At 41.1% G+C, this 57,671-nt stretch carries 49 protein-coding genes, 2 tRNA genes and 1 other RNA gene (1 of these 52 running past the window's edge); 21 read left to right on the top strand and 31 right to left on the bottom strand.

The genetic code is table 11. The annotated features are described in order from the left end of the window. Window positions 1-111: 111 nt before the first annotated feature. From HPE56_RS13630 to HPE56_RS13640, 3 genes are all read right to left on the bottom strand, one after another. Window positions 112-186, bottom strand: a tRNA-Pro gene (locus HPE56_RS13630). Window positions 187-212: 26 nt separating this feature from the next. Beyond that, window positions 213-296: transfer RNA gene (locus HPE56_RS13635), tRNA-Ser, on the bottom strand. A 108-nt stretch (window positions 297-404) separates the two neighbouring features. Next, complete coding sequence (locus tag HPE56_RS13640; RefSeq protein WP_223170322.1) at window positions 405-2,441, bottom strand: HD family phosphohydrolase; 2,037 nt, start codon at window positions 2,439-2,441, stop codon at window positions 405-407. 121 nt (window positions 2,442-2,562) lie between these two features. On the opposite strand from HPE56_RS13640, the gene HPE56_RS13645 reads away from it, so the two are divergent. Beyond that, window positions 2,563-3,738 carry an acetyl-CoA C-acyltransferase gene (locus HPE56_RS13645; RefSeq protein WP_188244503.1) on the top strand — a complete coding sequence of 392 codons (1,176 nt, stop codon included), beginning with the start codon at window positions 2,563-2,565 and terminating at the stop codon, window positions 3,736-3,738. Between the two features lie 22 nt (window positions 3,739-3,760). Further along, entirely contained in the window at window positions 3,761-4,507 is a 747-nt protein-coding gene (locus HPE56_RS13650; RefSeq protein WP_188244317.1) for a C40 family peptidase, read from the top strand. A 51-nt stretch (window positions 4,508-4,558) separates the two neighbouring features. Here the strand turns inward: HPE56_RS13650 and HPE56_RS13655 are convergent, their stop codons facing one another. Then, a complete protein-coding gene (locus HPE56_RS13655; protein WP_188244318.1) occupies window positions 4,559-5,821 on the bottom strand; it encodes a tetratricopeptide repeat protein in 1,263 nt (420 codons plus the stop codon). Window positions 5,822-5,853: 32 nt separating this feature from the next. Beyond that, on the bottom strand, window positions 5,854-8,409 hold the full coding sequence (gene gyrA / locus HPE56_RS13660; protein ID WP_188244319.1) for a DNA gyrase subunit A: 2,556 nt from the start codon (window positions 8,407-8,409) through the stop codon (window positions 5,854-5,856). A 259-nt stretch (window positions 8,410-8,668) separates the two neighbouring features. Here gyrA and HPE56_RS13665 point away from each other — a divergent pair, with 259 nt between their 5' ends. Beyond that, window positions 8,669-11,218, top strand: a complete 2,550-nt coding sequence (locus HPE56_RS13665; RefSeq protein WP_188244320.1) for an ATP-dependent Clp protease ATP-binding subunit — start codon at window positions 8,669-8,671, stop codon at window positions 11,216-11,218. A 201-nt stretch (window positions 11,219-11,419) separates the two neighbouring features. Then, entirely contained in the window at window positions 11,420-11,824 is a 405-nt protein-coding gene (locus tag HPE56_RS13670) for an STAS/SEC14 domain-containing protein (protein ID WP_109649988.1), read from the top strand. A gap of 20 nt (window positions 11,825-11,844) precedes the next feature. On the opposite strand, the gene HPE56_RS13675 is transcribed toward HPE56_RS13670, so the two are convergent. After that, complete coding sequence (locus HPE56_RS13675) at window positions 11,845-13,398, bottom strand: NAD(P)H-hydrate dehydratase (protein ID WP_188244321.1); 1,554 nt, start codon at window positions 13,396-13,398, stop codon at window positions 11,845-11,847. A 268-nt stretch (window positions 13,399-13,666) separates the two neighbouring features. Here HPE56_RS13675 and thrA point away from each other — a divergent pair, with 268 nt between their 5' ends. From thrA to thrC, 3 genes are read left to right on the top strand one after another with little or no spacing between them, the layout of a single operon-like run. Beyond that, a complete protein-coding gene (thrA, locus tag HPE56_RS13680) occupies window positions 13,667-16,111 on the top strand; it encodes a bifunctional aspartate kinase/homoserine dehydrogenase I (RefSeq protein WP_188244322.1) in 2,445 nt (814 codons plus the stop codon). Window positions 16,112-16,113: 2 nt separating this feature from the next. Next, the gene (locus HPE56_RS13685) at window positions 16,114-17,037 is read left to right on the top strand and encodes a homoserine kinase (protein WP_188244323.1); all 924 of its coding nucleotides are present in this window, start codon (window positions 16,114-16,116) and stop codon (window positions 17,035-17,037) included. A gap of 52 nt (window positions 17,038-17,089) precedes the next feature. Further along, on the top strand, window positions 17,090-18,385 hold the full coding sequence (thrC, locus tag HPE56_RS13690) for a threonine synthase (RefSeq protein WP_188244324.1): 1,296 nt from the start codon (window positions 17,090-17,092) through the stop codon (window positions 18,383-18,385). Window positions 18,386-18,460: 75 nt separating this feature from the next. Here the strand turns inward: thrC and HPE56_RS13695 are convergent, their stop codons facing one another. After that, complete coding sequence (locus tag HPE56_RS13695; protein ID WP_188244325.1) at window positions 18,461-19,417, bottom strand: polysaccharide lyase family 7 protein; 957 nt, start codon at window positions 19,415-19,417, stop codon at window positions 18,461-18,463. Window positions 19,418-19,628: 211 nt separating this feature from the next. On the opposite strand from HPE56_RS13695, the gene gcvT reads away from it, so the two are divergent. From gcvT to HPE56_RS13715, 4 genes are all read left to right on the top strand, one after another. Next, window positions 19,629-20,714: a glycine cleavage system aminomethyltransferase GcvT gene (gene gcvT / locus HPE56_RS13700; RefSeq protein ID WP_188244326.1), complete on the top strand. Its 1,086-nt coding sequence runs from the start codon at window positions 19,629-19,631 to the stop codon at window positions 20,712-20,714. A 28-nt stretch (window positions 20,715-20,742) separates the two neighbouring features. Beyond that, window positions 20,743-21,570 carry a sugar nucleotide-binding protein gene (locus tag HPE56_RS13705; RefSeq protein ID WP_188244327.1) on the top strand — a complete coding sequence of 276 codons (828 nt, stop codon included), beginning with the start codon at window positions 20,743-20,745 and terminating at the stop codon, window positions 21,568-21,570. Window positions 21,571-21,619: 49 nt separating this feature from the next. Then, on the top strand, window positions 21,620-21,907 hold the full coding sequence (locus tag HPE56_RS13710; protein WP_188244328.1) for a 4a-hydroxytetrahydrobiopterin dehydratase: 288 nt from the start codon (window positions 21,620-21,622) through the stop codon (window positions 21,905-21,907). 215 nt (window positions 21,908-22,122) lie between these two features. Then, window positions 22,123-22,833, top strand: a complete 711-nt coding sequence (locus tag HPE56_RS13715; protein ID WP_188244329.1) for a YebC/PmpR family DNA-binding transcriptional regulator — start codon at window positions 22,123-22,125, stop codon at window positions 22,831-22,833. A 6-nt stretch (window positions 22,834-22,839) separates the two neighbouring features. Here HPE56_RS13715 and HPE56_RS13720 read toward each other — a convergent pair whose 3' ends face one another. Genes HPE56_RS13720 through HPE56_RS13745 form a run of 6 tightly spaced genes read right to left on the bottom strand, consistent with a single transcriptional unit; the run spans window position 22,840 to window position 27,997 of the window. Continuing rightward, window positions 22,840-23,376: a 1-acyl-sn-glycerol-3-phosphate acyltransferase gene (locus tag HPE56_RS13720; RefSeq protein ID WP_188244330.1), complete on the bottom strand. Its 537-nt coding sequence runs from the start codon at window positions 23,374-23,376 to the stop codon at window positions 22,840-22,842. A gap of 9 nt (window positions 23,377-23,385) precedes the next feature. Next, on the bottom strand, window positions 23,386-24,516 hold the full coding sequence (locus HPE56_RS13725; protein ID WP_188244331.1) for an iron-containing alcohol dehydrogenase family protein: 1,131 nt from the start codon (window positions 24,514-24,516) through the stop codon (window positions 23,386-23,388). Window positions 24,517-24,520: 4 nt separating this feature from the next. Beyond that, a complete protein-coding gene (locus HPE56_RS13730) occupies window positions 24,521-25,222 on the bottom strand; it encodes an HAD family hydrolase (RefSeq protein WP_188244332.1) in 702 nt (233 codons plus the stop codon). After that, window positions 25,213-25,926 carry a 3-deoxy-manno-octulosonate cytidylyltransferase gene (gene kdsB, locus HPE56_RS13735; RefSeq protein ID WP_188244504.1) on the bottom strand — a complete coding sequence of 238 codons (714 nt, stop codon included), beginning with the start codon at window positions 25,924-25,926 and terminating at the stop codon, window positions 25,213-25,215. Before kdsB ends, HPE56_RS13730 begins: the two co-directional genes overlap by 10 nt. Window positions 25,927-25,963: 37 nt before the next feature. After that, a complete protein-coding gene (locus HPE56_RS13740) occupies window positions 25,964-26,533 on the bottom strand; it encodes a DUF4126 domain-containing protein (protein ID WP_188244333.1) in 570 nt (189 codons plus the stop codon). Window positions 26,534-26,557: 24 nt separating this feature from the next. Beyond that, on the bottom strand, window positions 26,558-27,997 hold the full coding sequence (locus HPE56_RS13745; RefSeq protein ID WP_188244334.1) for an ATP-dependent DNA helicase: 1,440 nt from the start codon (window positions 27,995-27,997) through the stop codon (window positions 26,558-26,560). A gap of 270 nt (window positions 27,998-28,267) precedes the next feature. Between HPE56_RS13745 and HPE56_RS13750 the strand changes: the two genes are divergently transcribed. The 3 genes from HPE56_RS13750 to HPE56_RS13760 are packed head-to-tail and all read left to right on the top strand — an operon-like array spanning window position 28,268 to window position 30,265. Continuing rightward, the gene (locus HPE56_RS13750; protein WP_188244335.1) at window positions 28,268-28,918 is read left to right on the top strand and encodes a hypothetical protein; all 651 of its coding nucleotides are present in this window, start codon (window positions 28,268-28,270) and stop codon (window positions 28,916-28,918) included. After that, on the top strand, window positions 28,896-29,729 hold the full coding sequence (locus HPE56_RS13755) for a DUF3822 family protein (protein ID WP_188244336.1): 834 nt from the start codon (window positions 28,896-28,898) through the stop codon (window positions 29,727-29,729). Before HPE56_RS13750 ends, HPE56_RS13755 begins: the two co-directional genes overlap by 23 nt. After that, on the top strand, window positions 29,729-30,265 hold the full coding sequence (locus HPE56_RS13760; RefSeq protein WP_188244337.1) for an RsmD family RNA methyltransferase: 537 nt from the start codon (window positions 29,729-29,731) through the stop codon (window positions 30,263-30,265). Before HPE56_RS13755 ends, HPE56_RS13760 begins: the two co-directional genes overlap by 1 nt. Before the next feature lie 1,020 nt (window positions 30,266-31,285). Here HPE56_RS13760 and rnpB read toward each other — a convergent pair. After that, window positions 31,286-31,629: RNase P RNA component class A (gene rnpB / locus HPE56_RS13765), an RNA gene on the bottom strand. A gap of 129 nt (window positions 31,630-31,758) precedes the next feature. Here rnpB and HPE56_RS13770 point away from each other — a divergent pair. Further along, window positions 31,759-33,594 carry a DNA polymerase III subunit gamma/tau gene (locus HPE56_RS13770; protein WP_188244338.1) on the top strand — a complete coding sequence of 612 codons (1,836 nt, stop codon included), beginning with the start codon at window positions 31,759-31,761 and terminating at the stop codon, window positions 33,592-33,594. 102 nt (window positions 33,595-33,696) lie between these two features. On the opposite strand, the gene HPE56_RS13775 is transcribed toward HPE56_RS13770, so the two are convergent. Beyond that, window positions 33,697-33,981: a transmembrane 220 family protein gene (locus tag HPE56_RS13775; RefSeq protein ID WP_188244339.1), complete on the bottom strand. Its 285-nt coding sequence runs from the start codon at window positions 33,979-33,981 to the stop codon at window positions 33,697-33,699. Between the two features lie 33 nt (window positions 33,982-34,014). On the opposite strand from HPE56_RS13775, the gene miaE reads away from it, so the two are divergent. Continuing rightward, window positions 34,015-34,596 (top strand): tRNA-(ms[2]io[6]A)-hydroxylase, encoded by a 582-nt coding sequence (miaE, locus tag HPE56_RS13780; RefSeq protein WP_188244340.1) that lies wholly within the window; start codon window positions 34,015-34,017, stop codon window positions 34,594-34,596. 22 nt (window positions 34,597-34,618) lie between these two features. Here miaE and HPE56_RS13785 read toward each other — a convergent pair whose 3' ends face one another. The 10 genes from HPE56_RS13785 to rpsA all read right to left on the bottom strand — a co-directional run bounded on the left by HPE56_RS13785 (window position 34,619) and on the right by rpsA (window position 44,280). Beyond that, the gene (locus HPE56_RS13785; RefSeq protein ID WP_188244341.1) at window positions 34,619-35,509 is read right to left on the bottom strand and encodes a Ppx/GppA phosphatase family protein; all 891 of its coding nucleotides are present in this window, start codon (window positions 35,507-35,509) and stop codon (window positions 34,619-34,621) included. A gap of 11 nt (window positions 35,510-35,520) precedes the next feature. Then, the gene (ppk1, locus tag HPE56_RS13790) at window positions 35,521-37,599 is read right to left on the bottom strand and encodes a polyphosphate kinase 1 (protein WP_188244342.1); all 2,079 of its coding nucleotides are present in this window, start codon (window positions 37,597-37,599) and stop codon (window positions 35,521-35,523) included. Further along, on the bottom strand, window positions 37,599-38,084 hold the full coding sequence (locus HPE56_RS13795) for a SixA phosphatase family protein (protein ID WP_188244343.1): 486 nt from the start codon (window positions 38,082-38,084) through the stop codon (window positions 37,599-37,601). The genes ppk1 and HPE56_RS13795 overlap by 1 nt, the downstream gene beginning before the upstream one ends. A gap of 81 nt (window positions 38,085-38,165) precedes the next feature. Continuing rightward, window positions 38,166-38,813, bottom strand: coding sequence for a pyridoxamine 5'-phosphate oxidase (pdxH, locus tag HPE56_RS13800; RefSeq protein ID WP_188244344.1), 648 nt, complete (start codon window positions 38,811-38,813; stop codon window positions 38,166-38,168). A gap of 138 nt (window positions 38,814-38,951) precedes the next feature. Then, a complete protein-coding gene (locus HPE56_RS13805; RefSeq protein ID WP_188244345.1) occupies window positions 38,952-39,455 on the bottom strand; it encodes a hypothetical protein in 504 nt (167 codons plus the stop codon). Window positions 39,456-39,510: 55 nt separating this feature from the next. Then, window positions 39,511-40,416, bottom strand: coding sequence for a ribonuclease Z (locus HPE56_RS13810; protein WP_188244346.1), 906 nt, complete (start codon window positions 40,414-40,416; stop codon window positions 39,511-39,513). A 74-nt stretch (window positions 40,417-40,490) separates the two neighbouring features. After that, a complete protein-coding gene (locus HPE56_RS13815) occupies window positions 40,491-40,823 on the bottom strand; it encodes a ribonuclease Z (RefSeq protein WP_188244347.1) in 333 nt (110 codons plus the stop codon). Window positions 40,824-40,828: 5 nt separating this feature from the next. Further along, window positions 40,829-41,755: an aspartate carbamoyltransferase catalytic subunit gene (locus tag HPE56_RS13820; RefSeq protein ID WP_109649839.1), complete on the bottom strand. Its 927-nt coding sequence runs from the start codon at window positions 41,753-41,755 to the stop codon at window positions 40,829-40,831. Window positions 41,756-41,758: 3 nt separating this feature from the next. Then, window positions 41,759-42,298 (bottom strand): bifunctional pyr operon transcriptional regulator/uracil phosphoribosyltransferase PyrR, encoded by a 540-nt coding sequence (gene pyrR / locus HPE56_RS13825; RefSeq protein WP_109649838.1) that lies wholly within the window; start codon window positions 42,296-42,298, stop codon window positions 41,759-41,761. Between the two features lie 143 nt (window positions 42,299-42,441). Continuing rightward, window positions 42,442-44,280 (bottom strand): 30S ribosomal protein S1, encoded by a 1,839-nt coding sequence (gene rpsA, locus HPE56_RS13830; RefSeq protein WP_188244348.1) that lies wholly within the window; start codon window positions 44,278-44,280, stop codon window positions 42,442-42,444. Window positions 44,281-44,543: 263 nt separating this feature from the next. Between rpsA and HPE56_RS13835 the strand changes: the two genes are divergently transcribed. Beyond that, window positions 44,544-44,924: a LysM peptidoglycan-binding domain-containing protein gene (locus HPE56_RS13835; RefSeq protein ID WP_188244349.1), complete on the top strand. Its 381-nt coding sequence runs from the start codon at window positions 44,544-44,546 to the stop codon at window positions 44,922-44,924. Between the two features lie 32 nt (window positions 44,925-44,956). Here the strand turns inward: HPE56_RS13835 and cmk are convergent, their stop codons facing one another. After that, a complete protein-coding gene (cmk, locus tag HPE56_RS13840) occupies window positions 44,957-45,664 on the bottom strand; it encodes a (d)CMP kinase (RefSeq protein ID WP_188244350.1) in 708 nt (235 codons plus the stop codon). Between the two features lie 38 nt (window positions 45,665-45,702). Next, window positions 45,703-48,153 carry an endopeptidase La gene (gene lon / locus HPE56_RS13845; RefSeq protein WP_188244351.1) on the bottom strand — a complete coding sequence of 817 codons (2,451 nt, stop codon included), beginning with the start codon at window positions 48,151-48,153 and terminating at the stop codon, window positions 45,703-45,705. Window positions 48,154-48,370: 217 nt separating this feature from the next. Here lon and HPE56_RS13850 point away from each other — a divergent pair, with 217 nt between their 5' ends. From HPE56_RS13850 to HPE56_RS13865, 4 genes are read left to right on the top strand one after another with little or no spacing between them, the layout of a single operon-like run. Continuing rightward, window positions 48,371-48,925 (top strand): RNA polymerase sigma factor, encoded by a 555-nt coding sequence (locus tag HPE56_RS13850; protein ID WP_188244352.1) that lies wholly within the window; start codon window positions 48,371-48,373, stop codon window positions 48,923-48,925. Then, window positions 48,925-49,485, top strand: coding sequence for a hypothetical protein (locus tag HPE56_RS13855; protein ID WP_188244353.1), 561 nt, complete (start codon window positions 48,925-48,927; stop codon window positions 49,483-49,485). Before HPE56_RS13850 ends, HPE56_RS13855 begins: the two co-directional genes overlap by 1 nt. After that, window positions 49,466-50,554, top strand: a complete 1,089-nt coding sequence (locus HPE56_RS13860; RefSeq protein ID WP_188244354.1) for a hypothetical protein — start codon at window positions 49,466-49,468, stop codon at window positions 50,552-50,554. Before HPE56_RS13855 ends, HPE56_RS13860 begins: the two co-directional genes overlap by 20 nt. Before the next feature lie 28 nt (window positions 50,555-50,582). After that, window positions 50,583-51,308, top strand: a complete 726-nt coding sequence (locus HPE56_RS13865; RefSeq protein WP_188244355.1) for a head GIN domain-containing protein — start codon at window positions 50,583-50,585, stop codon at window positions 51,306-51,308. Between the two features lie 56 nt (window positions 51,309-51,364). Here HPE56_RS13865 and HPE56_RS13870 read toward each other — a convergent pair whose 3' ends face one another. From HPE56_RS13870 to glgB, 4 genes are all read right to left on the bottom strand, one after another. Beyond that, entirely contained in the window at window positions 51,365-52,705 is a 1,341-nt protein-coding gene (locus tag HPE56_RS13870; protein WP_188244356.1) for an MFS transporter, read from the bottom strand. A gap of 72 nt (window positions 52,706-52,777) precedes the next feature. Further along, window positions 52,778-53,587: a M48 family metallopeptidase gene (locus tag HPE56_RS13875; protein WP_188244357.1), complete on the bottom strand. Its 810-nt coding sequence runs from the start codon at window positions 53,585-53,587 to the stop codon at window positions 52,778-52,780. Between the two features lie 37 nt (window positions 53,588-53,624). Continuing rightward, complete coding sequence (locus HPE56_RS13880; protein WP_188244358.1) at window positions 53,625-56,024, bottom strand: glycoside hydrolase family 31 protein; 2,400 nt, start codon at window positions 56,022-56,024, stop codon at window positions 53,625-53,627. Between the two features lie 99 nt (window positions 56,025-56,123). After that, window positions 56,124-57,671: the 3' portion of a 1,4-alpha-glucan branching protein GlgB gene (gene glgB / locus HPE56_RS13885; protein WP_188244359.1), read on the bottom strand. Its footprint extends 348 nt past the window's final position; the window shows 1,548 of its 1,896 coding nt (coding positions 349-1,896); its start codon lies beyond the right edge, outside the window; it ends in the stop codon at window positions 56,124-56,126.

A 57,671-nucleotide genomic window follows, 5' to 3' on the forward strand; every position in this document is an offset into this window, starting at 1 on the left:
CCATACACCAGTTATAGGATATCAAACGATATCATCTGATACCATATAAAATGAAAAGAGCTGCTAATCAATAGATTAACAGCTCTCTAGTACCACTTGAAAAGTGGTTCGTCGGGGTGGCAGGATTCGAACCTGCGACCTCCGCGTCCCAAACGCGGCGCGATAACCGGGCTACGCTACACCCCGATATGGTTATCTTTTCAAAAAAATTGCGGAGAGAATGGGACTCGAACCCATGCGACACTTGCGCGTCGACAGATTAGCAATCTGCTCCGTTACCACTCCGGCACCTCTCCTGAATATATTTTAATGAACTTTGCTGTAAAGCGGTTGCAAATGTACATTTTTCCAATACTAAAAAGCAACTATTTTGGTACTTTTTTTTTATGAATTTCATAAATGCCTTATTCTGGGTATTCTACCCTTAAATGATAGATATTGGTCAACCGATGTTTAAAGATTTTTTTAATCGTTTCGATCTCCCTAAATGTTATGTCCGCATTCAAGAATTGATTCGCCGCCATTTGGCCTCCGATAATCTTATCCACGAATTCATCCAATACTTTGAACGTAGGGTTCTTTAAGCTTTTTGATGCCGCTTCCACAGAGTCCGCCATCATCAGGATTGCCGTTTCCTTTGAAAAAGGTATAGGCCCTGGATATCTGAAATCCCCTTCCTTCACTTCTCCGCTTATTTCCTTTTGTTTGGAATAAAAATAATACACCAAGGTGGTACCGTGGTGCGAACGTATGAAATCTATGACCCTATCGGGTAAATTGTTCTTTCTGGCAATTTCAATTCCTTCAATCACATGGTTAATGATAATCCGGGCACTATCCCTGGGCTCTAAATCATCATGTGGATTTGCGTTGGTAATTTGGTTCTCCGTAAAATAGGTAGGGTTACCCAATTTACCTATATCATGGTATAAGGCCCCCACACGCACCAACATGGCATTCGCTCCTATCTCATTGGCCGCCGCTTCCGCCAAGTTCGCTACTTGTAGGGAATGGTTAAAGGTCCCGGGTGCCTTGTTGGAGAGCTCTTTTAACAGTTTCGAATTAGTATCGGACAGTTCCAACAAGGATACATCCGAAACCAATCCAAATATCTTTTCATAAATATAAATCAATGGTTGTACGAACAACGTAATCATTCCGTTCAACAGAAACAAGCCCAAGGTCAACCAGATGATATTATCAAAATTACCCTCGTGGATAATATGGAATGCCAAATACCCCGCAATATAAATCAAGGTGATCTGCCCTACCGAAATAAAGAGATTCGCCCTCTTATAAAGCTCAGACACCGTAAGAATGGTTACTATGCCCACGATAATCTGAATAAAGATGTACTCAAAACTATTGGGCACCACAAAACCCAAAATAAGCACCGTGAGCACATGGACAAACAATCCTAGCCTTGCATCAAAAAATGTTTTAAGAATTAAGGGAAGAATACACAAGGGCACCACAAAAACATAAGCTTCGTTGTATTTTACCACCAGCGTGGTCACAAATACCATAAGCAGTATATTGATGAATATAAAGGTGACCTTTGTCCCATTTTCATAAATATCCCGTCTGTATTTTTTTAGAAACAGGAAAAGCATCATCAACACCAATGCCACAAGCACGGTATATCCCCCCAGGATAAAATAGTAGTTGTTGGAAGCCCAAAGTTCGGATTCAAACTCACCCTTTAAGGACTCCAGAATTATATAATTATCGGATTCCACAACTTCCCCCTTGGCGATAATCAGTTTACCCTCATCAATGGCCCCCCTGGTCAGGGATATTTTTGACAGTTCATCGTCCAATGCCTTTTGCGACAACTCTTCATCATAGGTCACATTGGGTTTTATCAAATTAAAGAAAAGCGCCTGATACGCATTGGAAAAACGCCTCAATTGTCTTGCTTTCAAAACACTGTCCATGACCTCCTCAACATCACTGATCCGATACAAACCATCGAATTTGATTTGATTGGCCTCATTCTTTTTAATAAGATATACCTGTTCCCCCTTTTCTTGGGAATTTGTTTTTTGTAGGATTCCATTTTCATAGACAACGTCTAGAATACTCTCCCCTACTTTTCTCAACAGTGATAATTCCGCAGGATTATGTTCCTCGGACCCAAAGGTCTTTTTAAAGGCAGTATCGTATTCTTGATATACCGACTGGGCAGTTGCCTCATCATAACGATAATAATGCACTTGGTCATCTATGACCTTTTGCTTTTCCGAGGCAATCTCCTCTTGGGTTTTCTTTACCGAAAAATCAAAAGGGGCATATAAATTCTCATATTGCCAAGGTTTACCTTTCTGAAACTCATATTTGAATTTACCTCCCTTGGGAAAAAAGAAGACAATACAAAAAATAGATACAACGTAGAGGAAGTATTTATAAATGACGGATTGGTTTTTGTATAGTCTGTCCAACAATCGGGTATATAGTTTGTATCTAACCTCAAAAATAGAAAATATAATAGAGCTTTTGCCACAACATGGATATTGATTGCACTTTAATTTATTAAATTCGCAACTATAAAAACTTATGTATATGCATGATGTTGTCATAGTTTCCGCAGTTAGAACGCCTATCGGAAGTTTTATGGGTGGCCTATCCACAATACCCGCACCCAAATTAGGTGCCATTGCTATTAAGGGCGCCTTGGAAAGAATCAAGTTAGACCCCAAACAGGTCGATGAGGTTTTTATGGGCAATGTTGTACAGGCCGGAACAGGCCAGGCACCTGCCCGACAGGCAGCGATATTCGCAGGTATTCCCAATACGGTACCATGCACAACAGTAAACAAGGTCTGTGCCTCAGGAATGAAATCGGTAATGCTGGCTGCCCAAGCCATCGCCTTGGGCGATATATCGATTGCCGTCGCCGGTGGTATGGAAAACATGAGTCTTATTCCTCACTATGCACACCTTAGAACAGGTGTGAAATTTGGTCCGACCACATTTATCGATGGTATGCAAAAAGATGGACTTGTAGATGCCTATGACCAAAATGCCATGGGTGTATGTGCCGATACCTGCGCCAAGGAATACAAATTCACAAGGGAAGACCAGGACAACTTCGCCCTTAAGTCGTACCAACGATCTGCAGAGGCATGGAAATCGGGTAAATTCGCCAAGGAAGTCATACCTGTGGAAGTACCCCAAAGAAGAGGGGAACCAATCATTATCTCCGAGGATGAGGAATTCAAGAACGTGAAAATGGAAAAAATACCTGTGCTTCGTCCTGCATTTACAAAAGATGGAACGGTAACCGCGGCCAATGCCTCAACCATCAATGATGGTGCGGCAGCCTTAGTGGTCATGAGCTTGGAAAAGGCCAACGAACTGAACCTTACTCCCTTAGCTACCATTAAAAGTTATGCCGATGCCGCACAAGCACCGGAATGGTTTACCACTTCCCCTTCCAAAGCCTTACCAAAAGCTTTGGACAAAGCCGGAATCGGTTTGGATGACGTTGATTATTTTGAATTCAATGAGGCCTTCTCGGTAGTAGGTTTAGCCAATATGAAGCTATTGGGATTGGACGATTCAAATGTAAACATCAATGGTGGTGCTGTCTCCTTGGGCCATCCGTTAGGATGTTCCGGAGCACGGATATTGATAACCCTATTAAACATATTGGAACAAAACAATGCCAAAATCGGTGCTGCCGCTATTTGCAATGGAGGTGGTGGGGCTTCGGCCATGATTTTAGAGCGAAACTAACTTATTACCGCAATTAAATCCTATGCAGTACGGTATTTGTCATTTGAGCATTGTTCCTATTCGATCCAGTGCAGAAGAAACAGCAGAGATGGTATCCCAATTGTTGTATGGGGAACATTACAAGGTTCTTGAACAACGGAAACATTGGAGTAGGATACGTACTGCTTTTGACAAATGTGAGGGATGGATTCAAAACCTGCAACTTACCTTCATTGAAGAAACGCTATACAACGAGTTAACCAAGGACAAATACCCCCATTTTACGATTGACCTGGTTTCTTATATCGAAATGGACAAGAACAATCTATTACCGATTGTCCTTGGTTCTGTATTTCAGCCAAAGTGGAACCACATTCACGAAGGCGCCTTAATCACTTCCAAACAAAAAAAATCAAACCTAATCAATACCGCCCTTCAATATTTGAACACCCCTTATTTATGGGGCGGAAAAACACCATTCGGGATAGATGCCGCTGGTTTTACCCAAATGGTCTATAAAATCAATGGCTATCATTTGCTTAGGAATGCTACAGCGCAGGCTACCCAGGGCACTGCCTTAAGTTTTATCGAAGAGAGTGAGGCTGGGGATTTGGCCTTTTTCGACAATAATGAAGGTATCATTGACCATGTAGGAATCATTATGGAGAACAATTATATCATTCATGTGCATGGAAAGGTTCGTATAGACCGATTGGACCATACAGGGATTTTCAATAATGACACCAAAACCTACACCCATCAACTGAGGGTTATCAAAAAGATCATATAAAAAAAGTCCTGACAAAATTGCCAGGACTTTTTCCTATTATCAAGGATTTTGTTATTCTCCCAAAAGTTTTTTTAATCTCATGAAATTTTCATTGTCGCCCATAGCTCCGTAGATATTCTTCAATTGTGTAAGGATACCTTGGTTGTCTGGGTTTGTTTTCAAGGCCTCTTCCAAAACATTGGCACCTTCCTGGAACAAATCATCCTTCTGTTGCTTCAACTCTTCGTAACGGGCTATATCGGCCCTAGAGTTGCCCAAGGCATTCATCTCATCAATCAAACCATTTCCCTCATTCACGTAAGTGGTTGATAAATTCAATTGCGCATTGGTATATCCAGGATTGATTTCAAGGGCCTTTCTATAAGATTCCCTCGCTTCTTCAAGATTTCCCTGCTCCATATTGATTACACCAATGTTATAATGTAAATCTGGATTATCAGGAGCAACAGTCGCTGCTTCCGCCATTAAGGCTTTGAATTTTTCCTTATCACCCAACTTATAATGTAAATTAGCTTCATTCAATATAAGGTTAACATCCTTTGGATTGCTAGCCCTTGCTTCTTTATAGGCATTCAATGCCTTATCATCTTGACCTAATTGGGTATAGATCAAAGCCATATTTTTTACGATTTCCGCTTTTTTGGAAGGGGCTTTTTCATCTACAGGGTCTTTATAAGTACCTGACTTTACCATCAAGTCCCTCTGAACCTTGTCCATAACCTCTTCTTCCCCTGTCGCAACATTGGTAGCCTTGTATTCAATACCACCACCATCGTAACCAACTTCCTTAAGTTCGTTATAATAGGTTAAGGCTTGCTCATAATTACCTCCATTTACAGCACTACTTGCCGCATAATATAGGTAAATAGTGTCCTTAGGGCTGAGTTTATAGCTCATATACAGCTTTTCTCCAGCTTCCTTAAACTTTTTATCCTTATTATCCGCAACGGCAGAATTTACCATTTCACCCGCAAGGGCAGATAATTCCTGGGTAATCAATTTGCCATATTTGACTTTGCCACTACTCTTTTCTACCTCATCGGCTTTCTGATAGGAGGAAACCGCTGTTTCAAAAGCTGTATCATCACCTTTTTTTGCTAAGTCGGTATAGACTTTACCGCGTAAATAATAGTATTGGGCCTGCAATTTTGCGTCTGCCCCGGAAATTGAGCCGGCTGCAGCCTCAAGAGATGATTTGGCACTGGCCGCATCTCCCCCTTTGAGGGCCTTTTCTGCGGCTTTGATTTCTGTTTTTTGCGCAAATCCCACCATTGAAAAGGACATGGCCGCAAGTATAAAAATTTTGGTCTTCATTTCGATTTAATTAAAATATTAGTGTTTATTGATTACTCTTTTGTTTCATCAGGACTATCATCTGTCTCTTCTGCACTATCATTATCAATAGCCGTGCCATCTTCGGATTGGACCTCTATATCCATTATATCGACTTCTTCCACAGCCTCATCGTCCTTCATCACTTTTGCCACCGCGGCAATACTGTCCTTACCTTTGATGTTGATCAACCTAACGCCCTGGGTAGCCCTACCCATAACGCGTAAATCCTCTACACTCATACGTATGGCGATACCTGATTTATTGATGATCATTAAATCATCGGAATCGGAAACATTCTTAATGGCTACAAGTCCACCGGTCTTTTCGGTAATGGATATCGTCTTAACACCCTTACCTCCTCGATTCGTGATCCTATAATCCTCAATACTCGAACGTTTACCATAACCATTCTCAGAAACCACAAGAATCTCCTCGTCCAAATCATGGACCGAAACCATTCCTATGACCTCATCTTTTTCATCGGCTAAGCGAATACCCCTAACCCCCGAAGCATTACGTCCCATAGGTCTTGTCTTTCCTTCCTCAAACCTTATGGCTTTCCCTGATTTCAATCCCAGGAATATCTGACTGGTACCCGTTGTCAATTTAGCTTCCAATAACTCGTCATCCTCTTTAATACTAATGGCATTGATACCATTCTGTCGTGGTCTAGAGTATTGTTCCAAGGAAGTCTTTTTCACGGTACCTTTCTTGGTAGCCATGATTACATAGTGACTATTCACATATTCCTCATCCTTGAGGTCTTGAGTACAGATAAAGGCTTTGACCTTATCATCTTGCTCTATATTGATCAAGTTTTGTATTGCCCGTCCTTTAGATGTTCTACTACCTTCGGGTATTTCGTAAACACGCATCCAGAAACATTTTCCTTTTTGGGTAAAGAACAGCATATATTGGTGGTTGGTGCCCACAAATAGATGTTCCAGAAAATCCTCATTTCGCGTCGATGATGCTTTTTGGCCAACACCACCCCTATTCTGGGTCTTATATTCTGATAATGGTGTTCTTTTGATATAACCAGCATGTGAAATGGTGATGACCACTTGCTCATCGGGAATCATATCCTCGATACTCAAATCGCCACCTGCAAAGTTTATTACAGAACGTCTTTCGTCACCGTATTTTCCTTTGACCTCGATCAACTCATCCTTAATAATCTGCATTCTGCGCTCCTTACGCTCCAAAATATCCTTAAGATCCTCAATGGTCTTGATGACCTCATCATATTCTGTTCTCAACTTATCCTGTTCCAGACCGGTAAGCTGACGAAGCCTCATTTCCACAATCGCCTTGGCCTGTATCTCGGACAACTTAAATCGTTCCATCAAGTTCTCCCTGGCCTCATCGGCATTGGAAGATGCCCTTATAATCGAGATTACCTCATCGATATTATCAGAAGCGATGATCAATCCTTCAAGGATGTGTGCCCTATCTTCCGCTTTTTTAAGCTCAAATTTGGTCCTTCTGACCACAACTTCATGTCTGTGTTCCACGAAATAGTGGATCATTTCCTTAACATTAAGCATTTGCGGCCTACCGTTCACCAAAGCAATGTTGTTCACACTGAAAGAGGATTGAAGCGGTGTATACTTATATAAGGTATTCAATACGATATTCGGAATTGCATCCCTTTTAAGTATGTATACAATACGCATACCGTTCCTATCCGATTCATCGCGAATGGTAGAAATACCCTCAATTTTCTTATCGTTAACCAAATCAGCGGTCTTCTTGATCATATCCGCCTTATTGACTTGATAAGGTATTTCAGTGACGATAATACACTCACGTCCTTGGACTTCCTCAATTCTGGCCTTGGCCCGGATTTTCACCCTTCCCCGTCCGGTATGGAAAGCCTCTTTGACCCCATCATATCCATAAATAACACCTCCCGTAGGGAAATCCGGTGCTTTAATATGGGTGATAAGCTCATCAATCTCAATATCATTGTTATCGATATAGGCTATCGTTCCATCAATAACCTCGGAAAGGTTATGGGGAGCCATGTTCGTGGCCATACCCACCGCAATACCGGAAGCACCGTTTACCAATAAATTGGGAATACGGGTAGGTAGTACTTTAGGTTCCTGTAAGGAATCATCAAAATTCAACTGATGGTCAACGGTATCCTTGTCGATATCAATCAACATATCGTCCGCGATCTTCCTCATTCTGGCCTCGGTATAACGCATGGCCGCTGGGCTATCCCCATCTATTGAACCAAAGTTACCTTGGCCATCGACCAACATATAACGCAAACTCCACTCTTGAGCCATACGCACCATAGTGTCGTAGACAGAGGTATCGCCGTGTGGGTGATATTTACCTAAAACCTCACCGACTATACGAGCTGATTTTTTATGCGCACTGTTTGACCTAACGCCCAATTCATGCATACCATACAGTACCCTTCTGTGAACAGGTTTCAATCCGTCCCTGACATCTGGCAAGGCACGTGACACAATGACCGACATTGAATAATCAATGTAGGCAGACTTCATTTCGTCTTCAATGTTAATAGGAATCAATTTTTCTCCTTCTGCCATTCTAATATTTTATCTATTTATCTTCTTTAAAAAAGCAAGGCAATATACGTATTTTGACAGCCATAAAGACACTTATCAAACACTTTATCCAAGAATTTATTAACACTTGCCCACACGGCTATAGTTGATAATTTACACGTTAATTATTTTGTAAATAGGGGCTTTTTTCGTCATTTAGGTCATGTTTAACGATTATTGGGTATGGTATTTGGTCTAGATTAGTATAGTTTTACTAATTTTATTGTTGAAAGGATAATATATGGATGATAATTTTTCACCTCGGGTAAAGGATGTAATTGCTTACAGCAAAGAGGAGGCATTAAGATTGGGACATGATTTTATTGGTACCGAGCATTTGATGCTTGGTCTACTGCGCGATGGAAATGGTAAGGCAATTAGCATTTTGGATGCTTTGGATGTTGACTTGGACCACCTGCGTAGAAAAGTAGAAATACTCAGCCCTTCCAACCCAAACCCAAGCGGGGTACAAAAGGACAAAAAAAACCTACATTTAACAAGACAGGCAGAACGCGCTTTAAAAACGACTTTTCTTGAAGCAAAGCTTTTCCAAAGTTCTTCGATAAATACAGCCCATCTTTTGTTGTGCATTCTCAGAAATGAAAATGACCCAACTACCAAATTACTTCACAAAATGAAGGTGGATTATGATGGCGTTAAAGAACAATTCAAATTTATGATAACTAGCGATGACGATATTGTAGATTCCCCAACTTCGGAATCTTTTCCCAGCGACTCCGACGAACCAAGTAGTGGCAAGGAAAGTTCTTTTGGGGCTACAGCAGGCCAAAAAGGCAACAAAAAATCCAAGACCCCGGTTTTGGATAATTTCGGTAGGGACTTGACCCAAATGGCCGAAGAGAACAAATTGGACCCTGTCGTGGGGCGTGAAAAAGAAATCGAAAGGGTTTCACAAATCCTAAGTCGACGAAAAAAGAACAATCCCCTGCTGATCGGAGAACCCGGTGTAGGTAAGAGTGCCATTGCCGAAGGCTTGGCTTTGCGCATCATCAACAAAAAAGTATCGAGGATCCTTTACAATAAAAGGGTCGTTACCTTGGATTTGGCTTCCCTTGTTGCGGGAACAAAATATCGAGGCCAATTCGAAGAACGGATGAAAGCCGTCATGAACGAGTTGGAAAAAAATGACGATGTAATCCTTTTTATTGACGAAATACATACGATAGTCGGTGCCGGTGGAGCTACCGGAAGCTTGGATGCCTCGAATATGTTCAAACCTGCCTTGGCGCGAGGGGAAATCCAATGTATCGGAGCCACAACCTTGGACGAGTACAGACAATATATCGAAAAGGACGGTGCTTTGGAACGTAGGTTCCAGAAAGTCATTGTAGAACCAACGACAGTTGATGAGACCATAGAGATCCTCCAAAACATCAAAGGCAAATATGAGGACCACCACAATGTATCCTATACCGATGAGGCTATTGTTGCCTGTGTCAAGTTGACCAATCGTTATATGACCGATAGGTTTTTACCGGATAAGGCCATTGACGCCTTGGATGAAGCCGGTTCCAGGGTGCATATCGTGAATATGGATGTACCCAAACAAATCCTTGAGTTGGAAAAACAACTTGAAGATGTAAGGGAGCTTAAGAACAGCGTGGTCAAAAAGCAGAAATACGAAGAGGCTGCCAAATTGCGCGATGATGAGAAAAGGCTGGAAAAAGAACTGGCCGCTGCCCAAGAAAAATGGGAAGAGGACAGTAAACTGCACAAAGAGGTTGTTTCAGAGGACAATGTTGCCGATGTTGTTTCCATGATGAGTGGCATTCCCGTAAATAGGATAGCACAAACCGAAAGCAATAAACTGGCCGAATTGCCAGAACTTATAAAAGCGAATGTCATAGGTCAGGACGAAGCCGTTTCAAAAGTAGCCAAGGCTATCCAAAGAAACCGTGCCGGACTAAAAGACCCGAACAAGCCGATTGGTTCCTTTATCTTCCTAGGGCAAACAGGTGTCGGAAAAACCCAATTGGCCAAAGTTTTGGCCAAGGAGCTTTTTGACTCCGAAGATGCCTTGATACGGATTGACATGAGCGAATACATGGAGAAATTCGCTATTTCAAGACTGGTAGGCGCTCCTCCGGGATACGTAGGTTATGAAGAAGGCGGACAGTTGACCGAAAAGGTCAGACGCAAGCCCTATTCGGTGATTTTGTTGGATGAAGTTGAAAAAGCACATCCAGATGTCTTCAATATGATGCTACAAGTGTTGGATGATGGTTTCCTAACAGATAGTCTTGGAAGGAAAATCGATTTCAGGAACACCATTATCATAATGACCTCCAATATTGGAGCCAGACAATTGAAGGATTTCGGACAAGGTGTAGGTTTTGGTACTGCAGCAAAAAAATCACAGGCAGATACACATCAAAAAAGTGTCATTGAAAATGCTTTGAAAAAAGCCTTTGCCCCTGAATTTCTTAACAGGATTGACGATGTAATTGTCTTTAATTCTTTGGATCGGGAAGATATACATAAGATCATAGATATCGAATTAGCGAAACTTTTTGCCCGAATCAAGGATATTGGCTATAATTTGAACCTTACCGAAGAAGCCAAGGATTACATTGCTGAAAAAGGTTTTGACAAACAATACGGGGCCCGCCCTCTGAAAAGAGCCATCCAAAAATATATTGAGGACGCCTTGGCTGAGGAAATCGTGAATTCAAAACTAGATGAAGGCGATAGCATCTTCATGGATCTGGATAAGAAAAATGAAAGCCTGACCATAAAAATCAAAAAGGCCGAGGAATCTTCCAAAACCTGATTTTTTTTATAAATTCAAGAATAAAGGGAGTCACATTTGTTGACTCCCTTTTCTTTTCCCAAAGGTCTTAAAAGTAGGAAATAAAACACAAGACCCCCTCTGCCATGACAGTATACACGATATTTAAGCCTTTAGTCTAATATTTTATTTATTCAATATACTTAAATCTATTTTCGTCACAGACACTATAATTTAGATGAAATGAGCGTGGGATCAACTAAGAAAACCATCATTGTAAAAGAATACAATTTAGAAATTGGGGTAATACAGGTATACGATAACTATATGGTAGCAAAATTTGAGGAAGGGGCAACCTTAACCCTCGAAAGGGCATACCAGATCATAGGTATTTCAGAAATACACTTTAGGGACAAACCCTTCGGCTACATTAGTCTTCGTAAAAATTCCTATGCCATAGACCCTACGATATACACCTACCTGAGGGAATTAGAGAACATGAAAGGCTTTGCAATTGTTTCCGTTAAGGAAATAGACATGCACAATTTTAAAATCGAAAAACTGTTTTATAAAAAACCAATGAAGTTTTTCATTGAATTTGACAACGCCTTGTCATGGATCAGGAAACGGGTGAAATCAGCAAAATAAACCTAGGTACACCCATTTTCCTATAAGGATTCTTCTTGTCCTTTCCCTTCTTGTTCTGGGACTTCCGGCATTTTGAATAAATCGATGAATGCCATACCAATGGCATCGATTATTTTTGAGGCCGTCAATGCTTGGTAACCCGTTTGTTCCAGGGCGATATCCCCTGCCCTACCGTGTAGGTATACACCGAAGATCGTCGCATCCAAAGGGGAATACCCCTGAGCCACCAAACCGGAAATAATCCCTGTCAAAGTATCACCACTACCGGCAGTTGCCATACCTGGATTACCCGTTGCGTTCACATAACCATGACCGCCATAAACCGTTATACTATGAGCTCCTTTGATGACAATGATCACGTCATGTTTCTTTGAAAACGCTTTGGTCTTTTTCAACTTTTCAAAATCGTCCTTCCAACTACCGATCAATCGTTCAAGTTCTTTAGGGTGAGGAGTCAATATAGTTTTTGGCGGTAATTTCTTAAGTAATCCCTTATGTTTTGACAGTAAGTTCAATCCATCGGCATCAATAACCAAAGGAGACTCGACCTTATCTAGAAAACCAGAAAGCGCCTCCGCAGTTTCCGGCGAAGTACCAAGACCTACCCCGATACCTACCACCGTTGGTCGAATATCGAATTCAATTGACTTTATACAATCATCATCCTTATCGGTAATCACCATCACCTCCGGAAGTGAGGTTTGAAGGGGGATATAACCACAACGGGGTATATAAGCCGTCACCAATCCACTACCTACGGTCAAAGCCGCCTTAGCAGCCAATGCAACGGCCCCAATCTTACCATGACTCCCCCCGATAATCAATGAATGCCCATAAGTCCCCTTATGCGAGAATTTTTCCCTTGGCATGTACATAGGCAACACCTCATTCTTACCCATCAAATCAAATTCAGTTTCAGTGGCCGCCAAATATTCCGGATCAAGACCAATATCCAAAACTTCCCATTGATTACTGAAAACCCCGGTTTCCGGCAAGAAGAAAATCAACTTGGGTGCCTGAAAACTCAGAACATGGTTCGCTCTGATTACGGCGTTCGTATCCTCTATGGCTTTATCCATAAAGACGCCTGAAGGCATATCCACGGCCAATATAAACGCCCCTGAATGATTCAAATGTTGAATAAGTTTGGCTACCCATGAATCCGGGTTTCTATTAAGACCAATGCCGAAAATCGCATCGACAATGATATCATCCCTACCAATTTCAGCAAACTCACAATCCCTTTCCAAAAAGTTAGGCCAGATTTTAAGGTCTTTTAAACGATCAAGATTGATTAAAAAATCCTTAGACCGTTTATCGCTATAGTTCACCACGTTAACCTCAATATTGTACCCGTGCTCTTTCAAATGCCTTGCCAAAGCCATACCGTCTCCCCCATTGTTGCCAATACCACAGAATAGATGGATCTTCACCTGGGCTCCCTGCATTCGCAAATGAAGCCAATTGAATATTTGCACGGCAGCGCGCTCCATAAGTTCATTGCTGGATATTCCCTGTTTTTCCATTGTGGATTTGTCAGCAGCGTAGATCTGCCCTGCATTAAAAAATTTCATTCAGTAAGAATTTTTGGTAATTTTTATCAATTCCGTAAAAATTGATCGAAACGTTTGATTAGCAGCCCAAAAATACTACTTTTGAAGCTTACAACGAACTATGCCTTTGAACATTTCGAACATAGCAACCTTATTTTCTCCATTGACCAATGGATGCAATACCACCATTTTGCGTACGACCCCTTTGGGGTAACATGCTACATATCATCTATCCGTTTTTGCGATTTATCGCCCAAAATACTTCAGTACCAGTTAATCAATATACATCATGAAAGTTTTAAAATTCGGAGGCACTTCGGTTGCCAATGCCCAAAATATAACCTTAGTCAAAAACATTGTCTCAAACTCGGAAAGTGACAAGAATATCGTGGTGGTTTCTGCTTTAGGTGGAATAACAGACCTATTATTGAATGCAGCCAACCTTGCCGCCTTACAGGATGACACCTATCAGTCATTTTTAAAGGAAATTGAGCAAAGACACATGGATACCATCAAAAAGCTTATCCCAATTACTTCACAGAGCAAGGTGTTAAGCAAGGTAAAAAGTGAACTCAACACCTTGGAAACCCTTTTAGAGGGTGCTTTTTTAATTGGTGAGACTACCCCAAAACTTTCAGACAAGATCGTCAGTTATGGGGAATTATTATCCTCTTATATTATCGCTGAGTTTTTTACAGAGGAAGGATTGGATGTAATCCATCAGGATAGCCGTGAAATCGTAAAAACCAATACGGTAAACAATAAGACTGTCGTGAATTTCAACTTGACCAACACACTTTGTCAAGATTTCTTTTCGAAAGACAAACACAAGACTGTGGTCATGGCCGGCTTTATTGCTTCTTCGGAAAACGGGGACTCCACTACCTTGGGTCGCGGCGGATCGGATTATACGGCTGCCATAGTCGCAGCTGCTGTGAATGCCGAATTATTGCAGATATGGACTGATGTAAGTGGTATGTATACGGCAAATCCGAAATTAGTGAAGCAAGCTAAGGCAATTCCACATATCTCCTATCAGGAAGCCATGGAACTTTCACATTTCGGGGCCAAGGTATTGTACCCCCCAACGATTCAACCGGTACTGGCCAAAGGAATTTCAATTCAAATAAAAAACACCTTTGACCCTGATAATGAGGGCACCATCATTACCAAGAACAAAAACGAAAAAGGAAAAACCGTCCGCGGAATCACCCATGTGGAGAACATTGCCCTATTATCCCTTGAAGGACCTGGTATGGTGGGTATTCCTGGAATATCAAAACGTTTCTTCGAGGTGCTCTACCAATCGAATATTAGTGTTGTCCTTATTACCCAGGCCTCTTCCGAGCATTCGATTTGCGTAGGTATTTCTGCCGACGATGTCATCCAAGCCGAACAAGCGGTGAATGAAGCCTTTGAATATGAGATGGGCAGCGGAAAAATAAACCCCGTAGTGGTTGAAAAGAACCTTGCCATTATCGCCTTGGTAGGGGACAATATGAAAAGCCACCAGGGACTCAGTGGAAAAATGTTCAGCACTTTGGGAAAAAACAACGTGAACATCAGGGCCATTGCCCAAGGTGCTTCTGAGCGAAATATTTCAGCCGTTATTAATAAGGAAGATGTAAAAAAAGCCTTGAATTCCCTCCATGAGGAATTCTTTGAAGAGAATATAAAACAATTGAACCTCTTTGTGATGGGCGTTGGGAATGTCGGTGGAAAATTCCTAAACCAGATAAAACAGCAAAAAAAATACCTAAAAGAAAACCTTAAACTGAATGTAAGGGTTATTGGTATTTCCAATTCGAGAAACATGGTTTTCGATGAAGACGGGATTTCCTTGAAAAATTGGGAAACCTTATTGACCGGGGGAGAAAAAGCCGACAAGGCCAAATTCTTCGAAAAAGTGAATAAATTGAATTATCGCAACAGTATTTTTGTGGACAATACGGCCAGCGAGGAAGTTTCCAATACCTATAGCTCCTATTTAAGCAATAGTATTTCGGTGGTAACCTGTAATAAGATCGCATGTTCATCAAACTACTCAAACTACCTAAACCTTAAGCAATTAGCACGAACTTACAATGCCCCATTCCTGTTCGAAACCAATGTAGGTGCCGGACTACCGATCATTGACACCCTTAAGCACCTCATCGCTTCAGGGGATAAGGTTCAAAAAATACAAGCCGTACTTTCTGGGAGTCTAAATTTTGTCTTCAATAATTTCAACGATAAGACCACGTTTCATGATGTGGTAAAACAAGCCCAAGAAGAAGGCTATACCGAACCGGATCCAAAAATAGATCTGAGCGGTATCGATGTAATGCGAAAAATACTCATACTTGCCAGGGAGAGTGGAAACCAATTGGAAATCGATGACATTCAAAATAATCCATTCTTACCCCAAGAAAGCTTGGATACCACCAACAATGAGGATTTCTTCACCACCTTGACCAAAAACGAATCCTCTTTCCAGGAATTGTACCAACAAGCCGTGAAAAAGGACAGCAAATTAAAATATGTTGCCCAATTTGAAGATGGAAAGGCTAGCGTGGGATTACAAGAAATTCCCAAAGGACACGATTTTTACAATCTTGAGGGCAGTGATAATATTGTGCTGTTCTTTACCGAACGCTACCCCAACCAACCTATGATCATTAAAGGGGCAGGTGCTGGTGCAGATGTAACAGCGTCTGGTATTTTTGCGGATATAATAAGAATCGGTAACTTTTAGAAATGGAAGAACTAAAAATATTCTGTCCGGCCACGATTGCCAACATATCCTGTGGATTTGATGTCCTGGGCGTTGCTTTGGATTCGGTCGGTGATGAAATGGTCATTCGGAAAACTTCGAAAAAAGGCATCTTTATTACTAAATTGGAAGGTCAAGACCTTCCGATGGAGACCGATAGGAATGTGGCCGGCGTTGCAGGATTGGCCTTTTTGGCGGAAAGTGATTACGAAGGAGGCTTTGAAATTGAGATCTATAAAAAAATCAAGGCGGGCAGCGGCATAGGAAGTAGTGCTGCCAGTTCTACAGGGGCGGTCTGGGCCATGAACGAATTATTGGGAAGACCTTTCACCACTTCCAAATTAGTGGAATTTTCTATGGAAGGCGAACGATTGGCGAGCGGTGTGGCACATGCCGATAATGTAGCCCCTGCCCTATTTGGTGGGTTTACACTGGTACGCAGTTACGACCCCTTGGATATTGTTCCCATTAACTGTCCAACTGAATTGTTTGCCACAGTGATTCATCCACAGATAGAAATCAAAACCTCTGATTCGAGAAAAATATTAAAAACTAATATCACCTTGAAGGAGGGTATTAAACAATGGGGAAACCTAGGAGGGTTGATCGCAGGCCTATTTACCGAGGATTATGATTTGATTGGTCGATCATTGGTCGATCACATAGTAGAGCCCATTCGCTCCATTCTAATTCCAGGATTCAATGAAGTCAAAACCAGCTCTTTGGCCGCTGGGGCATTAGGATGTGGTATTTCTGGTTCCGGACCGTCGATTTTTGCCTTTAGCAGAGGCGAGGCTACCGCAGAAAAAGTAGCCCAGGCAATGAAGGATGTTTACCAAGAAATCGGGATTGATCATGACGTACATATTTCAAAGATCAATACCGAAGGAATAAGAAAAATTAAATAGAACAACATATTAATTCGTTCCCTTAGTATAAGGAAGCGACTCCACTAAAACCATGAATTTTTACAGCCTAAACAAAAAAGCCCCGAATGTTTCATTCAAAGATGCCGTTATCAAGGGAATCGCTCCCGATAAGGGATTGTACTTTCCTGAAAGTATTACACCTTTACCCCAAAGTTTTTTTGAGAATATTGAAACATTATCCAATGAGGAAATAGCCTTTACGGCCATACATCAATTCGTAAGTGCTGATGTTCCCGATGACGAACTTCGAAAAATCATTAAAAACGTCCTTGACTTTGATTTTCCCGTTGTTGAAATTGAGGATAATGTAGCAACACTAGAACTTTTTCATGGCCCTACCATGGCCTTTAAGGATGTGGGTGCCCGTTTTATGGCGCAATGCCTGGGGTATTTTTCCGAGAGCACGAGTAATGAGGTAACCGTATTGGTGGCCACTTCTGGAGATACGGGAGGGGCCGTTGCCAATGGTTTTCTTGGAGTCGACGGTGTGAAAGTGGTAATCCTTTATCCCAGTGGCAAAGTTAGTGACATCCAAGAAAGACAGCTGACTACATTAGGCCGGAATATTACCGCCTTAGAAGTCGACGGCACTTTTGATGATTGTCAAAAAATGGTAAAGACGGCCTTTTTGGATGATGTTCTTTTGCAGAAAATGCAACTGACCTCAGCAAACTCCATCAACGTTGCCCGTTGGCTGCCCCAGCTCTTTTACTTTCTTTTTGCCTATAAGCAACTCAAAGCGAAAGGCCAGGAATTAGTATTCTCGGTACCTAGTGGTAATTTTGGGAATATTTGTGCGGGTATGGTCGCCCAACGATTGGGCATGCCCGTAAAACACTTTGTCGCAGCCACCAATGTCAACGATACGGTTCCCGAGTTTATGCAAACCGGGGAATATAACCCCAAACCTTCATCCGCTACCATTTCCAATGCCATGGATGTAGGCGACCCTAGTAATTTCATTCGAATACAACATTTGCACAACGACGATTTCGAGGTATTGAAAGCTAATCTAAGCGCTTACCCCTTTACCGACGAAGAAACCAAAAAAGCGATGCTGCATATCCATAAAACCTCCCAATACATTGCGGACCCTCATGGTGCCGTAGGTTACTTAGGGGTTCAGGAATATCGAAAACACCATCCTGAAACCTATGGGGTTTTTCTGGAAACGGCACACCCCGTAAAATTCTTGGATGTTGTTGAGGAAACCATTGGCCACACCCTGGAACTTCCCCCACAGATTGAGAAAGTAATGGGCCGGGAAAAGAAGTCCATCAAAATAAAGCGATATGAGGAACTAAAGAACTATCTTATAAAGCGTTGATAAAATTCAGGAATACACAAATAAAAAAAAGCCTCTTAAATCAATAAGAGGCTTTTTTTATTCCAAATACTGTATTTAGTTATGTGTGACTTTCAATTTGCTGATTCCTACCAAGCCAAACGAAGACGCATCATAGGAAGCCTCTTTAACCGATTGCAGATAATTACCGACCTTAAAATAACTGGTATCCCCTGAAGTGTTCAACTTTCTCTCAAAAACCACCTCACCATCTACAAAAACCGTTATGTTTCCTTCTTCCATAACGAGTTTGAAATCATAAACCGTATTCAATCTATACCCGGGCAAACTAATAGAACCTCCCTGATTTTCTGTGATATAACCGCTTATCTTTAAATCCACATCCCCGGTTTTCTGGTTAGGTTCCCCTCGAAATTGTAGCCGTATGGTATCATCTACATCCACACCGTCATCATTAAAGCCCTGATCCTCGCTAGGGCCATGAATTTGTCCAAAACAAAGCACCCCATCAGTGCCACTGGTGCTTTTGGGCAGCTGATCCACCCGCACCGTCCATTCCATACTATGAGTACCAGTATCTCCATCCCAATAATTGTTTTCCCCCTCTTTCAATTCCCGAAGTTCAACCCTAGGATTATTTGAATTTTTTGAACCCCCTAAACCTCTATAACATTTAAAATAGGTAAAACCATCTTGCACATAAAAATAATTAATATCCACATAATCATCGAATGTCGTCCCTAAGGCCTCCAATATATTGTCTTCATAAACCGCCTCTTCCCCGATACCATTGAAACTATTCAATTTCCAATCGGCCGAGGTAAGTCCTAATACCTTACCTGGGATTTCGGGAGTGGACTCCTCCCCTGTTTCAGTTTCGGTTTCGGTTTCGGTTTCAGGCTCTTGAACGATATCCCCAACGACAGTGTCGTCATCAGTACCATTATCCGAACAGCCAGAAACAAGCACTACAGCGAATAGCATAATCAAAAATGTTTGCAATCTCCCTAAAATAAATTCTTTATCCATAAAATAAACTACTCTTAAATACATGAACATTAAATTGGTTAACCAATTTAGTCAAGACGATTATATTTCCGACTATAAACTATGTTAAAGTCGATAAAAAACAAGAAACATCAACATTAAACGCCTTTCCAAGGCTGTATCCACAAAATAAAACATTGGCGATTGGGTAAATCGAAAGCAACTCCTTTTCTATCCCTAAATTATTCAATAGCTTTGCCGCACTAAATAGTCGATTATGAAAGATACCGCCCTTACCAAAACCCACGAAGCCTTAGGTGCTAAAATGGTGCCTTTTGCAGGCTATAACATGCCTGTTTCCTATGAAGGAGTAACTGCCGAACATGAAACCGTTAGGAACGGAGTCGGTGTTTTTGATGTTTCCCATATGGGGGAATTTTTGATTGAAGGTCCGAATGCCTTGGACTTAATTCAGAAAGTTACTTCTAACGATGCTTCGAAACTTAGTATCGGGAAAGCCCAATACAGTTGTCTTCCCAATGAAAAAGGTGGTATTGTTGATGATTTGATCGTTTACAGAATCAAGGAAGAGACCTATCTTTTGGTGGTCAATGCATCCAATATAGAAAAGGATTGGAACCATATCTCCAAATACAATGAAAGTATCAATGCCGAAATGAAAGATCTTTCAGCAGATTATTCCCTATTGGCCATTCAGGGGCCAACGGCTGTGGAAGCGATGCAAAGTCTAACCTCGGTTGATTTAAGCAATATCAAGTTCTACAATTTTGTGGTTGGTGATTTTGCAGGTATCGACCACGTTATCATCTCAGCAACAGGATATACCGGTTCTGGCGGATTTGAAATATACTGTAAGAACAGCGAGGTACAGCAAGTATGGGACAAGGTTTTTGAGGCCGGTGCCGATTATGGCATAAAACCCGTTGGGTTGGCCGCCAGGGATACACTTCGTTTAGAAATGGGCTATTGCCTATATGGAAATGATATTACCGATGAAACCTCCCCTTTTGAAGCAGGTTTGGGGTGGATCACAAAGTTCTCAAAGGATTTTGTACATAGTGAAGCCTTGGCAAAAGAGAAAGCACATGGTCCCGAAAGAAAGCTAGTTGGTTTTGAATTGGATGAACGTGGTATTCCACGACACGGTTATGACATTGTTGACAATCATGGAAAAACCATAGGTGAAGTGACATCGGGAACCATGTCTCCCTCCTTGGGAAAGGGAATTGGACTGGGTTACGTGCCTGTCATATTCTCTGAAGTAGGTAGCAAAATCAATATTCAAATACGAAAAAAAGCGGTACCGGCTACTGTAGTTAAATTACCTTTTTATAAAGGCTAGGCATGTATAAGCCAAGGAATGCTGTTTGATGGTGGAAGGAGGAAAAAAAATATTGATATTGGGGGCAAGTGGTTTTATAGGTAACGCCATTTACAGGGAGCTGCGTTCCTATTTTGACACCTATGGCACTTATAATTCCGCTAGAAGATCATTTGAGGGCAACCAGCAGTTTATTAAATACGACCTGGAAGCCGATGATATCTTCCCGGTTTTAGAAAAGATACGTCCACAAATCGTCATTTCCGCCGTACGTGGAAATTTTGCCTCCCAAATACAGGCGCACCAACATTTGGTGGAATACGTGGCTGAAAACAATTGTAGGTTGATCTTTATATCATCGGCCAATGTATTTGATGCTTACAGCAAATATCCCTCATACGAAAATGACAAAACGCTTTCGGAAAGTATTTATGGTAGGCTTAAGATAAAAATCGAGAACATGATGATGCGCTTGCCAAGCGACAAGATGGCCATCCTTAGGGTCCCCATGGTCTTTGGCAACTCTTCGCCCCGTATAAAGGAAATAAAGAACCTTATTTGGGGTAATGAACCCATTGAAGTCTTTCCCAATTTAATCATGAATGTCACCCATGATGATAAATTGACCCAACAAATCCATTATTTGATCAACCAAAACAAAAGTGGTATTTATCATTTAGGGAGTAAGGATCTGGTACACCATGAAGACTTCATCAAGGAAGTTGTTGAACGTATCGGTAAATTCAACCCTATCTTTAAAAGGGTTTACACCACCAACGACGATCGTTATCTGGCTGTTTTGGCCAAAACCAATAAACTCCCCAAAAACCTCCAAACCACGTACCAAGAAATCATAGATCATCATATTTCGATATAAGGTCGCACTTTAAGCGTATGGTTTTATAACTTTGGTCAAAACCAGAACCATGATAAAGCTAAGTGAAACAGAAATTCAACAAAAACTACAGGAACTAGAGGGCTGGGAATATATCGATGGTGCCATCGAAACCACTTTTGAGTTCAAGAACTTTAAAGAAACCTTTTCCATCATGACCCGCATTGCCTTTGAATGCGAGGCCCAAAACCACCATCCTAACTGGAGCAATGTATACAACACCCTCAACATTCGGCTGAACACCCATGATGCCAACGGAGTAACCCAAAAAGATTTTCAATTGGCACAAAGTATTGAGGGGATTATTGATAGTGAATAACGCTCGTTGGCCACTGGGGTCCCTACCAACCAAAACAGGCTGATGCACAAGGACTTTCACCAATCGTTGAAATCCCTGAATCCATAATTCATAAAGACTCCTTTGAAAATTTGGAAAAGAACATGTTCTTCTCGTCATTCTTGGATTGCTTTATGGGCCATTACTTTGTAAATTTTCTTAAATTTACAGCCGTTTAACAATATACATCACAAATTATGGGAAGAGCTTTTGAATTCAGGAAGGCACGTAAAATGAAAAGATGGTCCGCGATGTCCAAGGCGTTTACACGTATTGGGAAAGACATTGTAATGGCCGTAAAGGAAGGTGGTCCCGATCCTGATTCAAATTCAAGGCTTAGAGCGGTTATACAGAATGCCAAATCCGTGAATATGCCCAAGGACAATATCGAGAGGGCCATCAAAAGGGCCACCGATAAAAGTCTCGGTGATTATAAAGAGGTGCTTTTCGAGGGGTATGCCCCCCATGGTATCGCCATATTGATTGAAACGGCAACGGACAACAATACAAGGACCGTAGCGAACATCCGTAGTTATTTTAATAAATGTAACGGTAGTCTAGGTACATCGGGTTCTGTTGAATTCATGTTCGACCATACCTGCAATTTTAGAATAGATGCTGAAGGAATCGACCCTGAGGAACTTGAACTTGAAATGATCGATTTTGGCGCGGAAGAGGTTTTCGTCGACGATGATGGTATTTTGATCTACGCCCCTTTTGAAAGTTTCGGGGCCATTCAAAAAGAACTGGAACACAAAGAAATAGAGATTTTATCCTCGGGATTTGAGCGTATTCCACAAGTGACTAAAAAACTTAGTGAAGAGGAAGTCGCCGACGTTGAAAAATTATTGGAAAAAATCGAAGAAGACGATGATGTACAAAATGTATATCATACCATGGAGGAATAAGAATCCTTATGACAGTTCAGGTTTTTTGCCCACAACACCTTTGAAGAACTCCTTATAAATCTTAAAATCCGCTTCACTATTTTCCGTGGGGGTATAAGGCTGTGAGAATTTTATTTGCTTTCGACCATAATCAAAGGCAACCAAAACAATGGGCACGTTCGCGGCTTTGGCAATATAATAGAACCCTGTTTTCCATTGATCGACTTTTTTACGGGTACCTTCCGGTGAGAGTGCTAATCTAAAAACTTCCTTTTCTTCAAATATTTGGGCAATAGCCGATACGGTATCACTGCTTTTTGAGCGATCTATGGGCGCTCCACCCATCCACCTGAAATACCATCCAAAAGGAGGTTTAAACAGACTTTTTTTAGCAATAAAGCTCATATCCTTATTTATCACCCTTCGAATCAGGAGTCCTAGAAAAAAGTCGACCCAACTGGTATGGGGCACAACGACCAGCATACATTTCTTTAAATCGGGAAATTTCCCGATGATTTTCCAACCGAGTAACTTGAAGTAAATAAATTTTGCGAGTGTATGCATTTTTTAGGCTTAGATCTTTTCGTAGATCGATTTCAATTTGGCGGGAGTAATGGTCTTTCTCCACTCTTTTCCCAATGCATTTTCCCATAAAGGTTCCATGCCCATAGCGACAGTGATCATCGTATCGAATTCATCATCACTTAAATTGGCGCACACTCCCTTAGGTAAATGAATGCCATGTTTTTCCTGCATTATCTTGAACAAGATCACATCTTTTGGATAGAACTCTTCCAAATGTTGGAAAACAAGGCAATTCCCTATACCATGTTTTACACCCAAGAGATATGAAAGTCCGTAACTCATGGCATGTGCAACCCCAACTTGGGAATAGGCGATACTCATACCCCCATGCCAAGAGGCCATCATTAATTTATCCCTAGCATCATCTTCGGACAACCCCTCAAGGAATACTTCCTTACAAAGCTGAAAAGCCTTCTCTCCATAACTTTGACTGAAGGCGTTCAAATAAGTGCCATTCAAGGATTCCACACAGTGGATAAAACAATCCATACCTGTATAAAACCATTGATCTTTTGAAACCCCTTTGGTCAAATCAGGATCTAAAACCACTTGATCAAAGGTTGTGAAATCGGAATTAATCCCTAGTTTCTTTTCTGGACCCAAGAGAACGGTGGTTCGTGAAACCTCGGCCCCTGTTCCACTAATGGTAGGGATACCTACATGATATACCGATGGTTTGTTCACCAAATCCCACCCCTGGTATTTCGCGGCACTCCCCTCATTATTCATCATTATGGCAACGGCCTTGGACAGATCCATTACCGTTCCCCCACCAATACCGACGATACCGGACGGAGCTTCCTGAAAATCAGTTTTAATTTTTTCTACAAGGGCATCTACCTGATTGGTCTTAGGCTCCTCGTCAGCTGAAATAAAAATAATACGATCATTGCATATAGCCGGTATGCGCGCTACCAATGCCTTACCTTCAAAAACATCGTCAACCAAAAAAATGAATGGAGCTTCTGAATTTAACCGTTTGACCATTAATATAGTCCCCAATTGATCAAAACAACCTTTGCCAAATACCACGCGAGGTACCATAGGAAAGTTCCTATATCGCTCTTTTTGCATCGGTAAAGTATCTTCTGCTACTACACTATTGTTCTTTAACTCCATAACACTAATTCAAATAGTCTAGAATATCCCTTAAACTATTTATTTTCAAATATTTATAATCATCCTTTTCAATCGACACCTGCTCATGTTGCCAGGTAGTATGAAAAGGGACATGTACTGCTTTGGCCCCAATATTCAGTATCGGTAATACATCTGATTTGAGGGAATTCCCGATCATTAAAAATTCATCAACCTCTATTTCAAGATGTTCCAAAAGATTCTTATAATTGGCTTCTTTCTTATCGCTTAACACCTCGACATGGTGAAAATATTCAGAGAGTCCAGACCTTTCAAGCTTTCGCTCCTGGTCCAACAAATCCCCTTTGGTCAAAACGATCAATCGATATTTACCGCTCAATGCCTTTAGAACATCCTTAACACCATCCAATAATTCCACTGGATGGGCTATCATATCCTTTCCAAGATTCAGGATTTTATGAATCGTTGCTTGTGAAACCCGATTATTTGACAATTCCAGGGCCGATTCAATCATGGAAAGCATAAACCCTTTAATTCCATACCCGTAGAGTTCCAAATTGTCCATCTCCTTTTTAAAAAGTTCCTGGTCAATTTTATTCTTGGTCTCAAAACCCTCTAGCAAATCAGCAAAAAGTTCTTCGGTATCGCGAAAGTATGTTTCGTTCACCCATAGCGTATCATCGGCATCGAAACCGATCACTTTTATGTTCTTGAAATCTACTTCCATGCAGCCTGGGCCTTTTTCAAATCTTCGGGGGTATCGATTTCGATACCTGTAACCTTGGTTTCTACCATTTTTATTTTTTTGCCATACTCCAAATACCTTATGGCCTCTATTTTTTCCTTGGCTTCCAAGGGCATCATCGGCAATCGGTGAAAATCCATTATGGCCCTCTTCCGAAAAGCATAAATCCCTTTGTGTTTATAATAGATATCCGTAATACTGGTATCTCGAGGATAAGGTATTGGGGATCTCGAAAAATAGATAGCAAAATTACGATTATCAACAATAACCTTTACCGTGTTCGGATTCTTAATTTCGTCCCAATCATTGATTTTCACCATAAGTGAGGCCAAATCGATTTCGGCATCGGTATCATCCTCAAACACCTGCAAAACACTTGCCAAACTTTCACGATCCGTAAAAGGTTCATCCCCTTGTACATTGACAATGATATCGACATCCATATCCGCGACGGCCTCCGCAATACGGTCACTACCACAATCATGCTCCTCTATACTCATAATTGCATTTCCTCCGGCATTGGTTATCGTGTCGTAAATGACATCACTATCGGTAACGACATAAACTTCATCGAACAATTGCGTATTAATGGCCGCCTCATACGTTCGAAGTATGACCGGTTTTCCTGATAGATCCTGCATTAACTTAGCAGGGAATCTCGAAGCCGCATAACGTGCGGGAATCATGGCGATAATTTTCACTCTTTCCTATTTAGTTGATTGATTATGATTTTTTCCTTGGCCTTAGTTTACGGTATATCGCAAAGATGAATACCAAAATTGCCACGACCAAAAAAGCCGCCAATATGGGGGCAAAAATCGAAGCTGCCGTAACCACTACCGCAGTTCCTGTTTCGACAGTTGACACCAATGGATTTGCTATTCCACCAGTTGTGGCTGTCGATGCCAGACGGGTAGAAGCACCAGCTCCCTTAATCGCCGTGGCGGTACCACCCCCGGCGATTATTGCCAAGGACCAAGTAACCACGGGATCCAAATTGGCCACCGTTGATACCATCACCGCTGTTCCTGCGATGGCCGCCAAAGGTATGGCAATACTATCTAATAAATTATCTACCCAAGGAATAAAATAGCCGAATATTTCAGCCAAAGTGGCTACCCCTAAGGTTATTAACGCTGCGATGCTTCCTATCCATTGCCAATTGTCATTTAATTCCCAGACCCCGAAATAAGAGGCCAGGCTCAATGCGAACAATGGCAGAAAAATGCGAAAACCAACAGAAGCGGCCAGTCCTATACCCAAGAAAATACTGATGATGGTTTCAGAGTTCATTTTTATACTTTGTACTAAAATAGGTTATTCCGTATCAACAAAAAAATCGGACTTAAAGCCTATGAGATACAATTTTTTCTTGGCTCTGGTGACTGCGGTATACAGCCAACGCAGATATTCCTTATCAACACCATTGGGCAAATAGGGTTGCTCCACAAAAACGGTGTTCCATTGCCCCCCTTGCGACTTATGACACGTTATCGCATAGGAAAACTTCACCTGCAAGGCATTGAAATACTTATTGTTCTTTACTCCGAGGAACTTCTTATACTTTGATGTTTCATGGGCATAGTCCTTCATTACTTCCTGATACAGCCGATTCCCGTCTTCATAAGATAACGATGGGGTTTCCGCTTTTATGGTATCGAGCAACAATACAGTCTCAAAGGGCTGTTGATTTGGATAATCGACCATTTTCACCGTAACCTCTGCAAATTTGAAGCCATACAGCTCCTTGATCGCAAAAATCTCGAGCACCTCTATAATATCTCCATTGGCAATAAATCCAGCTTCCGAAGTAGGTTTCAACCAAAAGTAATTATTCTTCACGACCATCATATAATCCCCAACGGCCAGATCATTTTCCAAATAAAGAATTCGATTACGGATGTTTTCATTATATAGGTTGGCCCGCTTGTTGGAACGTACGATAATAGCTGTTTCTTCCTTCCCGTTTTCCGAATACGACGTATCAATGGCTTCCTGTATTTCATAACCATCGACCAAACGGACAATATCGGTATAGCCATTGACATCAAACTTGAATCCATCAAAAAAACTACCTTCCAGTTCCTCCCTAAGAAGGGTGGCATTCACCAAAATACCCGAATCCTCAGCTTGACGCACCACTTCATCCAACTCGATCTTGGTTACTTCCTTATTATAATTCAGTTCCAATTTCCCTTCATCCAAGGCTGGACTTAGATCAAGGTGAACCGGTGGTAACTGTGCGGTATCCCCAATCAAAATCAATTTGCAATTATGGCCCGAATAAACGAACATCATTAAATCATCCAAAAGGGATCCATTTTCAAAAAGCTTGGAGTCTGCCGGGGTATCAGGGATCATTGAGGCTTCGTCGACAATAAAAATGGTATCCCTGTGCTTATTGGGAGCCAAAACAAATTGCACCCCTCCCCCCGATTGTTTTTTGGGGAAATATATTTTACGGTGGATCGTATAGGACTGTGTATTGGCATAATTGGACATTACCTTGGCCGCCCTTCCCGTCGGGGCCATTAAGACAGACTTCATGGTCGTACGCCAAAGGTTACTTACCAAAGTCCCAACGATAGTGGTCTTGCCCGTACCCGCAAACCCCTTTAGCAAGAACAATTGCTCTTTCTCTTTGGAAAGTACATAACTTGACAATTGCTGTAGGGCAACCGACTGTTTTAAAGTTGGCTCATGCGGAAATTTTTCCTTAAGGGTCATAAAAAAAGAAGAAGCTGTAAGGACTTTCATAGAAAACAAAGATAAACATGATTATTGGTCAAATACACCTTTGCCCTATTATTCTAATTGGAAATTGAAAAAGGAACACCCTAAACACTTCCTTGGGAGCACTAATTCAAAAGCTATACCAAGTACCTGATTTATTCAGCCTAGACCTAACTACTTGTCCGTCACATTTAAATTAAAATTCGTGTATAATTACAGCAATAAAATATTAGGCGGTTTCTAAAAAAATTGTAGATTTGTGTTAACCACTAAATAAAAATTAACACGTAAGAAATGAAGACCATAATACAAATTGTACTTTGGATTGCCTGTATCGGATTTGCATACCTTATTTATAACTCTGTAACAGGACCTATCGAATTCAAAAAGGTGAAGCAAGAACGTTTTGCGAAAGTTGTCGCCAAGTTAAAAGACATTCGTAATGCGCAGGAAGCCTATAAAACGGCGAATGGAACGTATGCAAACGATTTCAAAAGTCTTATTAGCTTTGTGGACACTGGAAAATATACCATTACCCAACAAAGGGATTCATCTTATATGCAGATGGACAAAACCTATGGTATTGAACTTTTAAAAGAAATCAAGATTATCGATACTTTAGGATTTGTTTCTGTAAAGGATTCATTATTCAAAAATGATGATCGTTACAAAAGCTTGATGGATGTACCTTATGCTCCGAATGCGGAGAAATTTGAGATGAAGTCCGCAATTATTGACAAAGGCGGTTATAAAGCACCGGTTTTTGAAGCCAAAGTCAAAAAGAGCGTCGTACTATACGATCAACCCAAAGATTTATTGACTCGTGAAAACGCCCAAATAAGTGTTGAGGAAGTAAATGGTGATGTGATAAGAGTAGGATCATTGGATCAAGTGAGTACGAGTGGTAACTGGCCTCCAATCTATGACAAAAAAGAAGATCTTTAATACTGGCGATATCGCATTGGAAAAATTTAACAAACTGTCCATTCAAGTTAGCTTGAATGGACTTTCTTTTTGTGTTTTGGATACTATTTCCAATACGATCACCAAATCCGATAGGCAAATTTTTGACCGAACACAAACTCCTTACGAGCTGCAGGAAAATCTAAAAAACCTTTTGGAAACGCACGAAATCGACCGTGCAACTTTTTCCGAAGTAATCGTGGTACACAGCAACGGTCTTTTCAGTTTTGTACCCAAGCCCCTCTTCGATGAAAAGGAACTGGCCAACTATTTGAAATTGAACGCTAAAATTCTGGCTAACGACCATATGGCCTATGACCTATTGGAGAACTACGATATGGTCAATGTATATGTCCCTTTTATGAACATCAACAATTATGTTTTTGAATTGTTTGGGGAATTTGAATACAAGCACAATGGTACCGTTTTGGTCGAGGCTTTATTGAATAATTCGGGAAACAGCAAAGAACCTGTTTGTTACACGCATGTCGATGGTCAACAAATGAGTATTACCATTATTTCCCAAAAAAAACTACTGCTCCACAACAGCTTTACCTTTACCTCAAAAGAGGATTTCATCTACTATCTACTATTCACAATGGAACAATTGGGACTGGAAACGGAAACAACAAAACTCAAGCTTTTCGGCTCTATTGAGGAAGATGATGAAATTTTCAAACTGTGTTATCACTATGTAAAGGACATCACTATTTTTATACCCTCGGTAAGCGCGTATCCCATGGCAGAAACAACCCAAGACAGTATAGATTTCACCGTAATCAGCGCCTTATAATGCGGATTATCTCTGGAACACATAAAGGAAAAAGATTGATAGCTCCCAAAAGGTTGCCGGTTCGCCCTACGACCGATATGGCCAAGGAAGCCCTTTTCAATATTTTGAACAATAACTACTATTTTGAAGATACCACCTTTTTGGACCTGTTTGCCGGCACCGGTAATATCAGTTTCGAATTTGCCTCAAGGGGTTCCACCGATATTGTTGCAGTGGACACCGATTATGGCTGCATAAAATATATTGAGAAAATCTCAAAGGAACTCGATTTTGGAATCTCAACAGTTAAAAGTGACGTTTTTCAATTTTTAGGCAAAACATTCTTTAAGGCCGATATCATTTTCGCCGACCCACCCTACGATTTCACTGTTGAGGAATTTGCCAAAATACCTGAATTGGTATTCAAAAATGATCTCCTAAATAAAAATGGGGTACTGATCATTGAACATTCAAAACATACCGATCTTTCACAATTGGATCAATTCACCAACCAACGGAGGTATGGGGGAAGTACTTTTAGCTTTTTTGAACAGTAGACCACATTCACTATAGCACTTTCCAACTCCCTTTTTAAACCCTTAAGTCGGGGTACTTTGGTTAATTTACCTGCGCATTTTTCTACAGAAAATGGATCAATCCCAAAAGTTGGGTGTGAATTAGAAAAAGAAAGCATAAAATATCCCAAAGTTCGTGTTCTGTTCTTTTTTGCATTGCCCAAAAAAGAAACAAAAAACGCTAGGCTGATTTTGAATTTCTTTAAATCCACGCACTTTCCGCGGCCACACCGTCCAGGCCGCTTTCACTAAAGTGAAATGCTCTATGGACGGCTTCCCCCGCCCATTGCGGAAACCACTTGATTTAAAACGAAATCAAAAATAGGCCGTTCCTTCTCTAGTACCCCGTTCAAGAGTGTGAATATTATAGCATTCTTCCTTTCCAGATTGACATTGATCTTTGCATAAACACATCAATGGGTCATGACCCCAGAAAATGGATCAATCCCAAAAGTTGGGTGTGAATTAGAAAAAGAAAGCATACACTATCCCGAAGTTCGTGTTCTGTTCTTTTTTGCATTGCCTCAAATGCACAGCATTCATGAATACCGTTAAAAAACAATAGACATGCCGATGAATAAAAAAGAAACAGGGCTGAAAAATTAAGGTATCGCATACCTTGGTTTATAGGAGCCAGCCGCAGCCTGGCTACTTTATTGATACCCATATTGAGGAAAGCAAATAAACCCACTGGCCACACCGTCCAGGCCGCTTTCACTAAAGTGAAATGCTCTATGGACGGCTTCCCCCGCCCATTGCGGAAACCACTTGATTTAAAACGAAATCAAAAATAGGCCGTTCCTTCTCTAGTACCCCGTTCAAGAGTGTGAATATTATAGAATTTTTCCTTTCCGGATTGACATTGATCCTTGCACAAACACAACAATGGGTCATGGCCCAGAAAATGCTGTCAAAAATAATAAGCTAGATGAAAAAGACCCTGACTTTAAACGTCAGGATTAATTCGACAACGCATTTTCCACAAGAAAATGCTGTCTCATTAAAAAAAGCAGGTCATAAGCCGGATTCTGTTCATACTGAACTTACATCAAAATCACTCCCAACAAAGTCCAATATGCCCTTATCATTTATCTGGACCTTTGGTTGCCCAAAGGCTCTAACCGCCTACCCTTCAGCTCGGGCGTGCAGCCCTCGAACACTGATTTACATGACGTTTCACCGTATAGAGTTTACCTGGTTTCACTACAGCATTACCTGTACATACTTTCTGTTGCACTTGTCCGTCCCGCTTTAACGGGAGACGGGTGTTACCCGCTATACTGCACTATGGTGTCCGGACTTTCCTCCCTGATATTTATCATCAGGGCGATAAGGTGACCTGCTAACTGCAAATTTAGTTCAATTGTTGATAAAAAAGTGTTTAATCCATCTTAAATAAACGGCTATAATCCTCGCTATTTCTATATTTGTAAATAAGCAGAGGCTTATACCTAATACCTTTAAAGAGAAACGAATTGGAGCCATTTATTGTATCAGCACGTAAATATAGACCACAGACATTCAAGGATGTCGTTGGGCAACAGGCGATAACCAATACCTTGCTCAATGCCATTGAGAACAACCATTTGGCCCAAGCCTTATTGTTCTGTGGACCTCGAGGGGTAGGTAAGACAACCTGTGCCCGTATATTGGCCAAACAAATCAACCAAGATGGTACGGAACGCGAGGATGAGGACTTTGCATTCAATATCTTTGAATTGGATGCCGCGTCGAACAATTCCGTAGACGATATCAGGAACCTTATCGATCAAGTCCGTATTCCTCCCCAAGTGGGCAAATACAAAGTGTATATTATTGATGAGGTACACATGCTTTCCCAGTCAGCCTTCAATGCGTTCTTAAAAACCTTGGAAGAGCCCCCTAAACATGCCATATTTATTTTGGCAACGACGGAAAAGCATAAGATCATCCCTACAATCCTTTCCCGATGCCAAATATTCGACTTTAAACGTATTACGGTTAAGGATGCCGCATCGTACTTAAAATATATTGCAGAGAACCAAGGAATCGAAGCTGATGATGATGCACTGCACATCATTGCCCAAAAGGCCGATGGAGCCATGCGTGATGCACTTTCCATTTTTGATAGGGTGGTAAGTTTCGCCGGAAAAAACCTGACCAGGAAAGCGGTGACCGAAAATTTGAATGTCCTTGATTACGACACCTATTTCACTGCTACCGATTGTATTTTAAAACACGATATACCCGGTTTATTGCTCCTATTCAATAAAACATTGGCTTTAGGTTTTGATGGTCACCATTTTATTTCGGGCCTAGCTTCCCATTTCAGGGACCTTATGGTTTGTAGGCACGAAGAGACCATTGAATTATTGGAAGTCGGGGATACCGCCAAAAAGAATTATTTGGAACAATCCAAGCTAACCTCAAATGTCTTTTTATTACAGGCGCTGAACATTGCCAATGACTGCGACCTAAAGTACAAAACCAGTAAAAACCAAAGACTTTTGGTTGAGCTTTCACTTATGAAATTAGCGTCCATTGACTTTGGAGCTGAAAAAAAAAACCCTGAATCCGTCGCCTTAGCCGATAGTACCATTGAATTTATTGCCCCCTCAGCATTTTACAGGAATAATTTCCCGGTATCACCGGCAAATACCAATCAGCCGGGGATCGAAAAAAGCACCGAACCACTAGTTGAAAAGCAGATAGACGCTCCTGAGAAGGATGTGGAAGTCCCTAAAATTGAGACTGACAAGGAGGAAGCTTCCGTCCCTGCTCCCGAATTGACTACGAGTGCCCCAGAACCACCAGCACTGGAGACAACCAAGGAGAGCAAGCCTTTGAACATTACCATCGGAGCACATAAAAAGCGTGTTTCCGGACTCTCGCTATCCAGTTTAAAAGCTAAAAAAGAGCATCAATTAAACAAGAAGGAGGATGTTATTGATGAAAGCAAATTACCGAGGGATGCCTTTAGTGAGGAGGAGATGCAAAAGCATTGGATGGATTTTGTGAATAAAATGGAAAGTGACGGCAGAAAAATATTGGCATCCAATCTTCATACCGATGTTCCCAAACTCTTGAATGACCACACCATTTGGATAGAACTACCCAATGGCACCATGAAAAAAGAGATAGAAAGGGAGCAGTTTGATCTTATGGAATATTTACGAACCAACCTGAATAATTACTTTATCAACCTAAAGATAACGGTCAATGAAGAGGTTGCAAAAAAATTCGCATTTACCCCAGAAGAAAAATACGAAAAGCTCCGGGAGAAAAACCCAGCCATAGACATCCTTCGAAGAACCTTCGATTTAGACCTCTGATCTATTCCCAAACCTGATTCGTAACGCCAGGACGAACATTACAACAGCAATGATCAATAGGCCAAAAGCTTCCCGAGCTTCCTCAATGTTCTTTATATCACCTTAACCAATCACAAATCCTTCAAACTTTTCAGGTAACACATAAAAAAATCCAAAAAGGCCCAACACACCCAAAACAAAAGGCAACCATGATGGTACCTTCTTAAAGAGAAAACCAAGGGTAACCAACATCGCCAAACCATAAATGACCATCCAAAGGAAAGGATCTGGATCGTTGTATTGCAACATGGCCGAGATTGAAAATAAGACAACAAATAGCCATCCCAGAAAATTAAAGCACATTTTCATAGGATAAATATAGCGCCCATATTTTGAAACGGATGGCATTCCTGTTATTTTTGAAAAACATAAACAGAAAATATGCTTGGCCTTAAACTACCCACAGACCCAAGATGGGTCAATATTGTTGAAAAGAACATTGATGAAATCCTTACCGACCATGCCTATTGTGAACAGAAGGCTGCCAGCACGGCCATCTCCCTGATAGTTTCCTTTCCGGAGTACACTGAGCTTATACAAGAAATGGTTGCCCTTTCGCGGGAAGAAATGGGACATTTCAAAATGGTTCACGATCGCATTATCGCAAGGGGACAAACCTTGGGACGCGATAGAAAGGACCTCTATGTGGTTGAATTGATGAAATTCTTTCCAAAGGGAGGAAGCCGCACCAACCAATTGATACATCGATTATTATATGCTGCCCTAATTGAGGCAAGAAGCTGTGAGCGCTTTCGCTTGTTATCCGAGGAACTTCAGGATAAGGATTTGGCGGCATTCTACCATAAACTTATGGTCAGTGAAGCTGGCCATTATACCATGTTCCTAAAATTTGCCCGTCAATATGGCAACCTGGAGGAAGTAAACCAAAAATGGCAAGACCTTTTGGAATACGAAGCCAAAATCATGAAAGATCTTGGCACCAAGGAAACGGTTCACGGATAGGAAATCATAACCTACCCCCGGATTATTCTATATTGGTATAATATAGACTTTTTATGATACCATCTGAAAGTCCGATTTTCGGTACATGGATTTTTTTGGCCCCACTCCATTTGGCCGCCATCAAAAAGATACGTGTTGCCGGAATGATTACATCGGCCCTATCGGTATTGAGTCCCAATTCCGAAATCCTATCCTCATAACTCAGGCTGTTCAAAAAATTATATTGCGCATTCAACCAAACGTAGGATAAATGCTCCCCTTCTTTTCTTCCCGACATTTTATGAAGCTTATTGATGTTGCCCCCAGAACCAATAATCGTAATTTTTTCGGTATCGGAAGTATTCAACTTAACCCAATCCTGTAGTTTTTTCCAAGTGGCCTCACCTACCATATTGTTCAGCAAACGTACCGTCCCCAATTTAAAGGATTTTGATGTTTTTATCATGCCTTCGTTAAAAACCGTAAATTCCGTGCTTCCCCCACCAACATCGATATAAAGGTATGCTTGGTCTTTTTGTATGAGTTGTTTCAAATCCGTGGACGCAATAATTTCAGCCTCACGCTTACCATCTATCAATTCAATCTTAATACCCGCCTCCTTATGGATTTTCTGAATGATTTCCATGCCATTATTGGCCTCCCGCATGGCAGAAGTTGCACAGGCCATATATTTTTCAACCCGATTAACCTCCATCAACAATTGAAATGCCTTCATTGATTTTATGATTCGCTCAGCATTGTCTTCCGAGATTTCCCCAACGGTAAACGAATCTTCCCCGAGCCGGACAGGCACACGCACCAACTCACTTTTGGTGAATACGGTCTTTTTACCTTTTTCCTCTATTACATTATTAATGAGCAACCTTATGGCATTCGACCCTATGTCGATGGCTGCGAATTTTCGAACTTTCAATAGCTAGTAAATTAAGAATTAAACTTTTCTGCATAATAATCGTACAGCGCAAATTGGGAACGCACTTTGGGTTTGTTGTTCTTTCGATAGGCATTGTCCTGTTTTTCGGAAAAGATACGGGCCTTCACATTATCGCTCCAACAGATCTCAAAGGCATCGATCAATTCCTGTTTGATATCCTCGTCATAAATAGGACAACCTACTTCTACCCTATTCATTAAATTACGGGTCATCCAATCGGCCGAGGAGATAAAAACCTTGGGACCATCTTCATGGGCAAAAATGAAAACCCTGGGATGCTCCAGAAATTTATCCACCACACTGATGGCCTCAATATTCTCGCTCATGCCCTTGACTCCGGGAACCAAACAACAGATCCCCCTTATAATCAATTGTATTTTCACCCCTGCATTACTCGCCTCATACAGTTTGTCAACCATTTTATAGGATGTTAAACTGTTCATCTTTATTTTAATATACGCTTCTTTTCCCGCCTTCGCATTGGCAATTTCGTCGTCGATCAATTTTATAAAATAGGACTTGGTATAATGTGGAGACACCACCAGATGCTTGTACTTGTTTATTTTATAAGGTGTATCAAAGAAATCGAACACCTTGTTCAACTCCCTTAAAATAGGGGCATGGGCTGTAAAAAGGGTATAATCGGTATATATTCGGGCTGTTGCTTCATTAAAATTACCTGTACTTATAAAGCCATATCGTTTTATCCCATTTTCTTCTTCCCTTTCAATCACGCATATTTTACTATGTACTTTTAACCCTGGAACCCCAAAGATAAGTTTCACGCCTTCTGCCTGTAATTGTTCTGCATATTCTATGTTGGCCTGTTCATCAAAACGTGCCCTCAATTCGATCTGCATGGTTACTTGCTTGCCATTTTTAACAGCATTGACCAATGATGCCGCCACTTGGGAGTCGGCCGCAAGGCGGTACACCGTAATTTTTATACTCCGGACCTTGGGATCCAAGGCAGCTTCCCGCAAAAATTTGATTACATATGAAAAGGTGTGGTAGGGCGTATATTGCAAATAGTCCTTTTTGGCTATCCTTTCAAAAAGACTACCTTCCATACTGAGGCCTTTTACTGGAAGGGGCGTTATTTTCCCATACATTAAATCCTCCCTGCCCAGACTTGGGAACCCCATATAATCACGACGGTTATGATAACGCCCGCCTGGAATCACACTGTCAATGTCCTCAATATCCATTTTTTCCTTAAGAAACTGTAACGTGTCCTTACCAATCCTATTATCATACACAAAACGAACGGGATCACTGATTTTTCGACCTTCGACACTCAATGAAATCTTCTCAATAAAACTTTTACTTAGATCGCTATCGATATCCAACTCCGCATCCCGGGTTATCTTTATCATATGTGCCGTAATCGATTCAAAAGAAAACATGGTAAAGATATTCCGCAGAGAATACCGGATCAAATCATCAAGAATAATAATATAATCCTTATTGTCGATTTTTGGCAAAACCACAAAGCGATCTATTCCTTTCGGAATTTCAATAAGGGCATATTTGACATTCTTTGTACCTTTTGCCTCTCCCTCTTCTGGAATCAATACCATTTTCACAGCAAGGTATGCTGCGGTGTCCTTCAAAGTTGGGAATTCGGTAAGGTCATTCAAAATAATCGTCATGAGTACCGGACTCACCTTTTGGGTGAAATATGATTTTATGAATTCTTCATGCGCCTCACTTACATGGGTCTCATCAATCTGAAAAATATTCTGGGCCTCAAGTTCCTTTCGTATCTGCTTTAATATATTGAGACTCTTTTCCTGTTGCTTGATAACAACATTGGTTATTTCGGCCAATAGGTCCTTTGCGGTTTGCCCCCCTAATTCACTTTTTCCGGTTTTGCCCGCTTGGACAATACGTTTTACTGTGGCGTAACGCACTTTAAAGAACTCATCCAAATTATTGGAAAAAATACCTACAAAACGAAGACGCTCAATCAGTGGTACATTTTTATCCGCACTTTCCTGCAGCACCCTTTCATTAAAACTCAACCAGCTAATTTCCCGGTTTATATATTGATTCTTAAGCTTTATCATTATTTTAAGTGTTTAGGGAAAATAATATTCGATGTAATTCCCGATCCAACGTCATTCCAATTATCGATTTCAAAGGTCATATGAACCAAACCGCTAGTGGGAACGTTGTCTATGTATTGACTACCCAAGCTATTTGCAAGATGGGTAAAAGCGTGGTTATGTCCAAATAACATGACCGTATTAAGGGAGTTATCCATTTTCTTAATAAACCGCATAACCTCATCCCCCGAAAAATCGTAGAGCTCGTTGGAAATCCCAAATTGACCCAAAGGATACTCAAGTTTTCTTAAAAAAATAAGACAGGTGTGCATGGCCCTAATGGCCGGACTCGAAAAAATCACGTCAGGCAATATCCCCGTCCTATCAAAAGCCTCAACCACCAAATGACCATCGGCAATGCCCCTTGGCAATAAGGGGCGGTCCTTATCATTTACGGAATATTCCCATGAGGATTTACCATGCCTCACCAAAACAATTTGTTTCATTTACCTATTCGATTTAATTGAATCCAATAAAGTTAAACAATCAACAAAAGTATACCGTAAAAAGTCAAGGTAATATTTGGATTATGGAGCCAAGCGTTCGATTTTCCAATCAAAATCCTCCTGCAGGACAAATCGGATCCTATCGTGCAATCGGTTAGGACGACCTTGCCAAAACTCAATGGAAACCGGTCGCACCAAATACCCTCCCCAATACTTGGGACGTGGAATATCCTTTCCTGTATATTGTTCTTCCAGCTCTTTTAAACCATCCTCCAAAACCTCCCTCGAAGCTATAACCTCACTTTGATGGGAAACGATAGCCCCTAACTTACTCCCATCGGGTCGGGATTCAAAATAACCATCGGACAGGTTTTCCGAGATTTTTTCAGCAGTCCCCTTGATGATTACCTGACGCTCCATGGAATGCCAAAAAAACGAAAGGCACACATGTGGGTTTGCCGCAATGGCCTTGCCCTTTTCACTCGCATAGTTGGTATAAAAAATGAAACCTTCGTACGTGTATCGTTTTAAAAGCACAACACGACTTTTGGGGTACCCATCAAGTCCGATTGTTGAAACGGTCATCGAATTAGCCTCATCGACCGTATTGGAAGCCTCTACCTCATAAAACCACTTTTGAAACAGCTCCATGGGGTTATCCGAGATTGCATCTTCCAAAAGGGCGCTTTTTTCGTAGGATTTCCTATAATTACTTAAATCTTTTTCCATTGTATCGTAATCTAAAAGCAAGATATACAAAGTTCCTTAAAAGATTGGTAAAAGGGAAGGCTTCCGATGTATTTATTACGAATTATCCAGAGATAAAACAGCCCACCCTAAAAAACAACGCATCAATGACAGTTTCATTTAAGGAACCACCTTTTCAAAGGTCATTTGCGTAGGTACGGGAGCATCCGCTGGGTAAGAAATATAATACAATGTCAGTTCATCATCCGCGATTCTAAATTTATTACCATAAGCTTCCCCGCCCAACCTAGTGGTCTCCGGGTCTGGTTTAAACCCTTCTTCCCAAGAGGTATTGGCCACTGCTTTTATAAAAAGGCTATCACCCCTTACCTTATAACTACCGACATTCTCGGATGAACCGATAATCGCTTCAGGGTTTTCATCCTCAAACCCATAAAAATCAACGCGATATGAATACGTTTTATCCGAATCGAACGTATAGGTCGTTTTTACATCAAAATATCGTAAATCGGTGTTGGTTACACCACTTGGAACAACATCGGTCCTACTCCAGGCACCTATGATTGCAGACTCAAGAAGATCCACGGCAACGGCATTCTCCTTTTCACAAGAGCCTAAAAGAAAAAATAAAGTAAAAGCAATCGAAAAGCGCTTAATCCGCATTACAGGTTTTCTAGATAGATACCTTTTTTTACAAGAGTTGCGTAATTACCCCCAATTACATCTCGAACACCTTTCCGTCATCGGCCAAAGCCACGTTGGGAAATATCTCCATTGCTTCCTCCCTGAAAAGGTCAATAGTCTTATACCGTGTGGAATAGTGTCCTAAAATCAACATGCCCACATTGGCTTTTAGGGCAATGGTTGCAGCTTCCTTGGCTGTTGCATGCTTGGTTCTTTCAGACAAATGTCCCTCAGAATCCAAAAAAGTGGACTCGTGATACAAAACGTCGACTTCCTGTATTTGCCCAATAATTTCAGGGAAGAAACTTGTGTCACTGCAAAACGCATAGCTTTTGGGTTTTGGGGGGTCGAATGTCAGTAAAGTATTGGATAACCGTGTACCATCATTCAAGGTGATATCCTTTCCGTTTTTGATATTCTGAAAATAGCACTTGTCTATTTTGTATTGGGCAACGGCGCTTACATTGAGCTTTCGTTCCCCCAATTTTTCCTTAAAAAGAAAACCGTTGGTGTAGACCCTGTGGTTCAAAGGAATGGTTTCAACCGTTATTTTATCATCCTCAAAAAGGAGTTCGGGTTCCTTTGATGTCAATTCATGAAAAAGCAAAGGGTAATTTGTCCACGAATCACCCAATTTCAACAACAAAGTGATCGCTTCTTTAATTCCTTTGGGGCCATAGACATGCAATTCCTTGTCCCTTCCCAAAAGTCGAAAAGTGGAAATCAATCCTGGCAACCCAAAAAAATGATCGCCATGGAGGTGTGAAATAAAAATATGGTTGATCCTGGAAAATTTAACCTTATGCTTACGTAGTTGTACCTGTGTCCCCTCCCCACAATCGATCAAAAACATATGGTTCTTGATTTCCAATACCTGTGAAGTCGGGTTTGTTAACGTACGTGGGGTCGCAGCATAACAACCCAAGATCTGTAGTTTCATGAAAATGGAAATTAATAGGTTAAAGATTGTAATTGATACAACCCTATGAAGGAATCATGTTTCATTATGGCTTTTCAGAGATCAAGATCCCTTTCTATTTCTTCCATTTCGATAATATCCTTGGCTTCCCGTATGGTGGGCACCACGGATAATTCTTCGGGAACTTCGTCAAAAGAAACTTTATCGGTCACCAATACAAATGATTTTTTTGTATCCCTATGCCTGTTTGAAATAGGCAAAAATTCCAAAATATCACCTGAAGAAAGCTTTGAGAATGAAAACAGGTTAATAATGATATTATCGTTTTTTATCTTGTTGTAACCCGATTCAAGATTCTTTAAAAATTCCTGAATTGAAATATTCTCTTGAAATACGATGGTTGTAGTACCCTCTTTATCAAATATCATAGGAGTTATTTTATTTTTGAGGCCAATAAATAAATCACGGCCATACGTATGGCCACCCCATTTTCAACTTGGTTCAATATAATCGATTGTTTTGAATCCGCAACATCACTGGTGATTTCCACCCCACGGTTAATAGGGCCAGGGTGCATGATTACGATTTCTTTGTCCAACGAATCGAGTAAGGCTTTATTTACACCGAATTGCTGTGTATATTCCCTTGTCGTTGGAAAGTAACTAATATCCAAACGTTCATTCTGTATACGTAGCATATTGGCCACATCGCACCAATTCAAAGCTTTTCGCAAATCGGTCTCTACTTCAACCCCCAATGACCCAATATGTTTGGGCATCAATGTTTTTGGCCCACATACCTTCACTTGGGCACCTTGCAATTTCAGTGCAAAGATATTGGAGAGCGCCACCCTGGAATGCAGGATATCACCGACGATAACAACTTTCTTCCCTGCAACATCCCCGAATCTTTCCCGTATTGAAAAAGAATCCAACAAAGCCTGTGTAGGATGCTCATGTGCACCGTCTCCGGCATTGACTATGGCAGCCTTGACATGTTTTGATAGGAATATACCCGCTCCAGGATTGGGATGCCTCATAACCACCATATCCACTTTCATAGATAGGATATTATTCACGGTATCGATCAAAGTCTCCCCTTTCTTTACGGAAGACTGGCCTGCAGAGAAATTTATTACATCGGCAGAAAGTCGTTTTTCGGCTAACTCGAACGACAGTCTTGTCCTTGTACTATTTTCGAAAAATATATTGGCTATGGTAATATCACGTAACGAAGGCACCTTCTTAATAGATCGATTGATCACCTCCTTAAATTGATCGGCGGTTTCAAAAATGAGCTGAATATCTTTTTCGTTGATATATTTTATACCCAGTAAGTGATTTACACTCAGTTCGCTCATTGCTTATTTATTTATCAGATAGATTTGGTCTTTACCATCATTCTCTTCCCAAAGCACAACAACTTTTTCATTGTTTATGGCGTCGACCTGTCGTCCCCTATAGGTCGGTTGTATGGGTAGGTGCCTACTGAATCGCCTATCTATCAAGGTCAATAATTCGATTTCTGAAGGTCGTCCAAAAGATTGAATGGCCGTTAAAGCCGCCCGGATACTTCTTCCGGTATACAGCACATCGTCAATCAAGACCACTTTCTTATCCTCGACCAAAAAGTCGATATTGGTCTGATTGGCTTCAAGAGGCTTATCGCCCCTTCTAAAGTCGTCCCTATAGAAGGTTATATCCAGGAATCCGACTTCAATATGTTTTACTTTATATTCCTCTTTAAGGATTTTGGTAAGTCTTTCGGCCACGAACTTGCCCCTGGGTTGCATCCCGATCAATACCGTATCGGCAAAATCAAGATGATTTTCAAGTAATTGGCAAGCCAACCTATGTAAGATGATATTAATTTCTTTTGAGGAGAGTAGTACTTTTTGACTCATAGTAGGTCAGCAACACTTTTGTTTGACAAAAATAGGGAATTATTACAAATATTCATTTATAAGAATGAAAACAAAAAAGCCCTGACGATACCGTCAGGGCCTTCGAATCCCTATTTGCATAGGAAAATCAATTAAATAAAAGCTTATTTATTTTTGGAATTAGCTTCCATTTTATCCTTCAATGCCTGTAATGCCTCATTAGCATCCCCTAAAGTAGGTTTAGCCTCATCAGCACTGGCTGCAGCTCTTTTTACTGCGGCTTTTACATTGCGTTGCTCTTCTTCCCTAAAGATAGCGGTATGACTGGCAACGACACGTTTGAAGTCTTTATTGAACTCAATGATCTTGAATTCGGCTTCTTCGCCCTTACCTACTTTCTTACCATCCTCTTTTTCCAAGTGACGTTGTGGAACGAATGCAGTGATATCCTCGTTAAAGTCAATCGTTGCACCTTTATCTACGATATCGGTGATGGCCGCTTTATGAACGGTACCAACAGCAAATTCAGTTTCGTATTTGTCCCAAGGGTTCTCGGTAGTCTGTTTGTGACCTAAACTTAATTTACGTCCTTCAACATCCAATTCCAATACTTCCACTTCCAAGGTATCACCAACAGCTACAAATTCTGATGGGTGTTTGATTTTCTTGGTCCAAGAAAGATCCGAGATATAGATCAAACCGTCGATTCCTTCTTCCAATTCCAAGAATACACCGAAATTGGTAAAGTTTCTAACGATTCCTTTATGTTTAGATCCTACAGGGTATTTGGTAGTAATATCGGTCCATGGATCCGGAGTCAATTGCTTAATGCCCAAGGACATTTTACGATCTTCCCTATCCAATGTCAACACTACAGCCTCTACTTCATCACCGACTTTTACAAAGTCCTGTGCAGAACGCAAATGGGTTGACCATGACATTTCAGAAACGTGGATCAATCCTTCAACACCTTCAACAACCTCGATGAATGCACCGTAATCAGCTATAACAACAACCTTTCCTTTGACTTTGTCACCTATTTTGATGTCTTCGCTCAAGGCATCCCAAGGATGTTTCTCCAATTGCTTAAGACCCAATTGGATTCTTGATTTGTTCTCATCAAAGTCCAAGATAACGACATTCAATTTCTGATCCAATTCAACAACCTCATTCGGGTGGTTGATCCTGCTCCATGAAAGATCGGTAATATGTACCAGACCATCAACACCACCAAGATCGATAAAGACTCCGTAAGAAGTAATGTTTTTAACAACACCTTCAAGTACCTGTCCTTTTTCCAACTGGCTAATGATCTCTTTTTTCTGTTCTTCAATATCAGCCTCGATAAGTGCTTTATGCGAAACTACTACGTTTTTGAATTCGTGGTTGATCTTAACCACTTTGAATTCCATAGTCTTATTGACATACTGATCGTAATCCCTAATAGGCTTAACATCGATCTGTGAACCTGGTAAGAAAGCTTCAATACCGAATACATCGACGATCATACCTCCTTTAGTCCTACATTTCACGAAACCACTAACGATTTCTTCATTATCATGTGCGGCATTCACCCTATCCCAAGCCATAATGGTTCTGGCCTTTCTATGTGAAAGTACCAATTGACCACTTTTATCCTCACGGATATCGATCAACACCTCTACCTTATCACCTACTTTCAGGTCTGGGTTATAACGAAATTCGTTCAACGAAATAACGCCTTCTGATTTTGCATTGATATCGATAATAGCTTCCCTATCGGTCAAGTACACTACGGTACCTTGTACAACCTCTTCATCCGCTGTATCGACAAAGTTTTCGGCGACCAATGTTTCAAACTCTTTAAGTTTAGAATCATCAACACGTTCAATGCCTTGTTCGTACTTTTCCCAATTAAAATTTTCTAAAAATTCCTTTGGGTCCTGTACAGGTGTTTCCACCTTTGTTTCCGGAGTAGCTTCGATAGCTTCCTCTACTGCTTTTGTTTCTTTTTCTTCAGCCATTTGCTGATTTAAATTTGTATTCCATAGTGCCACAAGAGTTAAACAATTACTACAGAAGATGTTATATGAATTTTTGTTTTCTTCCCCTTTCCTCTTGATTCTCTGTAAAAAAGGAGTGCAAAACTACGATTTTATTATGTATTTACAAACAACCAAGGCACCACAATTGACAGTTAAGGGAGTATTTTTTCGTTTTTCCATAAAATAACGCATAAATCCTTATCTTCACACCAATAAATATTAACCATAAGTAAATTACAACTATGAGCGTTAAAGCAAAATATCAGCCCGTTTTAGACCTTGGCGAAGAATTGTCAATCAAGGACGGTAATGTTACCGAAGAGAATGGTGTTTTAAAAATAAAAGGTACGGCCAATACCCAATACGAGAAGAATCTTTTATGGGATAAAATCAAGGAAATAGGTGGGGAACAACCTTCTGACCTAAAAGCCAACATTTCCGTTGCCGACGAATCCATATTCCATAAACACACTGTAAAAAGTGGGGAATCATTGAGTAAGATTGCCAAGAAGTACTATGGTGACCCCATGAAGTACAAACAAATTTTCGAGGCTAACACCAATATCCTTAAGAACCCGGATGTGATTCACCCCGATCAGGTTTTAGTGATTCCTAACCTATAAGGAATCGTATGATTTAAATTGAAAAAGACGTTCTAATGAACGTCTTTTTTTTGTTTGTTGATGACCCGATTCGCAAAATCCAGAATCCTTGAGAACTGATCTTCAAGTCCCATATCACTGTTGTCGAAAACAATGGCGTTCCCTGCTTTCCGCAGCGGTGATATTTCACGATGCGAATCAACATAATCGCGATGTTCCACATTCTTCAACACCTCACTGTATTTCACATCCTCCCCTTTATCCAACAACTCCTTGTACCGCCTTGTGGCCCTTTTTTCGGGGGATGCTGTCATAAAAATCTTTAGTTCCGCATTAGGGAACACAACGGTGCCAATGTCCCTTCCGTCCATGACAATGCCTTTTTCCAAGCCCATTTTTTGCTGAATGGCCACTAATTTCTGTCGCACATCCTCAATGGTGGCCACCTTGCTCACCAATTTAGAGACTTCCATGGTCCTGATTTCACGCTCTACGTTCTCATCATTCAGGTACATCTCGGCAAAACCCACGGCGTCATTATAAACAAATCGAAGTTCAATATCATGTAGCGAAGCTATCAATGCCTCAACATCACAGGCATTCTCGCTTACAAAACCATTCCGCATGGCATAAAGCGTCACAGCCCTATACATAGCACCTGTGTCTACATAAATATAGTTAAGTGCCTTTGCCAATTGTTTGGCAATGGTACTTTTTCCGGTTGATGAATACCCATCAATGGCAATGGTAATTTTTTCCATAGGTTAAAAATAGACAGAAAAAAGGACGTCTTAAAATACTAAAGCTTTTTTGCGTTCTTTACTTTCTGGTTTGTAATGGCCAAATCGATAACCTCACTCATATCGGTAACATAATGGAAAGTTAGTCCCTTAAGGTATTCCTCCTTAATTTCCATGATATCCTTTCTATTATCCTCGCACAATATGATCTCTTTGATCCGGGCTCTTTTCGCCGCCAGGATCTTTTCCTTGATTCCCCCTACGGGAAGAACTTTCCCCCTTAAGGTAATCTCCCCTGTCATCGCCAAACTTTTCTTTACTTTTTTCTGGGTGAACAAGGATACCAGGGACGTTAACATGGTAACACCGGCACTTGGCCCATCTTTGGGTGTTGCACCTTCAGGCACATGGATATGTACATTGTATTTGGCAAAAACCGCTGGATCGATACCAAAACTTTCGGCATTCGATTTTATATATTCCATGGCTATGGTAGCCGACTCCTTCATGACTTTACCCAAGTTCCCGGTAATATTCAACATACCTTTCCCTTTCGACAGGATAGATTCAATAAACAGAATATCACCACCAACACTGGTCCATGCCAGTCCTGTTACCACTCCGGCTACATCATTATTCTCATACTTATCCCTTTCCAATCGTGCCGGACCAAGAATTTTTTCAACATCATCATTACTTATTTTGACGTGGTATTCTTCACCTATGGCAATCGATTTTGCAGCATAACGCACCATTTTGGCAATTTGCTTTTCCAGGGCACGCACCCCGGATTCCCTCGTATAGCCCTCAACGATCTTTTCCATCTGGGGTTTTCCGATTTTAAGGTCTTTCGTGGTGAGTCCATGTTCTTTCAATTGCTTGGGCAACAAATGTCTTTTCGCTATCTCTACCTTCTCCTCAATAGTATATCCGGTAACATTGATGATCTCCATACGGTCCCTTAACGCAGGTTGAATGGTCGATAACGTATTGGCTGTGGCAATGAACATGACCTTTGAAAGGTCATACCCCATTTCAAGGAAGTTGTCATGGAACGCACTATTCTGTTCCGGATCCAATACTTCAAGCATCGCTGAGGAAGGATCCCCTTGATGACTGCTGGCCAATTTATCGATTTCATCGAGGATAAAAACAGGATTTGAGGTCCCTGCTTTTTTGATACTCTGGATAATTCTACCGGGCATAGCCCCGATATAGGTCTTTCGATGGCCTCTAATCTCTGCCTCATCGCGCAAACCACCTAAGGACATTCTCACATATTCCCTACCTAAAGCCTCGGCTACCGATTTACCCAATGAGGTCTTACCAACGCCTGGGGGGCCATATAAGCATAGGATAGGCGACTTCATATCATTACGCAATTTCAAAACCGCCAAGTATTCGATAATACGTTTCTTTACATCTTCCAAACCATAATGGTCCCGATCCAAGATCTTTTGGGCACGTTTTAAATCGAACTTGTCCTCTGAGAATTCGTTCCAAGGCAATTCCAGGAACAGATCCAAATAATTTCGTTGGATGGAATATTCCGCAACCTGCGGGTTCATACGTTGTAATTTCGCCAATTCCTTCTCAAAATGCTCGGCCACCTTGGCATCCCATTTCTTGTCCACGGATTTTAAACGCATTTCCTCAATTTCCTCATCATAGGAAACCCCACCCAATTCCTCTTGAATGGTTTTCATTTGTTGATGAAGGAAATATTCACGTTGCTGCTGATCCATATCGCTCCTGACCTTGGATTGGATTACATTCTTCAATTCCAATTTCTGAAGCTCCACATTCATATACTTCAATGTGGCCAATGCCCTATCCTGTAAATTTCCAATTTCCAATAAATCCTGTTTCTCCTTCACGTCAAGATTAAGATTGGAGGAAACAAAATTTATCAAAAATGAATTACTTTGAATATTCTTTATGGCGAAGGATGCCTCACTCGGAATGTTCGGGTTATCCTTAATGATTTTCAAGGCTAGATCCTTAATAGACTCTATAATCGCCAGGAATTCCTGTCCGTCCTTATCCGGGCGCTCCTCAGCCGTTTCCCTAACGGTCGCCGTCATATAAGGCTTTTCGGTAAGTACTTCAGCCAGTTCAAACCGTTTTTTTCCCTGAATGATGACCGTGGTATTCCCATCGGGCATTTGAAGTACCCTTAAGATACGGGCTGCCGTACCCAAAGTATGTATATCATTGATTCCTGGATTCTCGGTCTTTTCATCTTTCTGGGCAACCACACCGATGACCTTTGAACCGTTATTGGCATCCTTGATCAATTTTATCGATGCATCCCTACCTGCAGTTATCGGAATAACCACCCCAGGAAACAGTACGGTATTGCGCAAAGGCAATATGGGTAAAGTTTCGGGCAGCCCCTCATTGTTCATTTCCTCTTCGTCCTCGGGGGTCAATAGCGGTATCAGTTCCGCGTCTTGGTCAATACCTTGTAAGGACATATTGTCAAAATTTGAAAATTTAGAATCTCCCATAGTATATTTTCAGCCATTCTGTCATATTTCTAACAGCAATAGGCAATTTTTAGTATTAAAAAAAAGTTTTATATAGGCCTTTAGCCTTTGTTTCTGGGCATCAAGACACTTCATAACAACCTATATTTGGCAATTCCTGTGCCAACAGCCCTAATTATTTTTTATAAACTGTAACATTGGGTAATTTAGGACATCTATTAAACAAATCAATCACTTTTTGAGCCACAAAAAAGAACATACTGATGACTTGATACCATTGTGTCTTGCCGGAAACCAAAGTGCGCAAATGGAAATTTACAATCGTTATTACAAAGCCATGTACAACACATCGGTACGTATTGTAAAGGACAGCGCCGAAGCCGAAGATATTATGCAGGAATCGTTTCTAAACGCGTTTACGAAACTGCATACTTTTAAAGGTGAAGTGACTTTTGGATCCTGGTTGAAACGCATTGTCATAAACAACAGTATCTATCATTACCGAAAGCAGCAAAAGAAAAATGAGGTTGCGTTGGATGATATAATGTACAAGGTCGAAGATAATGACGGAATTGTTTCGGATCATGTGTTTACCGAACTGAAGGCTCAAAAAGTGATGGAAACCATGAAACAACTAAAGGATAATTACAGAATTTCTTTGACCTTATACGTAATAGAGGGGTACGATTATGAAGAAATAAGTAAAATAATGAATATAAGCTATGCCAATTGCCGCACAATGATATCTAGGGCAAAGGAAAGTCTACGTAAAAAAATGATAAACACCTACTAATGGAAAAAGATAAATTAAAAGAGCTGTTCAATGGCCTGGAAGGCACTTTTGACACCGGGGAACCCAAAGCCGGGCATCAAGAGCGGTTTCTTGAAAAACTGAACCAAGCCAACAAAACAATAACCTTACATAAAAAGAAGAGAAATTGGTGGAGACCCCTTTCTATCGCTGCCTCTGTGGCCGTTATTAGCTTATTGGCCATTGGGATATATACATCCCGGCCTTCCTTAGACGAGCAAGTCGCAAAGATTTCCCCCGAGGTAAGCAATACACAGGTCTATTTTTCCAGCCTTATCGAGGACCAGGTAAAACAGCTTGAGAAAGAAAGTTCCCCTGAAACACAAAAGATCATCAGTGACACCATGGATCAATTAAAAAAACTGGAAACCAATTACAAGCAATTGGAAACCGACCTGATCAATGGAGGGAACAACAAACTGATCTTAAGTGCCATGATAACAAACTTTCAAACACGGATAGACCTCTTACAGGATGTCATCATTCAAATTGAAGCAATCAAAAATTTAAAAAATCAAAACGATGCGAACTTTATTATATAAATATGTTACCGTGCTATTTTTCATAGTCCCCATGATCCTAGCCGCCAGCGATGGGGAAATCAATGGGAAATACACCAAGGAAAAATCCATTAAGAAAGAATACAGTGTAAATTCAACAGCCCTATTCAAAGTGAATAACAGTTACGGCAACCTAAATATCTCCTCCTGGGACGAAGACCGTATCTTGATCGAGGTACATATCAAGACCAGCGGCAACAATGAAGAAAAGGTACAAAAAAAATTAGATGATATCACCGTTGATTTTGAAGCCTCAATGGATATGGTCTCCGCCAAGACCATCTTCAACAAAAACAAAAGTAGTTGGGGCTGGAACTGGGGCAACAACAACGTGAATATGCAAATCAACTATACCGTAAAATTGCCCGTAAAAAACAGTGTCCATCTGGATAACGATTATGGCAATATCATTCTGGACAGGATCGATGGCCATGCCAAGATCAACTGCGACTATGGAAGATTGGAGATTGGTGAACTCCATGGTAGAAACAACTATTTGAATTTTGATTACACCTCCAAATCCAGCATTGGCTATATCAACAGCGGTGAAATAAAGGCCGATTATTCGGGGTTTACCATAGAGAAAGCAGGGGATTTGATTTTAAATGCCGATTACACGAACTCAACCATACACCACATGGAAAACCTTCAATACTCCTGCGAGTATGGGAATATTGAGGTTGGTGAAGCCAATAATGTCGATGGTAACGGGGATTACATCAATGTTAAATTAGGGACCATTCACGGTAATGTGGACATCAATTCGGACTATGGCTCCTTACGGATAAACGAAATGGCCGAAGATGCCGGCAACCTCCACATAAGTTCTGATTATACGGGAATCAAAATTGGCTACTCCCCACAATATTATTTTGATTTTGAAGTCCGAGCCGAATATGCCGGGGTAAGTGGTAAGGATGATTTCGAAATAAACGTCAGTACTGAAAAATCGAACAACCGTTATTACAAAGGCTACTATGGCGCTGCCAATAGTGGTAATTACATTACCATCAACAGTGAATACGGAGGCATCTCCTTCACAAAAAAATAAATATAAAACCAGGATTAAATTATAAAAGATGAAAAAAATAGCAACATTAAGTTTGGTGGCTTTATTCACCCTGTCCTGTTCGGCACAATGGGGCAAAAGAGTCAAAGGGAACGGCAACGTGGTTACCATAGAACGATCAACAAGGGATTATGATGCGATCTCGGTTTCAGGATGGTTTGATGTTGACCTTGTTTCAGGCAATGAAGGGGATATTTCATTAAAAGGGGAAGAAAACCTGTTGGAACATATCATTACCGAAGTCAAGGACGGCAAATTGGTCATCAAGGTTGAGAAAGGGATGAACTTGAAGCCATCGACATGGAAAAACGGAATCCTCATCACCGTACCGATAGAAAGTATCGATGCAATTTCACTTTCCGGTTCTGGTGACATAGTGGGCAAGACCACAATTACGACCGATGATTTTAAAACTTCAATGTCTGGTTCCGGCGATATTACGCTTGACCTTAAGACCCGTTCCATCGATGCCTCTATGTCAGGTTCAGGGGATATTACCCTCAGTGGGACAACCTCAGATTTCGAGGCCACTATTTCAGGTAGCGGGGATATCAAGGCCTATGAACTGGAAGCGGAGAATGTTGATGCCACCGTGTCGGGATCAGCGGACATTAAGGTAACCGCGAACAAAAGTCTAAAAGCAAGGGTCTCCGGCTCAGGGGATATCCGCTACAGGGGCAATCCTGGAAAGGTAAATACCAAAACCTCGGGGTCTGGTGATATCACAAAAGCATAACCTGTTTTTATACAGGCACATCAAAAAGCGAATAGCAATCATGGGAAATGCCTCTTTTACAAAGGGGCTTTTTCTTTTGGCACCCGAAACAATAAAATAATACCGGCCAAGAAGAAAACAAACAGGAACAATATGGCATATCGCATCGTACTGATCTGATCCACCAAGGCAAATATGGCCATACCTATAACAATCCCTATTTTTTCAGCCACATCATAAAAACTAAAATACGATGTGGTGTCCTCTGTTTCAGGAAGGAATTTCGAATAGGTAGACCGCGCCAAGGCCTGTATGCCCCCCATTACCAAACCAACCAAACCCGCTGCGATATAGAACTGCATGGGTGTTATCATAAAATAGGCATAGAAGCATAGACACAACCAAATCATGTTTACCACAATCAAGGTTTTGATATTCCCAAATTTATCCGAAGCCCTGGACGTGACAATGGCCCCTATCACCGCAACCAATTGTATAACGAGGATACTGATGATGAGTCCTGTTGTTTTTTCGGAATCCGTAGTCCAAGCAATCTCTTTCTCACCAAAATAAACCGCCATGAGCATAATGGTTTGAACAGCCATACTGAAAACAAAAAAGGCCCCTAAATATCGTTTTAACCTGACATTCTGTTTCAACTGCCACCAGACCGATCTTAATTCGCGGAATCCGTTGAGAAATACCCTACTCGTAATCTTATGTCCGTTGGAAATACCTTTAGGAAGTACATAAAAGGTATATTGACTGAATAATACCCACCATAGACCGACAGTAATAAAAGAGACTTTCATGGCCTTGATCTTGGACAGCCCCAGTTCTTGCTCCGTAGTCCCTATATCAAATCCAAACCATTCGGGCTTCATAACCATGGCCAAATTAAACAACAGAAGAAGCACACTACCGATATACCCCAACGAAAACCCTTTGGCACTAATACGATCTTGTTGGTCTTCATAGGCAATATCGGGCAGGTATGAATTATAGAACACCAAACTGCCCCAATATCCGATAAGCCCCATAAAATAAAACAACAGGCTCATATGAATATTTTCGAGACTAAACCAATAGAGTCCGATACACCCCACTCCCCCAACATAACAGAAAAACTTCATAAAGCTCTTCTTGTTCCCCACATAATCGGCTATGCCCGACAAAATTGGCGATAAGATAGCAACCATTAGAAAAGTAAAAGCGGTAATGATCGAGATCAATACCGTTTGCTTCATTTCGAAACCAAAAGCGGATACTAGCTGCTCTTTCGATGAAAATAACGCAGAATAATAAATAGGAAATATCGAAGAGGCTATTGTTAAGGTGTATACTGAATTTGCCCAATCATAAAAGGCCCACGCATTCAATAGTTTCTTACTGCCCTTTTGGGCCAAAGTTCTTGTCATATGTAAAAATAAAAGCTGCTCTTTTACAGAACAGCTTTCAATATACAATTATTACCCAAAACCTTGAACGGATTACTCAAAAGAAGTAACGCCGAACTTCCTGGCCTCTTGTTTCGCGGCAGGGGCCCATTCTGTTAAATTGGCGATTCTGGTATCATTCGAAGGGTGTGTACTTAAAAACTCCGGTTGGGCCTGACCATCACTATTGGCTTTCATTCTTTTCCATAATTCAGCCGCTTCCGCTGGATCGTAGCCCGCAATGGCCATGATCTGAAGACCAATTCTATCTGCTTCGGTCTCATGACTTCTACTGAAAGGAAGCATTAAACCGACTGAAGAACCCAACCCATAGGCCTGATTGAACATATTTCTTTTCTGTTCATCCTGAATGGCCACATTTCCGGCAACGGCACCTAATTGTTGTAAAGTACCTGCACTCATTCGTTGTGCACCGTGATCAGCCAGGGCATGGGCGACTTCGTGTCCCATAATCACTGCTATTCCCCTTTCTGATTTGGCAATGGGCAAAATACCCGTATAAAAAACAATCTTACCACCGGGCATACACCAAGCATTTACCGTCTTGTCATCAACCAGGTTATATTCCCACTTATAATCTTTCAAATATCCGGCATAACCATTGGCAGACAACCATCTTTCCGCTGCGGAGGAAATCCGTTGGCCGACTTTGGTGATCATTCGGGCATCGGGTGTATCCTCGATAACCTTATTCTCAGTCAGAAACTCATCATATTGGGCAAAAGCCGTTGGGAATATTTGACTGTTGGGATAGAAATTAAGCACTTTTTTACCTGTAAAGGGATTAACCTTACAAGCCGCCACCCCCATAAAAATGGCAATGACCAATAGAAATTTTTTCATTTTATTATAGTGTTTAGTATAGTTAAAATACAAAAAATTATTTCCCTTTGATAATTACTTGTGTGAAATCCTTACCAATTCGAATGACATCATCCCCATTGGGTTTTACATCCTTCAACAAAACCTCCTCATTATCCACCTCAACCGATTCGATTGCAAAGGGCAATCCATGCAAGTTGATACGGAAAGTATCATATGAGGTTATGAATGCGCCATCCTTAAACTGTTGTATGGCAAGGCTATTCGCTTTTCCATTCAATTTGAAGTTCCTCAGACTGAAATCCCCTTTATTGTAATCATATCCATCCTGATCATCCTCATATACTGTAGAGCTCTCTGTTCCCAATTTATAGTAAACATCCAAGTCCAATTCCTCAATGACCAATTCCCCAACATACTGCTGTACCGGAAACTTAGGAATTATGGAACCTTCCTTAACGAATAGGGGCATAATATCAATATCAGCATCTACCCATTGCTCTTTCCCTCCTTTCACAATTGATTTATTCCAATAATTGTACCATTTTCCCCTTGGGATATACATACGCCTTCCTTGGGCATTTGGTTCCTGTACAGGGCAAACCAATATATGATCGCCAAAAATGAACTCATCGGTCCGGAAATGTGTTTGTGGGTCTTCTTGGTCGAAATAGACCAAGGGTTTCAACATGGGCTCCCCAAATTTTGAATATTTCCAGAACATGGTATAGATATAGGGAAGATGTTGGTAACGCAGCTCTATGAACTTACGTACAATATCGGTTACATCGGTATCAAAGGACCAAGGTTCTTGATCGCCATGGTCACCACTTGAATGTACCCGGCAGAAAGGATGGAAAACCCCTAATTGGATCCATCGGGCAAAAAGTTCCCCATTGGGTTGTTCGGCAAATCCGCCGATATCGGAACCAACGAACGACATTCCGCTCATACACATCCGTTGTACCTGAACATTGGCCAACCATAAATGCTCCCACGTCGCCACATTATCCCCAGTCCATGTAGATGAATAGCGTTGTGTGCCGGCATAGGCTGCCCTTGTAATCACAAAGGGTCTTTTGGGGTACACGTATTTCTTGATTCCCTCATAGGTCGCCCGAACCATTTGCATTCCGTAAATATTGTGTGCCTTACGATGGGTACACGGGTGCCCGTCGTAATTATGCCTGGTATCCAAAGGTGCCGTTTTAGTAGGCACTTCCATGACAGCAGGTTCATTCATATCATTCCAAACCGCATGAACGCCTATTTCGGACATAAACTCCTTATAGAGCTCGGCCCACCATTCGCGAACTTCTGGATTGGTAAAATCGGGAAAATGGCATTCCCCAGGCCAAACCTTGCCTTTCATATAGGGGCCATCACCCCGTTTACAGAAGTAATCCTTCTCCATGGCCTCCTGGAATATCCAATAGTCCTTATCGATTTTAATACCTGGATCAATCATAACGACAGTCTTAAAACCGTCCTCATACAATTCAGAAATCATTCGTTTTGGATCGGGAAACTTCTTCTTGTCCCATGTGAAACAGCGAAATCCGTCCATGTAATCAATATCGAGGTACAATGCATCACAGGGTATCCTCAATTCCCGAAACTTACTGGCCAATTCCTTTACATTACTTTCCGGGAAATAACTCCATTTCGATTGATGGTACCCCATAGCCCACATCGGTGGTAATTCAGGTGTACCGGTTAAGTTCGTATACGCTTTCACTACTTTGGACATTTCCGGCCCATAGAAAAAGTAGTAGTTCATTTCGCCACCATCGGCCCAAAAACTTGTTACATTTCTTCGTTCATGGGCAAAATCGAAATACGTCCTAAAGGTATTGTCAAAGAAAATACCATAAGCCATATTCTTATGTAGGCCTACATAAAATGGAACGGTCTTATAAAGAGGATCTTGATCCTTACCGTAGGCATATTGGTCCATACACCAATTATTGACCCTTTTCCCTTTGAGGTTAGAGTGGGTAGCCTTGTCACCCATACCAAAATAACTTTCAGCATTTTGGGTGATCTTGCTCATTTTCACCGTATTGCCCCCATATTCATAGTTTTCCTCCCAGTGAAAACCAATTTCATCCTCATTGATGATATTACCTGCATGATCGGAAATTTGGATTCGCAAGGTTGATTTATCGACCAACACCTTAAGTTTACTCGTGATGATAAGATAAAACAATTCTTTCTCCTCAACCTCCAACTCGCTATATCCCTTACTGGCATCCTCACTTATGGCATAGGAGAAATCAGGTTCAAATACATTTTCTGTGGCATATCTAAAACGTAAAGCACTATTACGTAAAACAGTAATCTGTAAGATAACCCCATTCTCGGTAGTGAAATAGAATTTATCTACATCCTGTTTAAAATCCACTATTTGATTGGGATAAAGGTTGCCCTTATACTCCAGTTCTGTATTAGTTATCATATTTGATTAATTTAAAAGCATGGCAAAATACGCACATTACCTTGTAATTAAGAAATGTAAAGCGTCCAATTGCCTACAAATGCGATATAATTGATCGGTTTATTGAAAAATAACGATTCCCAATGGGGGAATTGTAATTTCGATGGAATCATCAAAACCATGCCATGATACTTTTTCTGTTTTCACTGAGGATTTCCTAGAGCCGGATCCTCCATATTTTTTTGCATCACTATTGAAGACTTGTTTCAGCGTGCCACTTTTAGGGACACCTATACGATACTTTTCCCTTGGAACCGGGGTGAAGTTTGCCGCAATAATCAAATCGTCTTCCTGTTTATGCCCTTTTCTAATATAGGTTAAAACCGAATTTGCCGCATCACCATAATCGATCCATTGGAATCCTTCCTGACTAAATTGCTTTTCATATAAGGCAGGGTATGATTTGTATATTGTATTGAGGTCCTTGATCAATTCCTGAATGCCGGAATGTAATTCGTATTGGGTCAAATGCCAGTCCAAACTTTGGTTATAATTCCATTCCGAGGTTTGGGCGAATTCACCTCCCTGAAAAATCAAATTCGTACCTGGATGGGTAAACATATAGCTATACAACAATCGTAGATTGGCAAATTTCTGCCATTCATCACCAGGCATTTTGTATAAAAGTGATTGTTTCCCATAGACAACCTCATCATGCGAAAACGGTAGCATGAAATTTTCCGTAAAGGCGTAGGTCATACTAAAGGTTAGATCATTCTGATGGTGCTTTCTATAGATCGGTTCCTTTTTAAAATACTCCAAGGAATCGTGCATCCAACCCATCATCCATTTCATTCCAAAGCCCAATCCACCAATATTCACAGGTTTGGACACCATGGCGAATGAAGTGGATTCCTCTGCAATGGTCTGTACATCGGGGAAGTTCCCATAAACAGTCTCGTTCAATTCGCGAATAAAGGAAATCGCTTCGAGGTTCTCGTTATTACCATAGATATTGGGTTCCCACTCCCCTTCTTCCCTAGAATAGTCTAAATAGAGCATCGAAGCCACAGCATCTACCCGTAAGCCATCGACATGGTATTGATCTAACCAAAATAATGCGTTACTGATTAAAAATGCCCGTACCTCATTTCTCCCATAATTAAAAATAAGGCTCTTCCAATCGGGATGATACCCTCTTCTTCGATCAGGGTGTTCATATAAATGGGATCCATCGAAAAATCCAAGTCCGTGGGCATCTTCCGGGAAATGGGAAGGTACCCAATCGAGGATTACCCCGATACCGGCCTGATGCAATTTATCGACTAAAAATTTAAATTCCTCAGGATTCCCAAATCGTGATGTAGGGGCAAAATAGCCCGTTAATTGGTAGCCCCAGGAAGGGTCGAATGGAAACTCCATGATTGGCATGAACTCTACATGGGTAAAGCCCATCTCCTTGACGTATTGGACCAAATCCTCAGCCAGTTCCCTATACGTCAGAAAATCATTGTTTTCCTTGCGCTTCCAAGAACCTAAATGCACCTCATAGACCGAATAAGGTTTGTCCAATGAATTTTTATCCCCACGGACATCCATCCATTTTTCATCTTTCCATGTATAATCCCCATCCCAGACCACAGAGGCCGTTTTTGGTGGATGCTCACA

The organism is Maribacter aquimaris, from assembly GCF_014596745.1.
In the GTDB taxonomy this organism is placed as follows: domain Bacteria; phylum Bacteroidota; class Bacteroidia; order Flavobacteriales; family Flavobacteriaceae; genus Maribacter_A; species Maribacter_A aquimaris.

Bases quoted from the DNA above. Each gene is read 5' to 3' on its own strand.
- gcvT (WP_188244326.1), top strand. From the start codon at position 19,629: ATGAAAGATACCGCCCTTACCAAAACCCACGAAGCCTTAGGTGCTAAA.
- gyrA (WP_188244319.1), bottom strand. From the start codon at position 8,409: ATGGCAGAAGGAGAAAAATTGATTCCTATTAACATTGAAGACGAAATG.
- HPE56_RS13725 (WP_188244331.1), bottom strand. From the start codon at position 24,516: ATGGAGTTAAAGAACAATAGTGTAGTAGCAGAAGATACTTTACCGATG.
- HPE56_RS13750 (WP_188244335.1), top strand. From the start codon at position 28,268: ATGAAGACCATAATACAAATTGTACTTTGGATTGCCTGTATCGGATTT.
- HPE56_RS13650 (WP_188244317.1), top strand. From the start codon at position 3,761: ATGCAGTACGGTATTTGTCATTTGAGCATTGTTCCTATTCGATCCAGT.
- HPE56_RS13745 (WP_188244334.1), bottom strand. From the start codon at position 27,997: ATGAAAGTCCTTACAGCTTCTTCTTTTTTTATGACCCTTAAGGAAAAA.
- HPE56_RS13775 (WP_188244339.1), bottom strand. From the start codon at position 33,981: ATGCCATCCGTTTCAAAATATGGGCGCTATATTTATCCTATGAAAATG.
- HPE56_RS13730 (WP_188244332.1), bottom strand. From the start codon at position 25,222: ATGGAAGTAGATTTCAAGAACATAAAAGTGATCGGTTTCGATGCCGAT.
- HPE56_RS13795 (WP_188244343.1), bottom strand. From the start codon at position 38,084: ATGAAACAAATTGTTTTGGTGAGGCATGGTAAATCCTCATGGGAATAT.
- miaE (WP_188244340.1), top strand. From the start codon at position 34,015: ATGCTTGGCCTTAAACTACCCACAGACCCAAGATGGGTCAATATTGTT.
- HPE56_RS13870 (WP_188244356.1), bottom strand. From the start codon at position 52,705: ATGACAAGAACTTTGGCCCAAAAGGGCAGTAAGAAACTATTGAATGCG.
- HPE56_RS13685 (WP_188244323.1), top strand. From the start codon at position 16,114: ATGGAAGAACTAAAAATATTCTGTCCGGCCACGATTGCCAACATATCC.
- pyrR (WP_109649838.1), bottom strand. From the start codon at position 42,298: ATGAGTCAAAAAGTACTACTCTCCTCAAAAGAAATTAATATCATCTTA.
- lon (WP_188244351.1), bottom strand. From the start codon at position 48,153: ATGGGAGATTCTAAATTTTCAAATTTTGACAATATGTCCTTACAAGGT.
- thrC (WP_188244324.1), top strand. From the start codon at position 17,090: ATGAATTTTTACAGCCTAAACAAAAAAGCCCCGAATGTTTCATTCAAA.
- cmk (WP_188244350.1), bottom strand. From the start codon at position 45,664: ATGGAAAAAATTACCATTGCCATTGATGGGTATTCATCAACCGGAAAA.
- HPE56_RS13670 (WP_109649988.1), top strand. From the start codon at position 11,420: ATGAGCGTGGGATCAACTAAGAAAACCATCATTGTAAAAGAATACAAT.
- ppk1 (WP_188244342.1), bottom strand. From the start codon at position 37,599: ATGATAAAGCTTAAGAATCAATATATAAACCGGGAAATTAGCTGGTTG.
- HPE56_RS13710 (WP_188244328.1), top strand. From the start codon at position 21,620: ATGATAAAGCTAAGTGAAACAGAAATTCAACAAAAACTACAGGAACTA.
- HPE56_RS13860 (WP_188244354.1), top strand. From the start codon at position 49,466: ATGCGAACTTTATTATATAAATATGTTACCGTGCTATTTTTCATAGTC.
- HPE56_RS13865 (WP_188244355.1), top strand. From the start codon at position 50,583: ATGAAAAAAATAGCAACATTAAGTTTGGTGGCTTTATTCACCCTGTCC.
- kdsB (WP_188244504.1), bottom strand. From the start codon at position 25,926: ATGATTCCCGCACGTTATGCGGCTTCGAGATTCCCTGCTAAGTTAATG.
- rpsA (WP_188244348.1), bottom strand. From the start codon at position 44,280: ATGGCTGAAGAAAAAGAAACAAAAGCAGTAGAGGAAGCTATCGAAGCT.
- HPE56_RS13880 (WP_188244358.1), bottom strand. From the start codon at position 56,024: ATGATAACTAATACAGAACTGGAGTATAAGGGCAACCTTTATCCCAAT.
- HPE56_RS13665 (WP_188244320.1), top strand. From the start codon at position 8,669: ATGGATGATAATTTTTCACCTCGGGTAAAGGATGTAATTGCTTACAGC.
- HPE56_RS13655 (WP_188244318.1), bottom strand. From the start codon at position 5,821: ATGAAGACCAAAATTTTTATACTTGCGGCCATGTCCTTTTCAATGGTG.
- HPE56_RS13705 (WP_188244327.1), top strand. From the start codon at position 20,743: ATGGTGGAAGGAGGAAAAAAAATATTGATATTGGGGGCAAGTGGTTTT.
- HPE56_RS13835 (WP_188244349.1), top strand. From the start codon at position 44,544: ATGAGCGTTAAAGCAAAATATCAGCCCGTTTTAGACCTTGGCGAAGAA.
- HPE56_RS13740 (WP_188244333.1), bottom strand. From the start codon at position 26,533: ATGAACTCTGAAACCATCATCAGTATTTTCTTGGGTATAGGACTGGCC.
- HPE56_RS13675 (WP_188244321.1), bottom strand. From the start codon at position 13,398: ATGAAATTTTTTAATGCAGGGCAGATCTACGCTGCTGACAAATCCACA.
- HPE56_RS13820 (WP_109649839.1), bottom strand. From the start codon at position 41,755: ATGAGCGAACTGAGTGTAAATCACTTACTGGGTATAAAATATATCAAC.
- thrA (WP_188244322.1), top strand. From the start codon at position 13,667: ATGAAAGTTTTAAAATTCGGAGGCACTTCGGTTGCCAATGCCCAAAAT.
- pdxH (WP_188244344.1), bottom strand. From the start codon at position 38,813: ATGGAAAAAGATTTAAGTAATTATAGGAAATCCTACGAAAAAAGCGCC.
- HPE56_RS13805 (WP_188244345.1), bottom strand. From the start codon at position 39,455: ATGCGGATTAAGCGCTTTTCGATTGCTTTTACTTTATTTTTTCTTTTA.
- HPE56_RS13645 (WP_188244503.1), top strand. From the start codon at position 2,563: ATGCATGATGTTGTCATAGTTTCCGCAGTTAGAACGCCTATCGGAAGT.
- HPE56_RS13875 (WP_188244357.1), bottom strand. From the start codon at position 53,587: ATGAAAAAATTTCTATTGGTCATTGCCATTTTTATGGGGGTGGCGGCT.
- HPE56_RS13810 (WP_188244346.1), bottom strand. From the start codon at position 40,416: ATGAAACTACAGATCTTGGGTTGTTATGCTGCGACCCCACGTACGTTA.
- HPE56_RS13720 (WP_188244330.1), bottom strand. From the start codon at position 23,376: ATGCATACACTCGCAAAATTTATTTACTTCAAGTTACTCGGTTGGAAA.
- HPE56_RS13760 (WP_188244337.1), top strand. From the start codon at position 29,729: ATGCGGATTATCTCTGGAACACATAAAGGAAAAAGATTGATAGCTCCC.
- HPE56_RS13715 (WP_188244329.1), top strand. From the start codon at position 22,123: ATGGGAAGAGCTTTTGAATTCAGGAAGGCACGTAAAATGAAAAGATGG.
- HPE56_RS13815 (WP_188244347.1), bottom strand. From the start codon at position 40,823: ATGATATTTGATAAAGAGGGTACTACAACCATCGTATTTCAAGAGAAT.
- HPE56_RS13755 (WP_188244336.1), top strand. From the start codon at position 28,896: ATGACAAAAAAGAAGATCTTTAATACTGGCGATATCGCATTGGAAAAA.
- HPE56_RS13855 (WP_188244353.1), top strand. From the start codon at position 48,925: ATGGAAAAAGATAAATTAAAAGAGCTGTTCAATGGCCTGGAAGGCACT.
- HPE56_RS13695 (WP_188244325.1), bottom strand. From the start codon at position 19,417: ATGTATTTAAGAGTAGTTTATTTTATGGATAAAGAATTTATTTTAGGG.